The sequence below is a fragment of the Sphingobacterium sp. 40-24 genome (assembly GCF_001899705.1).
Classification (GTDB): Bacteria; Bacteroidota; Bacteroidia; order Sphingobacteriales; family Sphingobacteriaceae; genus Sphingobacterium; species Sphingobacterium multivorum.
This window is the reverse complement of record NZ_MKWH01000037.1, coordinates 57,672-115,342: the sequence shown is the minus strand read 5'-3', so window position 1 is coordinate 115,342 and position 57,671 is coordinate 57,672. Positions and strand designations below refer to the sequence as shown.

Sequence of the window (57,671 nt, the reverse complement as noted above, 5' to 3'; positions counted from 1 at the left end):
CTTGCCATAATATTTTTAAGCAGCGGACCTTAATGGTCTTATGTGTTTAAATGTAATGTTAAATAAGTACACCGACCTTGATAAAAGATTGTTTTTATCGGAGGTCGGTGTAATCATATTTTTTTGAATGTCTTCAAAATTAGAATCTGAAGTGTGAGAACGCTTTGTTAGCTTCCGCCATTTTGTGCGTATCTTCTTTCTTCTTAACAGCAGCACCTTCACCTTTAGAAGCTGAAATGATTTCTCCTGCTAATTTTTCGAACATTGTTTTTTCACCACGTTTACGAGCGTATGAAATTAACCATTTCATACCCAAAGCGATTTTACGATCTGGACGAACTTCCATAGGAACTTGGAAGTTAGCACCACCAACACGGCGTGATTTAACTTCAACAGCAGGCATAACGTTGTTCAAAGCTTTTTTCCAAGCTTCTAAACCGCTTTCTTGTGTTTTTTGTTCTACTAATTCTACTGCATCGTAAAAAATAGAATAAGCGATAGATTTTTTACCATCCACCATCATATTGTTTACGAAACGTGTTACCTGAACGTCATTAAACTTTGGATCAGGTAAAATGATTCTCTTTTTCGGTTTTGACTTTCTCATTTTTCTTTCCTCCGTTTAATTATTTCTTTTTACCTTTTGCTGGAGCTGCAGCTGCTTGTCCTGGTTTAGGACGCTTAGTTCCGTATTTAGAACGACGTTGGTTACGACCTGCTACACCTGAAGTATCTAATGCACCACGGATGATGTGGTAACGTACACCTGGTAAATCCTTAACACGACCACCACGAATCAATACGATCGAGTGCTCTTGTAAGTTGTGACCTTCTCCAGGGATGTAAGCGTTGACCTCTTTTCCGTTTGTTAAACGTACACGAGCTACTTTACGCATTGCTGAGTTTGGTTTTTTAGGGGTAGTAGTATATACACGTGTACATACACCTCTTCGCTGTGGACATGAGTCCAACGCTGGTGACTTACTCTTATCAACCAGAGCTACTCTACCTTTTCTAACTAATTGTTGAATAGTAGGCATTTACCTGTTTTTGTTTATAAATTTTGTACCTTAAATATTTTAAGTTCGCAAAGATACTGATTCCCTTTTGAATATGAAATAGTTAGTGTATAAAATTTAGATTATTTTTTGAGTTGGCGCTGCTCTTTTCTGGAATATACCCATGCCCTTCTTTATTACCTCACCGTCTTAATGACCTGGTCGCCCTCTCTGGGATGTTTGGCTGGATTGCCCAGCATCTTCATCATTTTTACGCTTCCACTATGTAACTAATTTGCATGAATGTAGGATATAATCATTTAATCAACTCACGAACGCTGTCATATGTTGCCAAAATGGAAGAGATAACTCCTTATGCTTGGTTGTACAAAAATATAGACGATTTTAGGTGATCGAATAGCCGCTCAATGGGGTGAATAGGTTTTTTCTTACATCTGTCGTAAGCTGTTCTTTCTCTGTGTAATATTCTTTAAAAACAGCCTTTTTTCAAAATTTCTCTTCTACTGGTTTCTGAGTATATTGCCTGCTTTGCCTGTTTTTGCGTTCTGTTTGGCAAAGCGTTTGATAAAAACGTATAAATATTTAGTAGAAACAAATTAATGTATTCAAGTTATGAAAATCAAAATGAAATTAATGTATGCAGTGGTATTGGCCTTGGTCACTTTCGCTTTTGTTGGATGTTCAAAGGACAAAGATGAACCTATCCAAACAGGTGGTAGCATCGATGCAGCTGTAGGTACGTATAAGGGTAAATTGGATCTATCAAACACAACTGGTCCTATGTTTGATAAAATCGTGACGGTTACAAAAGTATCTGACAACACACTCAAAGTTGAGATCGGGGACAAAGCATTAAAAATACCAACGAAAGAATTTAAGGTTATTAATAATATGAATGTATCGATTCAAACAGCAGGTGTTTCTCCCGAAGGAACATTCTTGTTTGATGTAAAAAATAAGACCCTTCTTTGCCAGGGAGAGAAAACAAGTACAACAGAAGTCTTTTATACTTTCGAAGGAACGAAACAATAACTTTTTGTTTCTTATTCAAATGAAAAAGCGGTATTGACTAAATTCAATACCGCTTTTTCATGTCTTAAATCCGATTGGGTACGTTTAATAAGCTCGTTGGACCAGTTATGGTGGTTTTATATTAACTCAATAACGTAAAATCAATCTGCCGTTTATCCAGATCTACTTTCTTTACGCGGATTTGAACCTCATCACCCAACTGAAATTTCTTTTTCTTCCGTTGACCAATAATGGCATAGTTCTTTTCATCAAGTACGTAAAAGTCATCGGTGATATCCCGCAGCCTGACCATACCCTCACATTTATTCTCTTCAATCTCCACATACATACCCCATTCTGTAACACCTGAGACAATACCTGTATATTCAGTGCCAATCTGATCTTGCAAGTATTCGGCCTGTTTGTATTTGATCGATGCACGTTCGGCTTCAGCTGCTTTTTTCTCCATTTGGGAAGAATGCTCGGCCATCTTCTCATAATGTTCCGCATTGATTTTGGTACCTCCCTCCAGATAGAATTGCAAAAGACGGTGTACCATCACATCGGGATAACGACGGATAGGGGAGGTGAAATGGGTATAATAATCAAATGCCAATCCATAGTGGCTTGTCTTCTTTGTCGTATAGATCGCCTTGGCCATCGAACGTACAGCAAGCGAAGTCAGCATATTTTGCTCTTTGCTGCCTTCTATTTTGGTCATCAAAGCATTTAAAGATTTTGCTGTTTCTTTATCTGTTTTGATGGTCAATTTATGACCAAAACGCGCTGCAAATTGAGAGAACGTCGTCAGCGTCTCCGGATTAGGTACATCGTGAAACCGGTATACAAACGTTAGCTTGTTTTTTCCGCGCCCTTGTTTGCCGATAAACTCGGCAACTTTACGATTCGCTAATAGCATAAAATCTTCAATCAGCTTGTGTGCATCCTTACGGACCTTGGTATATACCCCGGTAGGTTTGCCATTTTCATCCAAGGTGAACTTGACTTCTTCACTTTCAAAGGCTATTGCACCATTTTTAAACTTACGTTCCCGAAGAATATAGGCCAGTTCATTTAATTTCAGGATCTCTTCACTGAAATCGCCCGATTTCGTTTCAATCACCTCCTGTGCTTCTTCATAACTGAAACGGCGGTCCGAATGAATGATGGTGCGGCCGAACCATTGATGGTGTACATTGGCTTTTTCGTCTAATTCGAAAACAGCCGAAAAGCATAACTTATCTTCATGTGGGCGTAAGGAACAAACGCCATTAGAAAGACGCTCCGGAAGCATCGGGATAACACGGTCCACCAAATAGACCGATGTACCACGGTTAAATGCTTCTTTGTCCAATTCTGTATCGGGTATCACAAAATGCGAAACATCCGCAATGTGAACACCGATTTCATAGTTGCCATTCTCTAATTTTTGAAAAGAGATGGCATCATCGAAATCTTTTGCATCCGCGGGGTCAATGGTAAAGGTTGTAATGTTTCTAAAATCACGCCGCTTGGCAATTTCCTCCTTGCTTATTTCTTCTGGAATTTTATTCGCTTCATCCTCTACTTTTTTAGGGAACTCCAATGGGAAACCATAGTCGGCCAAAATAGCGTTCATCTCGGTGTTATTTTCCCCTTTGGTGCCCAAGACATGTTTGACCGTTCCAACAGGATTTTTGCTCCCGCTAGGCCAGTCAATAATCGACACGACCACTTTTTCTTTGTCCTTGGCTCCATTCAAATTGTCCAAAGGAATAAAAATGTCGTGTAGCATCTTGCGGTCATCCGCAATAAAAAAAGCAAAATTGTTGGAGATACTGATCGTCCCCGTGAAATCAGTCTTGGCCCTTTGCAGGATTTCAACGACTTCACCTTCTTTTTTGCGGCCGCCTTTTCTTTTTTCGAAGGTATGGACCTTGACAATATCGCCATGGAGTGCCTGTCTAAGTTTCCGTGGAGCGATATAAATATCATTTTCAAATTCGTCATCGGGAATTACATAGGCAGAACCATCGGCGGTCATATCTACTTTCCCTGTGACATACACTTTGAGTTGCTTCAAATTAAATTTGCCTCTGTCCACCTCAATAAAAAGCCCATTCTTTACATTATCATGTAATATATCGGCGATAGCGACTTTTGAGTCGTTATCCGTGAGGTTCAATTTAGAAGAAACTTGTTTATAGTTGAGCGGCTTATTACCCGATTTTTCGAAGATATCGATAATCAGCTGTGTTAAGACCTCTTTATATGGATTTTCTTTTCTTGTTTTCATTCACTTATTATTTATTATTATTCATTTACATCGGTCTTTGACAGCCCAATGGATCCTTTGACTGGCTACGATAATGGATTTCAAAAAACCAGTCTTTACCACAGATTACGAGCGCTGTACATCAAGATCGATGCCAATACAATATACGAAAAAAACTGCATTTGACAGGACAATAAGGAGCTAAACGGAGCACCTTCCGATAGCCAATGTATAGACAGTTTAGCCGAAAAATAGTTTTGGATTGGTACAGCCTGATTTACTTTTTGCAATGATTACACACTCCAAGTGCATTTACTGCGATCGCTTCAAGACTAAAACCTGCTGGGATCGACACCTTTGGTAAGGTCATATCTTCCAGACAGTATACAGAATTGCATACCCGGCAAATAAAATGCACGTGTTGATCATGATGATCATGTTCTGAACAGTTTGTCGAACACATGGCATAAGTCGCTGTACCATGTAGATCAAAGATTTTATGGATAATCCCTTTCTCTTCAAAACTGGCCAATACCCGGTATAATGTGACACGGTCAATATCCTTGCCCAGTAATTTCTCTAGCTCTGGCTGCGAAATTGCCGAGTCTTTCCTCGAAATAATTTCAAGTACCTTCAACCGGGGTTGGGTAACTTTTAAACTATTTCGTTTGAGAATTTCTGGATATACAGTGTTGGAATCTTCCATGGATTTCTTCGTTAAGCCTTAGATCAAATACAAACTAAGAGAAATTTAAACTTATTTGCAAGTTTAAAAACTATCCGACGGATTTATTCATCGTATTTTTTCCCTTTAAATAGACCAGTAAGGAACAGAAACTGAATGTTTCATTTCTCAAATGATCATTTTTACAGTACAAAAATACGGAATCTCTTAAAAATAAGAAAACCGATAAGTTTAAGATTAGTGTCATCTTACCTATCGGTTTTCGTTATTATATGAAATATAGGAATCTTATTTGCCTGCAGCTTTCGCGTGATCAGCTAAGAATGTCGCTAGACCGCTATCTGTCAATGGGTGTTTTAATAAAGCTACAATCGCTGATAATGGACCTGTCATGACATCAGCACCGATTTTAGCACAGCCTAAAATGTGTGCGCTGTGACGTACAGAAGCTGCTAAAATTTGTGTAGGGTAGTTGTAGTTATCATAGATTAAACGAATATCTTCGATCAACGCTAATCCATCTGTAGAGATATCATCCAAACGACCGATAAAAGGAGATACATAAGTTGCCCCAGCTTTAGCAGCCAATAGTGCTTGACCAGCTGTAAATACCAATGTACAATTTGTTTTAATACCTTTTTTGCTGAAATATTTAATTGCTTTTACGCCATCTTTAATCATAGGGACTTTTACAACAATCTTGCTGTCAAGAGCCGCTAAAGCTTCTCCTTCTTTGATCATTTCTTCATAAGTTGTAGAAATAACTTCAGCACTGACATCGCCATCAACGATTGCACAGATCGCTTTATAATGGTTGATTACGTGTTCATCACCGCTAATACCTTCTTTAGCCATTAAACTTGGATTGGTTGTTACCCCGTCTAATACGCCTAAGTCTTGGGCTTCTTTGATTTGCTCTAGGTTCGCTGTGTCAATAAAAAATTTCATTGTATATGTTATTGAATGATAATTGTTTGATTATTCTAATGTTCAAAATAATGACGCAAAGTTATTGATTATATTCCAGTATTGAAGCATTGATTTTCACCTATTGTATCTTTATTTTAGCAAAAAGGAATCTCTTCTCCTAATTTTTTGTTATACTTTTAATATACTATTATCTTTACGTATGCAGGTTTTTCGTTCTCTCCATTATAGAAATTTCCGTTTACATGTTATAGGACAAGCAATTTCCCTTATGGGGACCTGGATGCAGCGAATAGCCATCAGTTGGTTGGTCTATGAATTGACAGGATCAGTGTTTTGGCTTGGTTTTGTTCAGTTTATCTCCCTATTGCCCTCTTTGGTCCTGTCTCCATTTATCGGCAGTTTTGTCGATAAGCACAAAAAGTATAAATTGGTTCTGATGACCCAAATTGGTTTGATGATACAGGCTGGAATCTTGACCTTGGTCGTTTATCTGAAATGGGAGAGTGTCTTATGGCTTTCCATCTTGGGTCTTATACAAGGGGTTATTAATTCCTTCGATGTTTTGGGACGTCAATCGCTGATGATGTATCTGGTTGGTGACCGTAAAGATCTGCCGAATGCCATTGCCCTGAATTCAACAATTTTCAATGGTGCCCGAATGTTGGGACCTGCAATAGGAGGTATTTTACTGAGTACATACGGTGAACTCGTCTGTTTTGCCCTAAATTTTATCAGTTTTGTTCCGGTCATTATTACATTGTTGATGATGCAGGTCGATGAAACGCATGTTCAACTGAGCAAGGGAAGCAATTGGGAAGGCTTGGTCGAAGGCTTTCGTTACCTCAAACGCTCACCGCATATTGCTTCACTGATTATTATCATGACATTCTCCAGCTTGATCGTTATTCCGTATACCTCGTTGCTACCTGCCATAGCAAAAGAAATGTTTCATGGCGATGAGCGTACGTTTTCCTGGTTTGAAAGTGCCGCCGGCTTGGGTGCAATGATTGGTGCATTTAATATGGCCCGTTTAAAATCGGGCACCAATTTGCGCTATCAGGTGATGGGTGCTGCTGCACTTATGGGAATTGCGTTATTGTTTTTGGCGCATTCAAGTATGCTGCAGATGGCACTCGTCTATGTGATGTTGGTGTCCTTTGCCATGATGATGCAAAACTCAAGTATCAATACCTATATTCAGACGCATGCCATACCAATCTATCGCGCCCGGGCAATCTCGTATTACGTTATGGCTTTTCAAGGAATATTTCCCATCGGTACATTGATGATCGGTTCCTTAGCCAGTTACTGTGGGCTTCGAATGACATTATACGTCATGGGTGGATTGGGGATATTGATCGCAATCGTATACTATGGCTATCTCCGGCTCCATATCCACAAACGCCTATTTAAGTTTTAATTTCCGGTTTCTTAATTTTAAGCTGCGTTTGGCATAATCAATGACAGCGCCATAGTCTGCAAAAATATCTCCACCCAATACGCCGATCACGGGTTCCAGATCCATCTGCTGATAGGCATAGTTGATCGAGCTTAAATCCAATACCGCCGTATTTAAGTTTTTTATCCGCCATTCACCTATGGTCAGACTCGGAATTTTCATGTTGAAACTCTCCATCGAATTGGTGCCAAGTCCTGTTGATAATGTTTCTGAAGGCTCAAGCTGTAATTGGTCTTCCAAAAGATGTACTAACTGTGTTTTGTCAAATACAGTTTTAGAGGCACCTGTATCAATCACCATCTTGAATGAACGGCTATATAATTCTACATCTACTAAAATATGTGTGCCCTGGCCTTGGAGATCCAGTAATTGAAATGGTACTGTTGTCATATAACCAAACATACCCAAAAAATCCCTTAAAAAAGAAATTTAAGGCCTCTAGCGTATGTTTAAAATGCCCTGAAAATGTTTATGCGTTAAGCCGATCATAAAAAAAGCTGTTATTTGAAGAATAACAGCTTTTCATCTTTTTATAGTTTATGCGCTACAGCGCTTTTATTTCTTTTAATACATTATTCATTGTACGCACTGCTTCTGCACTTTTACTGAATTTTTCTTTGTCCTCTTCATCCAGCTGAAGGGGGACAATACGATCCCATCCTTTTTTATTGATGATAACCGGTACGCCAAGATTAATATCTTCTTGGCCAAATTCACCTTCGAGGTAAACGGATGCAGTAAATAACTTGTTTTGATCACGCACGATACTTTCGACGACTGCGGCTGTTGCGGCGCCCGGAGCATACCAGGCGGAAGTTCCGATCAAGCTGGTCAATGTGGCTCCACCAACCATCGTTTTGTGTAAAATTTCGTCTTGCTCTTCTGAGGTAAGGAAATCAGTGACCGGAATACTGTTCCACGTGGAGTGCTTAATGAGTGGAATCATCGTTGTATCTCCATGACCACCAATGACAATGGCATTGAGATCGGCCGCAGAAGCATTCAGTTTTTCACTCAGTTGATATTTGAACCGGGCTGAATCCAATGTACCTCCCATTCCAATAATTCTATTCTTAGGTAATCCACTCGATTTAAGTGCCAGATAAGTCATGGTATCCATCGGGTTAGAAACAATGACAATGATAATATCCGGAGAGTGTTTGACTAAGTTCTCTACAACTGACTTGACAATATTGGCATTTGTCCCAATCAATTCTTCGCGTGTCATTCCGGGTTTACGCGGAATTCCCGATGTAATGACGGCAACAGTAGAACCTGCAGTGGAAAGATAGTCATTGGTTACCCCTTTGATTTTTGATTCAAAACCCAATAAGGCAGCGGTTTGCGCCATATCTTGCGCTTTGCCTTCCGCAAAGCCTTCTTTAATATCCAATAATACAATCTCCTCGGCGACATTTCGACGGATTAAATTGTCCGCTGTAGTTGCTCCTACAGCTCCAGCACCAACAATAGTTACTTTCATATGTAAATAATTTGTTTATTCATGAGCTAATTTTCCGCTTAAGTATATACATCTGCCTTTTAATTATATAGCTGCCTTCGGCGGTTTTTATGCCACATTGGATATCCGGTCCATCTTCACGAATGCTTGTACTTTTTTTATATGGATATTTCATGAGCATTTATGTGGATTACTAAATAATTCTTGAATTTAATCAATTATTGTCAGTAAATCAATGTATTTAGCGGGAATAACTTGTTTTTTGACATAAGAAATAGAACCCTCCAAAATCGATGACTTTTATAAAATAGTAAAAAAAATAACAGGCCTGAAATTCGTTCAAACCTGTTATTTCTATGTGTAAATCAAATTTGAAATCCTAGAACGGATAGCCGATGGCTAGGTTGAACATCAAATTATCCTTTCTCCATTTTGAACTTCCAAAGTCGATATCCTTAAATACCCAACGTTCTCCTTTTGGAAGATAGGGAATGCGAAAAGGTATTGACATATCTGTACGAATGATCAAAAACGTAAAGTCGAAGCGTAATCCAGCTCCACCGCCGACGGCCAATTCATTTAAAAAGTTCTTGCTGAACTTGCCGCCCGGCTTGTTGACATCATCCCGTTGCAACCACACATTCCCAGCATCAATGAATGCTGCCCAATGAACAAAGCCTGCTAATTTAGCTCTGTATTCTGTGTTAAGTTCCAATTTAATATCACCGGTCTGGTCGGCATAGAAGAGGCCGTTGCTTAATTTTTCAGGGGCAACTGTTCCCGGTCCAATCGCACGAGCTCCAAATGCACGGATACTGTTAGGGCCACCTACATAATATTGTTTTAAATAAGGAAGTGACCGCGAGTTACCATAGGAATAGCTTAACCCTAAACTGACCCGTGAGGCAAGCTGCGAATTCTCCGACAATTTAAGATAGTGTCTGCCATCGCCACTGATCTTGATGTATTGGGAGAAATAAGCATCGAACAATTTGAACGTTTTCCCTTTATTGAAATCAGCTCCTTTTATCAAACCGAGTATGTTCCCCGAGAGGTCCAGGTTGCCTTTGAAATAAAATGTATTTTTCAAATGCTGCTTCATCGTGTTTTGAAACGTGAAGTTATAATTTGGGCCGATCGTAAATTGTGGATCTATTGCATGCCTTAACGCCGGAATAGTATCCATTTGTTTTTGGTAGTTTTCAGAAATACCTTTAGGCTGAACATAGGTAATCTCCATTAACGCAAGATCGTGCTGCTTCTCCTCAGACTCCTGCCAGATATAACCGTAATCCAATGCGATGGAATTTAAGGTATATGCTTTGCGGCGATTTAAAAATTCATAGCGGCCTTTGACGTAAGTCTTCGGAATAAAACGGCGCGTAGGAGAAATCCTTCCGAAAGGGGACAATATCCGCGGAAAGGTCAGTGTAGCCTCCATCCCGTAACGGTAATAACTCGAATTGAGGTCAGCCGATCCACCGGTCTGGGTTTCATAACCACCGAATACATTAAAACTTAACTGCTCTGCGCCTTTAAATGCATTGCGTAAAGTCCAGTTGACATTAACTTCTGTACCATTATATACCGAAGCCATTTTTCCCAATAGTTCCACGCGGAGTGATTTTTTTGGCAACGGGGTTAAGTAGTAGTAGACGTCAAGTGCGTTGGGAACTTCTTTGCTGTCAACAAAGTTGTTTTTGACAAATTTCCAGCTATTGAGATTCACCAGATGGCTGATGGTTTGGTTGTGGGCATTACGGTTGTAGACATCGCCGGGATGAAAGAAGATATGATTCGCGATAACAGGCTTTCTATAAAGATGCTGGCGGTCTATAAAATAGTAGCTGCTATCATATAGTTCCGCATTACGGGTGGATCGCTGATAGCCAGAGCTTGTTTCCGTGTAGTTCGGGTAAATGTAGATTTTATTGATCTTTGAAGGTACCCTCGCCTGTGCCGGTGTTTCCTTCTTTACAGTAACATACATGTCGACCTTGTTGTTCCGGTGTGAACTGTCTACCTGAACCAGGATGTAATCAGGGCTGAAATAATAATACCCTTTATTTTTGAGGTCATTGTCGATGCGGTCACGCTCATTTAGGATAACATCAAGGCTATAATTTTTGCCCACCTGTAAGAGACTTTTATCGGAGCTCGAACGAATATCTTTACCCAGCTGCGTTGTGCTGTCAATATCAAATTGAACAGATCTTATTCGGTAGATAAAATTTGGCTTGGCTGTATAATTAACCGTTGCTTTTTTGTTTTCAACCAAAGTGTCGGATTTTACTTCAGCATTAAAGAAACCAAAATTCTCCAGACGATTGCGCAGTAGATTCTCATTATACTCGCGATTGACATCGCTCAACAATACCGGTTTTTCACCAATTTTCTTGAAAAATTTTTTAATGATATTATTCCCTACAGAATCGCCGGCCATATTGTTGAAGTACAACTTAAATGGTACGCCAGCTAAACGTTTATTGGGCTTTGGCATCAATGCAGCTTCTAAATGAGTCGCAATCTTCTCCTTATTTTCTTTGGAAATCGTGTCCGAATCGACTATCACATTGCCTTTGACATATAAGCTTTCCCCTTCTTTCAGATTCTTGGTTGACGAACAGGATGCTATAAATGCAGCGCATGAAACTATTCCAACAATATATTTTAGTTTAGTTTGCATGATAACTCCTTTCCTCATCTTCATTTTTTATAGCTGTCGTTCTGATGGTATCTATGTTTGATTTTGGACTATCGCTTTTCGGCGTACGTTTCGTTGAGTCCAACTGTTGTTTACGTTTTTCTTTTTCTCTTTCCTCCATACGTTTTCTGTACTCAGGGCTATGGGTCATTAAACTATCTCTGATGACTGTGCGTACGCTATCACGATAGACTGAATCGGTTTCCATACGTTCCACATCAAAACGTTTTCTGAAACCTTTGCTATTTGTGTCATAGTACTCTTTGAGTTTTTTCGAACTCATCCAGATTTCCTTAAATCGGTTGTAATCCATATTGATGATAAATCCGATACCCGTTTCTACATATTGGCCTTGGAGCGTGACCTGATATTGATTTTTACGATATACCCGTGCAAAATAGCGACCATCTTGCGAAAGTTGATAATCCAATTGGATATCCCCAGCAATATTGTTGGCGGTTTCTCCGGGACGTGTATTTCCTTCAACTTCAAAATTAGAACCGACGGTAATTTTTAGACGATCATTTAAAAGCATTTTAGATACACCGATATTCAGATCTGTTCGGGTTTGGCCCGCTCCAGTCGCATAATCTTCCTCCGAAGTTAAGTTGAAATCCAGTTCTACTCCGGTGATAAGCTCGGAGGCAAGGCGGTTCAATTGACCGCTCAGAAATGAACTGATGCTATTTCTGACAATGGCTTCAGTACCACCACCACCGGATAAACTTTCAAATGGATTGGTCGACATAAAGCGTCCTAAAACGATGAGTGAAAAGACCTGTTTGTTAAGTTCAGATGGATTTTCACGCAAGGTGGTCAATGCGTTATTTACTTTGCTGATCACATCTTGGGAAACAACCGAGTTGTTTTCGTCCAAGTCGATATCAAAATTCAGTTGCGGTTGGAACAATTTGTCTGTAATCTTCAACAAGACATTGAAAGGAATACGTTGCTTGTATAAATTAGCGTTTTCTGATCCCAGTTGCGTCGCTACAAGTTCCAGCGTTGGAGCTTTGGTTGTGTATGCCGCTGTGATATTAAGCTGCGCATCCAGGGGATCTCCGTTCCAGGTGATCGTACTTCCTTTTCGGAATGTAAAATCTTTTTTTACGGGACCAAAACTGAATGAGTAACTTCCTTTGTCTACGGTAAATGTACCTGACAAGGTAATTTTGCTGCTCGCATCAATGCCTGCATTCAGTTCCGCTTCTCCTTGGATATTCAGTGCATCCTGTGAACCGGCATCCAAGAGGATCTTAAATTTGGCATCTTTATCCGTTTGAAGATTCAGATCTACGTCGATTCCCGTCAGACGGGTTACGGTCATCGAATCTAATTTTGCAAATACGTTGGCTCTTGTGGTATCACTCTTATCAACAAATTCGACAACACCTTTACGATCGGCCATCCCCGGATCCTCGTTTGGCATGACAAAGGTGAAATCGGTATCATCTAATACCTTGATTGTACCATCAACGATAGGCTTATCAAGATTTCCCCGAATGCGAAGGTTCGAGGTAAGATACATTTTACCATAGAACATGTCGTTGTCGCTTTGTGTTGAATTGAGCACCTCAAAATTGTCTGTATTGACATTAAGGTTAAAATCAAAATCAGTATACGTTTTGGTTTCTATAGATCCCGTTACCTTGGCAATATTCCCTTTTTTGTCTTCCAATGCAAATTTAGGGAAAGTAATACCCCTTTCATCCAGATGAATGGTTTCATCTTTGGCTTTGAAAAGTGCATTCAACATCGCAATATTGAATTGTGCATCTTTAAACTTCACATCGCCGTTAATGAGTGGTTTGGATGGTGATCCCGTTATTTTCAACTGGCCTTCAAGATTTCCCTTCGAGTCTTTTAGATAACCCAAACTGAATGCCTGAACCGTCTGCATGGAGAGTGGCGCAATATCTAAGGTGAAATCCAGGCTTGCCTCTCCCTGTGGAGGATTGATAAAATCACCACTTAATACCACATTGTTGCCATTTTCACTGATACTGATATTCGCATTATACGTGTTTTCTTTTTCATTGTTCACTTTTATATTGACATTTCCTACAGTATCTTTTCCAATATAGAATTTGTCGATCACAAGATCGGATACAAAGACAGGGCTACTTTCCAAACGTGATATGGTTGCCTGACCATTAATCCCGCCGCCGAGATCGACAGTTTCACTTTCAAGCATTTTGCTTAATGTCTCAATGCGGAAATTTTTAAAGGCAATGTTGAGTGGCGAATTGAGCACACTGTCCTGCGATGATATACTCAGCTCTTGTCCTTTATTACTTAAGATAAAGTCATTGGCCTGAATACCCGTGCTGCCAAATTTGAGCACGTTGTTTGGATTTATCGTCCACTTGTCGTAGTTCAGCATAAGGCCATCCTGAAGTAGGCTAAAAACAAATGCTCCATTATCAACGCGCATATTGGCGCCCAAATGATACTGCTCTTTCTCTTTCTTGTCCTTAATCCAAAGGCCAAAATCCAAATTGTTTTGAATGACTTTACCACTGAAGACTGTATTCACCAGTTCGATATTGCTCACCTTGATTTTATTGATCAAGGCCGAATAGTAGAGCGTGCTATCGAGCGTATTTATATCTAAGGTAACGTTATTGATCTCGGTACCATTATAAATAATCTTAGGTGCGTCCAATTTGGCAAGAATAGTTTTTGACTGACTATTAAACATACCATCCAACGTAATATCAGACATTTCGGTCAGTTCTGGCAAGAAATCCTTTATAAATTTAGTTCTGGTCAATTGAGCCGAAAACTCGATGTTCTGAGGCTCGTACTTGGGAACTTTAACAGCTTTGCCTGGTTGGTAATATACCTGTAAGATGTCTTGAACGGCATTCTGCAATTCTAAAATTTTGTATTTTCCGACTAAGTGGGCATTTAGAAAGTCCGATTTTAAAAGCAGTAAGTTGCGGCTCGTATCCGCTTTTGCAATCAGTGAAATGCTGTCTAGCGAGTAATAAGCATCATTGTAAACAATAGATGAATTGGTAATATGCGCTTCTCCATTTAAGAAATTAGGATCAGCTGAACTAAAGTTTCCGACAAGTTTACCATGATATTTGAATTCGTCGTCCATTAATTTTAAATTTTTAAGATTAATGGTATCCACCATAAGTTCGAAATCGACCTGTGGATATTTGGACTTCATGTTGGCCGTTGCATTTAACTTCAATTGAATATTGGGGTCGGGGCTGACAATAGAAGCTTTAATATCTCCATTGTCTGCGGTAAGATTCATATCGATATTCTGATAACGATAACCCATCGCATCCATTCGATTTACTTTACCATCGAAGTTGGCTACAAGCTTCTTGGGATCGGTACCATGGCCTTTAATTTTTCCTTCGAAGGAAAGTATTCCTAATGTGCTGTCCATTTTCATAATCTTACCAATGTCAAAATCACGAATACTCACATAGGCATCGTAGGTTGTATCGCGGCCTATCATGCCTACTTTACCATTGAACTTGGCGGTTCCTTTTTCTGTTACTAAGGAAAGATTGGTATTAAAGGCATTCATTCCCCCTCTAAAAGTTCCGGTAAGGCCAATCGTATTGGGTAGCTCTATTCCGCTAGGCAGCATTTTTTTTGAAACCAGCTTTTCGATATCCGAACGACCTGTAGTCAGCTTTTTTAAATTAAGATCCATTGACATTTTATCGACATTGGGTAGCCCTTTTAAATGCAGACTTGCAATGACACGTGTATTGGACAGCGTTTGGAAATCAATTGCCGGAATATTTAAATCATTTACCTTACCCACAACGCGGCCATCAATATTAAACTTTTTGTCCATTAATGGTTTCATCACCTGCATGGTATCCAAAAAAGGAGCAAAATAGTAGATGTCGCGCATATCTACGTGGCTCTTTTTGATCGTTGCATTGACATAGATTAACTCTGGCTTTTTGGCAATAATATCCAAAGATGGATAGGTTACTTTTAAGTAATCACGCAGTAGGGTACGCGGTGTTTCTGCGTACAGGTTTTTGATCTCCGCACCTGTATTTGTATACTTAAAATCCCCTTTCAATTGCTTGATCACAAACCCGGAATGATCAGAGGCTACAAGCTCTTTTAATGATCCGCTGATCGAATCGGCGCTATAGTAAAGATCATTTAAACTGGTTTTCATTCCAGGGATCTTAATATTGAAGTAATCAAAGCCTTTCATACGGGCCTGATTGTCGTCTCTATACGCTAAGCTTGTATTGTTGATTTGGATTTCTTTGGCTGAGACAATCCAGTTTATTTTGGTGGTATCCGCGGTGTTTTTCGCTTCTGTGTTTACTTTTTTCTGGATCTTTCCAAAGAGCACATTATTGTCCGAACCGTCAAGATTGATCGTTTGAATATCGACAAGTTCTTTATTAAGGTCGATCTTGTTAATGTCTGCATGAAGATTTTTGATATAAAATTTTGTATTCAGCAGACTGGATTGATCCTCATAGCGCACTAAGATATTGGTCAGGTCAGCAATCTGTATGCCGACATCGGGAAGCAAGGTGGTTACCTGTGCCGTTTTATCTGTAATGCCAAAATCTTTGACCGTGGGTGCCGTGCCATCAACAACTGGTCGCCATTGTTTCACTGTGGCACTCAGACCATCTATCTTCACTTTGGGCAGATTGAAAGCCATGTTTTTTGTGAGGTCGAACTTCTTGATGTTGGTATTTAGGCTGTTCAGATAAACATCAGCACTCGTTCCAATAACATCGTCGGCATAGACAATATGAAATTTATCAAATTTGACTTTATCGAGATTAAATAGAAGGGCTGAACTGCTGTCTGCAGTTGGTTTGCTTTCCTTTTGAGAAGCGAAAGCTTTAACAATATAATCAAAGTTGAATGAACTGTCCGGCAATGTACGGCGGATTTTTGCGGTGATTCCTTCTGCTTCAATGCTTTGAATTTCAACGGTATTTTTCAGAAGTTTTAGCATATTGATATCGACAGCTATGCTTTTTCCTGCCACTAACGTATCCTTGCTTTGGTCAGCTAAATAGATGTCCTCTAAAACCAGCTTTTTAGGGAAATCAATATTAATGTAGCCAATTTTGACGGGGGTACCAATCTTACCTTCGACATAGTGTGTTACTTTTCCAGCAATATAATTCTGAACGGCGGGTATTCTGATTAAAAATACGATTAAAATAGCCAGCGCAATTATTACTCCAATAATCCACAATATTGTTTTGAAAGCAATTCGGGTAAATCTGTTCAACGTATAATTTGATTTAAATATCTATTAATAAAAATTAAAACGGAAAAAAGTTTGCTAAGTTTCAGATATATAACGTATATCGACACGATTTCAGCAAACTAAGATAAATTTGCGTGTAAATGCAAGTTTAATTTATATGCTATACTTGCTAGCAAATATTAGACAGTTCTTCATTTCCCTTGTATAAAATTATTTTATCGTGGGAATGTTCTAAAAACACATCAAATAATTGACCAAACCATTCTAGTCGTAAAAAGTTTTTTGTTTTTTAATTTTATGTTAATAAAAACATTAAATACCTATCAATTTGTCAAAGTAATAGGTATTTAATAGATGCATTATCCTGCTTGATATTCGTTGGGAGGAGAATATAAGCAATTATTCCATCAGTTTTTTATACTTGCCCCAGTTTTCGAATACCACCCATAGCCAAATAATGAAAAGTACGGCCCAAATAATTAGTCCCATTTGGCTGTAAAAAATCATGTTATGGGTAAAAATACCAATGAGTATGGGGAAGATGACCAGTGCACCCAGTGTTCTGGTTTTTGGGAAAATAAACAATAAACCGCCCAAGAGTTCGATGATTCCAACCAGTGGCATTAGCCATTTGATCGTGGCAAAAGCCTCAAATACCTTTTTCATATCCATATCCATTGGTGGCGTAGGCATATAATGAAAAAGTTTATCCAGCCCCGCATTGATGAATAGCAAGGCGAATAGGATACATAGTATATTTTTAAAGATCTTCATAACGGTCAATTTTAAATTGATTATTTTACGGTAATCGTTGTAGGTGGATCTGTGCTGTTATCTTCTTTGTCTTCTTCGTCTTTGTTTGTATTTCGTTCTACGGTAATTGTACATTCTGTAAGCAATGCGGCTACAGCACCAATTGCTGCAAAGACAGGTGCTAAGATCAAGCCTATTGCACCAATTGTGACAGGAAAGCTCATGATTTCTTTGCCATGTTTGTCCGAGATGCTGATTTTGCTCACATTGCCCTCAGCAATGATTTCTTTGATCTTTTGTAAAAGGTTTTCACCGTTAATCTGAAATGTTTCTTTGAATCCCATAATGCTATAATTTAAGTTCGCTCTTATAAAGTTATTCATTTTTTTACAGGAATCCGTATAAAGTTAATTGCATTGTTTGTTGCTGAGCAATTATAAAGTGCACTGTTTAAACGGGAGAACTTCATGTTGCATTTTTACTTTACAAGTTTATATCGTGCATCCTTAACATATATATTACCTGTGAATGGCCAACTGAAATTCTCTTGAACCGCCTGTTTAGCATTTTGCAGAAACCGGATTTTCGGTGTGTAAAAGCTAGGAACCGACTTCATCATTTACACAATTATTTAACGTAAATGATACGGATATAGGACGGAGCTTATTCGGTTGCGACCGAATAAGCTCCGAAGAAGTACCGAACAAGCACCGAAGAAGAACCGAAGGATCTCCGAATTTGATCATCTTGAAACATAAAAAAAGTCCCGCGCAGCGCACGGGACTTTTTACAAAATTTATTAGCTCTATTGCATAGGTCTTAGCCCAATGCTATTAAGCTTTCTTCAAGAATTTTAATCTTTGCTTCGGCATCTGCCTTTTTACTTTTTTCGTTTTCAACAATTTCAGGTTTAGCATTTTGCACAAACCGCTCATTGGAAAGCTTTTTGTCTACAGATACAAGGAAACCTTTTAGGTATTCCAATTCTTTGGCAATACGTTCACGTTCAGCATCCGCATCAATATTGTTCTCCAAAGTAACATAACATTCGTCTTTGCCAGCAAGGAAACTTGCGGCTCCGGCAACTTTCTCAGAAACAAAAGTTACGCCTTCCAAGTTTGCAATTTTGGTAATGATGTCAATATATTGTGCTAAATTGATATCTGATTGTTGATTGATAGCCAATGGCAATGCTACTTTAGGGGAGATACCTTTAGAATTGCGGATATTGCGAACTTCCGAAATAATTTGCTGAGCGACAGCGAAATCTTTGATAAGCTGCTCATCAAAATCAGTTGCTGTCGGATAAGCGGCGACGATAATGCAATCTTTCTCGTCTTTCACACCGAACAGTTCGTCGTGCCACAATTCTTCTGTCAAGAAAGGCATGAAAGGGTGTACTAAAGTGAGTATACGTTGGAAAAAAGATTTTACTGTCTCTAGGGTTTCACTAGAAATAGGGGAGCCATAAGCCGGTTTCACTAATTCAAGGTACCAAGCACAGAAGTCATCCCATACCAATTTGTAGGTTGTCATCAATGCATCTGATAAACGATAGTGTTTGAAGTTTTCTTCGATATCGACCAAGGCTTGATTTAACCTTGCCTCAAACCAAGATGCTGAAATCTTATCTGAATCTGAAGCCGGAGTAGCAGTAATTTCCCAACCTTTAACCAAGCGGAAGGCATTCCAGATTTTATTGGCAAAATTACGGCCCTGTACACAAAGTTCTACATCAAAAGGAAGGTCGTTACCTGCTGGAGCAGTCAATAACATGCCCATCCGCGTTGCATCTGCACCATATTCGTTCATCAAATCTATCGGATCGGGAGAGTTGCCCAGTGATTTAGACATTTTGCGGCCCAGTTTGTCCCGTACAATACCTGTGAAATAAACATTTTCAAAAGGCAATTGTCCACGGAATTCATAGCCCGAAACGATCATACGTGCTACCCAAAAGAAGATAATATCCGGAGCAGTGACTAAATCTTGCGTAGGGTAATAGTAATTAATTTCTGCATTTTCTGGTTCGTTGATGCCATTGAAAACTGAAATTGGCCATAGCCAAGCTGAAAACCAAGTATCAAGCACATCCTCATCTTGACGTAGATCGGTCAATTGAAGCGCTGTATTACCTGATTTTTCTTGCGCTAGAACAAGGGCCTCTTCAACCGTTTGTGCAACCACAAAGTCTTCGTTTCCGTCGCCATAGAAATACGCCGGTATCTGATGTCCCCACCACAATTGTCTTGAAATGTTCCAATCGGTAACATTCTCCATCCAGTTGCGGTAGATATTTTTGAATTTTGTCGGATGAAATTTAATGGTATCATTCATCACATTATCCAATGCCGGTTTTGCAAGATCTTCCATCTTTAGGAACCATTGATTGGAGATTTTTGGCTCTATAACAGCACCTGTTCGCTCTGAAGTTCCAACATTATTGGTATAGTTTTCAACTTGCTCCAATAACCCTTTTTCCTCAAGCTCTTTCTCGATTTCTTTACGTACTTTAAAACGATCCATACCTGCGTAATGCAGGCCATTGTCGTTTAGTTTTGCTTCGTCGGTAAAGATGTCGACAAATTCCAGGTTGTGCTTTTTACCTAGTGCATAGTCGTTCACATCGTGTGCTGGAGTAACTTTAAGGCATCCAGTACCAAACTCCAAATCGACATATTCATCTTCGATGATGTTCACCTTTCTGCCAACGATCGGCACAATGACTTGCTTTCCTTTTAACCAGGTATAGCGTTCATCATTGGGATTGATACACACGGCTGTGTCACCAAAGATGGTTTCAGGACGGGTAGTCGCCACAACAATGTATTGATCTGTTCCCTCAACCTGATATTTCAAGTGGTATAATTTGCCGTTTTTCTCTTTATAAATAACCTCTTCGTCTGAGATATTTGTTTTTGCTTCAGGATCCCAGTTGACCATGCGGTAACCACGATAGATTAATCCTTTATGATATAGATCGACGAATACACGGATAACAGATTGGTATAATTCTGGATCCATGGTAAAACGTGTACGATCCCAGTCACAGGAAGCGCCAAGTTTTTCGAGCTGTTTTAGAATAATACCACCGTATTTTTCCTTCCATTCCCAAGCATGTTTTAAGAAATCTTCACGAGATAAAGATCGTTTATCAATTCCTTGTTCTTTCAACATAGCGACGACCTTAGCTTCAGTGGCAATGGAGGCGTGATCGGTCCCCGGTACCCAACAAGCGTTTTTCCCCTGCATACGTGCCCGGCGAATCAAAACGTCTTGAATGGTATTATTCAGCATATGCCCCATGTGCAATACTCCCGTGACATTCGGAGGGGGCATCACAATCGTGTAAGGTTCACGTTCGTCCGGGGTGGAACGGAAAAATCCATTCGCTTTCCAATAGCTGTACCATTTTTCTTCAGCTTCTTTTGGATTGTAAGTTTTCGCTATGCTCATTTTAAATTTTTGTATTCAAACTTTTAAGGAACACAAAAGTAAGGAATTCTATGTTATTTTCCTTAGTAATCCATTGATCTTGTTCTCAAACAAAAAGAAGTTATGAATAATGGCTAAGCAATACGTTTAATGAGGATCCTCCTAAGCAGAAGAGGCGGTTATTGCAGTTAGGTAAAGCATAACGTAAGATTTATACTTTTTTAATCTTTTCTTCATATTACTAAGTAATTAGCCCGTATTTCATGTAAATTAATGTAAATTTGCCTGTTTTATTTTTACACGAAGGGATGCAACGATTTGCTAATGAGCTTAGAGCTTTAACACAGTATTTTCTGTTCTGGTTAATTATCTGTTTTATAGATAGATTGATTTTTGTTATTGCTTTTTTTGAGAAGATAGGTTTTTCTAATTTCACAGAAATTTTCAGGATTTATTACCATGGTCTGAATCTGGATTTTTCTGCAGTCTCCTATATCTGTGCATTACCATTTCTTGTGTATTGCCTATTAAGTTTCTTTCCAAAACTGAAACCCAAAAGACTGATCCTTGATATCTATACCATTATCGTCCTGGTATTGTTCTTTGTGACAAGTTTTATCAATGTCAATATTTATCGGGAGTGGGGCGACAAGATTTCTAAACGTGCCATAGATGCATTTTTTGCTTCGCCTTCGGGTGCCGTCGCTTCGGCTGAATCCACGCCGGTGTTTCTCCCCATCGTTGGGATGTTGATCGGTATATTCTGCGGTTATTTTCTGTACCGTTGGATGTTTAAAAAAGTCTCTTTTTTCAATCTCAAGTCTCCTGTCAGTAATTTTCTCAAACTGGCGATCGGAGTTTTTGTACTTTTCACGTTTATCCGTGGTGGTTACGGAAGAGCGACGTTAAACCCCAGTAAGGCCTATTATTCCGAGGAAACATTTTACAACCACGCAGCAGTCAATACACAATGGTCGCTTTTGCGGGATTTTTTTGCTAAAAGTACCAAGCTTAAAAATCCCTATACTTATTATGGTGATCAGAAGGACATTCAGGACAAGCTACGGCCCGCCTTTCAAAGTCAGCCTGATTCTGCTGTTGAGGTCCTGTCAACCACTCGTCCAAATGTCGTTATTATCATGCTGGAAAGCTTTGTTGGCGATCTCATTCAGTCTCTCGGAGGGGAAAAGGGAATTACGCCACACATGGAAGAATTAATTAAGGATGGTATTTTGTTTGACCATATTTATTCTGCAGCTGATCGATCCGACAAAGGCATGGTAGCGGTGTTGAGCGGTTTTCCGGCGCAAGGGCCCGAGAGTATTATCAAATATATCGACAAGCATGAAAATATGCCTGCCATTGGACAGGAGTTCGATCATGCCGGCTACGAAACATCATTTTATCACGGTGGTCAGAGCGAGTTTTACAATTTTAAATCGTATATGCTGACACACGGGATATCTAGGGTGGTGGATAATGCCAATTTTGGCTTAGATGCGGAACGTGCCTCATGGGGTGTCTATGACCATGTCGTGTTTAATCAGATGATCAAGGATTTTAAAAAAGAAAAACAACCTTTCTTTTCGACGATCTTTACTTTAATTAATCACGAACCATTTGAATTAAAACACGGCTATAAATTTGGGAATGCCACCAATGCAGATAAATTCCGAAGTACGGCAAATTATACAGATTCAGCTGTTTTTGATTTTATTAATAAAGCCAAAAAGGAAGCTTGGTATAAAAATACCCTTTTCGTTATTGTCGCTGACCATGGACATCGCCTTCCTTCAGAAAAATGGGAGCTGTTTCACCCCAATCGCTTTCATATTCCGCTGATCTTTTTCGGCGATGTGATCAAACCTGAATATCGCGGCAAAATATTCAATAGAATTGGTAACCAAACGGATCTGGCGGCAACTTTATTGACACAATTGAAGCTTCCGACAGATCATTATCACTGGAGCCGTGATCTGTTTAATCCCACAACACCACAAATAGCATTCTATAATTCTAAAGACGCCTTCGGTGTAATTACACCAAAACAAGCCGTTTCATTTGATAACGTTGGAAGGATCATTAACTATAGAGCCAATAAGGAATATCCGGTTGGCAAAACAGATAGCTTATTGAATATTGCCAAAGCGTACTATCAAGACGTATACCGTGAATTTTTAAAATATTAGGGCTATGAAATTAAAAGGAGTATTTGCACCTTATTTTGCTGTCGCAATTCGTTTTGTCTTTCTTCTGCTCATCTACGCACTATTGCGATTGGGTTTTTATGGCATAAATGCTTCCTTATTCCCCCATGTCGATGCCGGTAAGCTTCTGGTTATGTTTGCCGGTGGCGTACGCTTTGACATTGTGGCACTCCTCTATTTAAATATCCTGTATATTGTTATGCAGACTATTCCAGGACCGTTTAAATTAAATAAACACTATCAAAATGTTGCGAAATGGATCTTCATCGTGACCAATTCAATTGGCATAGCGTTAAATTTGATTGATTTTGCCTACTACCCATTTACCCTCAAAAGGACCACTGGAACGGTAATTGACCAGTTCTCCAATGAATCTAACTTGATCAAGCTGACCTTTGATTTCTGTTTGGATTATTGGTATCTCATTATACTATTGGTGCTGATTGTCTATGGGTTGATTAAATCCTATAAACTTATTCAGATTGAAAGGACGACGAGATATAGCTGGAAGTCATTTTTGATCCAATTGCCTTTGTTTTTACTGACAGCCTTCCTTTTTATTGGTGGAGTGCGTGGCGGTTGGGCGCATAGCACACGTCCCATAACATTGAGCAATGCGGGTGATTATGTGGAGACACCGGAAGAAATGAATATTGTGCTCAATACGCCATTCAGTATATTGAAAACATTAAAGGCCGTGAGCCTCAAACCCGTTCATTATTTTTCCGAAACAGAGCTTGAACAGTTATACAATCCCATTCATGTACCGCAATCAGACCTGCCCTTTACAAAGAAAAATGTCGTTGTTCTGATTTTGGAGAGTTTTGCAAAAGAACATTTTGGAGAATTGAATAAAGATATCCAAGGTGGAAAATACAAAGGTTATACGCCTTTTTTGGATTCCTTGATACGCAATGCTTACACCTTTACAGATACTTATGCCAATGGCCGTAAATCAATTGATGCGCTACCGTCAGTCATTACGGGCATTCCTTCGATAGGTGAGCCTTTTGTGCTTTCCATCTATTCTGGAAATGAAACCACCAGCTTAGCGAAGCTCTTAGGGAAAAAGGGATATGAGACTGCTTTTTTTCATGGCGCACCAAATGGGAGCATGGGCTTCTCTGCCTATATGAAATTGGCAGGTATCCAACATTATTTTGGCAAAAACGAGTATAACAATGATGCTGATTTCGACGGGATATGGGGAATCTGGGATGAACCATTTTTGCAATTTGTAGCAAACAAGATCAATACCTTTCATCAGCCATTTTTTGCTAGTTTCTTCTCTTTATCATCACATCATCCATTTAAGGTGCCTGAAAAGTATCAGGGGAAATTCCCTAAGGGACCTCTGCCCGTACAGGAGCCTATTGGGTATACCGATAATGCCTTACGCGAATTTTTTGCCACAGCCTCTAAAATGTCCTGGTACAAGAATACCGTATTTGTTATCTGTGCCGACCATGCTACTGTAAGCTATCTGCCGGAATATCAAACCACTGCAGGAGCATTTGAAATCCCTATTATATTTTATGCACCTGGTGATAATCTGGTGGGCAAAGCGGATAAATTGGTGCAGCAAATAGATATCATGCCGACAGTGTTGAATTATCTGCACTATGACGAGCCTTATTTTGCCTTTGGTTCAGATGCCTTGAAACCGGGCAAGGATAATTTTGTGCTCAATAATAATTCAGGGAGCTACAACCTCTATTATAAAGATTATATGATGTCTTATGATGGACTGAAAGTGACCTCATTTTATGATCTTAAGAAGGACCGCTTGATGAAACAGGACCTGTTAAAACAGCATCCAGCGGTATTGGATACGATGGAAACCAAGATGAAAGCTTTTATCCAGCAATATAACAATCGTATGATTGAAAACAAGCTGACCTATAAAAAATAACAGCCGGTTTTCTACCTGCTTAATCTAGCGCGAATGCTTCTATCGATAATAAGTAAAACCAAATCATAGACGAGATAGATCAAGGGTAAGGTGAAGATGACCAACAGGATAAAACCACGGGATTTTTCGTCAAAGACTCCATTGACAAAATAGTTGGCCAGACTGGACCAAAACCAAATGAACAAGTAGAAAGAGCTTGGAATGACTAGATTCCCGATCAGGAGTGCATATCGGTATTTGCCAGTTTTGTATTTTAGATAAATATACCGGATATGTAGGTATAGCAAAAATAACGATCCGATCAGCGCAAGTACATCTGGACTTATCCAAAGAATTACTTTCGCCAACAAGGAGGTTTTTAAGACAACTTCAATATGAAAACGCTCTTTCTTTTCTACCTGATCAATTCTCCAGTGAACAATGGAATCTGTCTGTAATTTGGCGGTTCCCAGATCTTGTGTAAGTACCTCCATCTTCCCATCGAGGTGCAGATACAGTTCAATCGGGCCAAAGGACGACCAGTATCTGGAGGGGAATAAGAGATAATCAATTTTGTATCTGGTCCGAATATCCCGTCGGTCATAGCCCATATAAGCACGGTATTGAACCTGAATGCTGTTATCACCTTTGTGAAGCTTCGCGGTAAAATAAAAGGCATCATTCAGCGAAATACGCTTCCATTCATCGCTGTCGTAACTGAGCTCATAATAGCCATCCTTTAAACGTAAAAAGGGGAATTTTGAACCGGGTTGATCCATCTTTTTTCCTTCAATTTCGTTCTGATTGACAAGGACGCGATCCAATCCGTTCATATTTAAAGCGAGAAATACCAGCGGCAATTCAATAGCCTCTTCTGCATGGATGTTATAAACAATGTTGAAGTGGCTTTGATAGTCCGCATGATCATCCGAAGTGTCCGTTAAAAGACGAATGTCAATACGTTCGCTGGTAACGCTCACTTTCCCTGCGGGAACGAGCTGTCCTGTTATGCTATGGGGGCTCATTGGATTTGCCATGTTGGCAAACAAGGTCATTACAGCAAGTAATAGATATACAATTGTTATTAGAATTTTATACTTCATTTGCTTGTTATGTCTGCTTAATATCAAGTTCCATATTCGGATACCGACCTTTACATGATAGCGGTGTTTGCATATTAGGATATCCTTGATCTTTAACAAGCTGAAAGTAAAAATTAAAAGGGAGAAATTAAAAAGGTGATTTATATTCGTCTATCTCCGATTCATATTCGTTAAGTATATTGCTTCATTCCGATGTAAATAAAACCTTCATAATTTCGCTGGTACCAACAGCAATGGAAACGAACTGAAGGTGCCTCCAGACCAAGGATAGGAGACACTTTGAGAAAGAAAAAGACCTATGCCGCAAAGCATAGGTCTTTTTATATTTCCAATTTTATTGCGGTTTAAACACCCAACAATAAACGAGCTGGATCTTCTAATAATTGTTTTACACGAACCAAGAAGCTTACTGATTCACGACCATCGATGATACGGTGATCATAAGAAAGCGCAATGTACATCATTGGACGGATCACCACTTGGCCATTTTCAGCAATAGGACGTTGGATGATGTTGTGCATACCCAAGATTGCAGATTGTGGAGCATTGATGATCGGCGTAGACATCATTGATCCGAATACACCACCGTTGGTAATGGTAAATGTACCACCAGTCATCTCGTCAATCGTTAATTTGTTGTCACGGGCTTTACCTGCCAATGTAGCAATTGCTTTTTCAATTTGCTCCAATGACATGGCATCAGCATTACGGATAACCGGAACAACCAAACCTTTAGGTGCAGAAACTGCGATTGAAACGTCTGCAAAATCAGAATATACAATCTCGTTATCTTCGATACGGGCATTTACGGCAGGCCATTCAGCCAATGCAGTTGTTACTGCTTTTGTAAAGAATGACATGAAGCCAAGACCGATACCAAATTTCTCTTTAAAGGTGTCTTTATATTTAGCACGAAGATCCATGATCGGCTGCATATTGACTTCATTGAATGTTGTCAACATAGCCGTTTCATTTTTAACGGCAACTAGGCGTTTCGCGATTGTTTTACGTAATGAAGATAATTTCTCACGACGTTCGTTTCTTGCACCCGCTACCGGAGCAACTGTCGCAGCAGGAGCAGCGGCAGGTTTTGCTGCTGGTGCAGCAGCTTTAGCGACAGGTTGAGCTTTTTCGGCATCTTCTTTTGTGATGCGACCTTCTTTACCTGTTCCTTTTATTGTAGAAGGATCAATTCCTTTTTCTCTTAAGATTTTTGCAGCAGCAGGAGAAGCTGTACCAGCAGCATAGCTGTCTGGATCTTCATCTTTTGCAGCGGCAGCCGCAACTGGAGCTGCATTTGACGCTTCTGCAGCAGGGGCAGCAGCTGGAGCTGAACCACCGGCAGGAGCAGCGCCTTCTTCAATTGTACAAACAACGGCACCGATTTCTAAAGTATCACCTTCTTGTGCAATGATTCTTAAGATACCCGCTTTCTCAGCTGGTAATTCAAACGTTGCTTTGTCTGATTCCAGTTCGGCGATGTTTTCATCCATCTCCACATAATCGCCATCTTGTTTCAACCATTGTGATAAGGTTACCTCCGTGATTGATTCACCTACGGTTGGTACTTTAATTTCTAAGCTCATATATAATGTTCTTTATTGACAATTGCGTCCTATAGCTAAGACGCAATTGATTTTAAATTGTTTTTATTCGAATGATTTATTTAAGATTTCTGCTTGCTGTGCAACGTGTTGTTTCATGTAACCCGTAGCCGTACTTCCACTTTCTTTACGGGCAACAAAACCTGTAAATGCAATCTCAGTACCCATTAGTTTACGGCAGTAATAAGACCATGCGCCCATGTTCTCATTTTCTTCCTGAACCCAAACAAATTCTTTTGCCTTGTTGTATTTTTTACGGATTGCTTTCAATTGCTCTGTAGGAATTGGGAATAACTGCTCCAATCTCACGATAGCGATATCTTTGCGTTTTTCCGCCTCTTGTTTCTCTAATAGGTCGTAGTAAACTTTACCCGAACAGAATAACACGCGTTTAACGTCTTTCGCCGCAACATTTGCATCATCAATTACCTCTTGGAAAGCAGCTTCTGTAAAATCTTTTAACGGTGATACCACTTTAGGGTGGCGCAACAATGATTTTGGCGTAAATACAACCAATGGTTTACGGAACTCACGTACCAGTTGACGACGTAACAGGTGGAAATAGTTAGCTGGAGTAGTACAGTTTGCTAAGATCATATTCTCATCTGCACATAACTCTAAGAATCTTTCGATACGCGCTGAAGAGTGTTCAGGACCTTGACCTTCCATACCATGAGGAAGCATCATCACTAAACCGTTAGAACGTTTCCATTTTGTCTCTGCACTCGATAGATATTGATCGACGATGATTTGAGCACCGTTGTAGAAATCTCCAAATTGAGCTTCCCAGATTGTCAACGAATTTGGATTAGAAGATGCATAACCATATTCAAATCCCAAAACAGCATATTCGGAAAGTAATGAATTGTAGATAGAGAATTTATCACCACCTTTAATATTCGCTAAAGGAACGTATTTCTCTTCCGAATCTTCAAGTGTCAATACCGCATGACGGTGCGAGAATGTACCACGTTGTACATCTTGACCCGAGATACGTACACGGTTACCCTGATCCAATAAAGTCGCGTAAGCCATCAATTCGCCCATTGCCCAATCGTATGAATCAGCAGTGATCATTTTGGCACGATCTTCAAATAAACGTGTGATCTTACGGAGGAATTTTTTATCCGAAGGTAAGGTCGTGATTTCTTTCGCTAATTTTAAGAATAAATCCTTTGCAACTTTCGTTTTATCCGAGGTTGTTAATACTTCACCTTTTTTAGCGGGACGTAATCCTTCCCATGCTCCTTTAAACATCGGAATTTCTTCAGTCAATACCTCAACTGTTTTAGCTTCCTCAAATTTAGTTTGCAATTCAGCCTTAAATTCCTTTTCGATATTTTTTGAATACGCCTCGTCAATACTTCCTTCAGTAATTAATTTTTTAGCGTAAACTTCTTTTGGGTTTGGATGTTTTTCGATGATTTTATACAACAATGGTTGCGTGAATTTCGGTTCATCTGCCTCGTTGTGTCCAAATCTTCTATAACATAATAGATCGATAAATACGTCTGTTTTATATTTTTGACGGTATTCAACAGCTAAATTAATCGCATAAACTACCGCTTCAGCGTCATCACCGTTCACATGGAACACGGGTGAAGAAGTGATTTTTGCGACGTCTGTACAATATGTTCCAGAACGCGCATCCTTATAGTTCGTTGTAAAACCGATCTGGTTGTTGATCACAATATGTACCGTACCACCAGTTTTGTAACCATCTAATTTCGACATTTGGGTTACTTCGTATACCACACCTTGTCCAGCAATTGCTGCGTCACCATGAATAATGATCGGTGCAATTTTAGACGAGTCACCTTCGTATTTGAAGTCAATCTTAGAACGAACCATGCCTTCAACGATTGGATCTACAGTTTCTAAATGCGAAGGGTTCGGTGCCAAACTTAAATGGACAGATTTGCCATCGTTTGTTTTAACCTCAGAAGAAAAGCCCAAGTGGTATTTTACGTCACCACCAAAGTTTACTTCAGGATCATCAGCGTAGGTCTTACCTTCAAATTCAGAGAATACTGATTTGTAAGATTTACCCATGATATTAGTCAAGACATTCAGACGGCCACGGTGAGCCATACCGATAACGAATTCCTGGATACCGATTTCTGCACCTTTTTCAATGACCGAATCTAATGCTGGTATTAAACTTTCTGCACCTTCCAACGAGAAACGTTTTTGACCTAAAAACTTAGTGCCTAAAAAGTTTTCGAATACAACGGCGTGGTTTAATTTGTTTAAAATTCTCTTTTTGGTATCCAACGAAAATTTTGGCATGTTGCGATCCGCTTCCATGCGGTCCTGTAACCATTTAATTTTTTCTGGATTACGGATATATTTGAATTCTGCACCAATAGAACGGCAGTAAGTATCCTCCACCAATTGACGGATGTCTTTCAATGTTGCTGGACCTAAACCGACTTCAACTCCAGCATTAAAAACGGTGTTCATGTCTGCTTCTGCAAGACCAAACGTTTCCAATTCCTTTCCAGGATAGTATTTACGTCTTTCACGAACAGGGTTAGTGTGTGTGAATAGGTGGCCACGGTCGCGGTAGCCATTGATCATGTTCAGCACATTGATTTCTTTCAATACGTGCTCGGGAGTAGCCTCGCCTACTGAACTTGTTGTTCCGCCAGCATTTTGACCGAAATCAAAACCTTCAAAGAATTTTTGCCATCCGAAATCTACCGATTGGGGATCTTGCTTGTACGATTGATATAAGCCATCGACATAAGCCGAATCAGCATTACTCAAATATGTCAGATTGTCCATTTACAATTAAAACTATGAAATTTGTCAAAGTTATGAATAAAAAAAGAGTTTCTAATACTGAAATTGAATAATTTAATCAATAAACCTATCCAATTCTTAACATTTTTAGCATGATTTAAAAAGGGCTTCCAGCGTCCTACAAATTTATTTTCTATTGGAATTATTTATTTCTGCCGAAGATTTATTTAACAAGTATTTCGTCCAATTTTGGAAGTCCATTTGGGAAATGAGTTTTGATCAATTTTTGCCAGTCCAGCGCTTTATTGTCTTTTTCGCTTGTCCCAACTCCGGCAATATGAGACCACTGTCCGTAAACAGTTGCCGGAGAATAGTCTAATAGGTGCTCCTCGTACCAGGAAGCGCCACGAAGCCAGTTGACCTGGTACTCATGAACTAAATAGCTGGCTGCGATTAAGCGTGCTTGATAAGGGATATAGCCGGTCTTCTGTAACTGGATCATCACACTGTTTATAAAATCATGTTCCGTGTGGCCCGATTTCCATTTTTCAAATAATTCTTCATTCCCGTCTAAGGCCGGATGATCCTGAGGGGAGCTGTTTTTAGTGCCTTGTGGCTTAAAGAATATATTCGGATATTTTTTAAGCATAAACCTAAAATAATCGCGCCAGAGCAGAATGTCGACAATCTTTTCAAATCGTTTGTCTTTCTTACCTTCACCAAGTTTTTTGATATTGTTATAGAGTAAAATAGGCGACAAGGCCCCTGACGCTATAAAAGGCCCTAGAATCAAAGGGTCCTGTTCTGTCTCCGGAAAGGTTGACAATAGCGCATGCATAATACTAAGCGCAGTGTCTTCGCCACCGAGAATATAGATGTCATCAACAGATTTGATCTCCTCTTCTGAATAGCCCAAATCTTTTAATGAAGGAATTTTGGTGTCCTCAAGATGGGGCGGCGTAAGGAAATTGGTCGGAAATGGGATGGGTTGCCTCACCAGACTTTCCCGCTCTACTTTTTTCTTGAAAATGGAAAAACCATTGGGTATGTCTTTAATAGGGAAAGGAAGATCTTCCTTATGGTAGAGGGTGTGACCGATGAAATGGCGCAAATTTATTTTGCTGCTCCAAAGCTCACTTTCTACTTTTTCCGAAATAGAAGTTTCCCGAAGTGCCACCTCGCGGTGATGATAAACTTCGTTGACTTGGTATTTTTGTGCTATTCTTGGGATAATATCTTCAGGTTTGCCAATATAAGTCAACAAGTCGCTACCATGACTCTTTAATTTTTCTTTTAAAGCGGTCACGGCTTCAATGACAAAGGCCGCTCGCAGAACACCTGTGTTTAAAGTGCCAAATTGATTGCGGTCGAAATATCGGGGGTCAAAACAGTATACCGGGATGATGAATGAACTTTTTTCAGAAGCTTGATAAAATACTTCATTGTCATGAAGTCTTAAATCATTTCGAAACCAGATCATTGTAGCCCTTTTGTCCATAGAGGTGAAGATAAATACTTTTTAGTGCAGCCTATTTTCAGAAGATTTACAAATATATAAGGATATTGTGTTCTTGAAAGTATTTATGCGCGAATTGACAAAAAAAGGACAATGGCGGTACTTGTTTGGATGATTTACGCTATTTTGGTTAGGAAAAAATAAAAATAGTGTTAAACTTATTTGATGTTTCTCTGTTCTAAAATCAGGGAATTATGATATTTGTAAGTTATTTCCGTTACTCTTGAAACAATCCGAGTAACATACTAAAAGCGTAAGAAAAACATGGAAAAGATTGCTGCATCACCAATGGAACCGTCCTAGGGATTTTATTCGTTTTAGCGAATAAAAGGGTAATATATAAATTCAGCGTACTAGGAAGGAACGATCCTATTTAATGGCTCACGATCGTAAGAACGAATCATTAAATCGTGGTAGTTTCAAAGCCAAAAATATAGAGAATTCGAATGAAAAAGGTTTTAATCAGCGGGCTAAATACCTATTTGGGACGACGGGCATCCTGTTATTTGCAATCCAAAGATTTTGATGTGACTGGATTAGTGCGCAACTTATCCCTTTTTAATAAAATAGTAAAGGAAAAGGTGACGGCAAAGCTTTTTGAATTGGACCTGTTGCGAAAAGGGGAAGCTTTTGAGAATTTTCAGATTGCTGAACTCAATTTTGGAATTTATTTTACGCAGGTTCCCTCACTTGACAATGATATACAGCTTCAGCTTGAATTGCTTGGTCTGCGCAATTTCGTGGAAATTTGTAGACGTGCCGGAAATAACCGCGTCATTTATGTCGCGAGGCTAATGGATGAACATTTTTTGGAGCCTGTGCGCGATCTGCTGGAAAATTTACGCGTCCAATATACCATTGTGATTAAAAGTAGCGTCATCGGGAAGGAGAGTGTCTTGAACCGCATATTTGCGAAACTTGCCAAACGGCAGACCATATTTTATTGGAACTGGGTGGCTTCCCTGAAGTTTCGCCCCCTGCCTTTGCTCGATGTTTACCGCTGGCTACGAGAAATGCCTTGGGAAAATAATTTTATATCAGAAGTTATTTACCTCGGTGGCAATGAGGAAATGACATTTAGAGGCTTATTTTACCATTTCCTGAAGTGCACTTCCGAAGGCCAAAAGAGAGAAATAGGCGTCAATAAATTCTTTGCTAAGCTCTTGTTGACAAGGTTGAATGATATCAATAAAGAAGATATTGATGAATTTAGGCGAGTACTTTATTATGAGAAAAATGTAGATAATTCAACTTGGCAGCGCGTACAGGCATTTGAATTTACGCCCTTGAAATCCTATGTCTGCATGGATACCTAGGTAATGGTTGAGGTTGTTATACTGATGATAAGGGAGCGGGATCCAAGATCGCTAAAGGTTTTTTCTTTATATCCTGTTTAATAAATTATTCTGTTAAATTTGTGGATTAACATGTTGAAGCAGATTTAATATATGGGATACAATAGTTTAGAAGCATGTGTTGCAGATCTTGAAAAACATGGTCATTTAATCCGGATCAAAGAAGAGGTCGATCCCTATTTGGAAATGGCCGCCATCCATATGCGGGTGTTTGATGTTGAAGGGCCCGCCTTATTTTTTGAAAATATCAAAGGTTCGGAATTTCCGGCTGTATCTAATTTGTTTGGAACGCTGGAACGCTCGAAGTTTATGTTCCGGGATTCGTTAGACCACCTGAAGAAATTGGTGGATGTTAAGATGAATCCTGCTGCAGTACTTAAAAATCCTTTTCAATATATTGGTTCCTCGATGACAGCCCTTGGGGCTTTACCCTGGAAAAAAAAATCGGGGGCTCCCATACTTCATGGTAAAACATCAATTAGTAAACTTCCGCAGATCGTCAACTGGCCAATGGACGGCGGTGCTTTTGTGACGATGCCGCAGGTATATACAGAAGATGTTGCCAAACCCGGTATTATGCAGGCCAATCTGGGGATGTATCGGATTCAGCTTTCTGGGAATGATTATCTGCCTGATCAGGAGATTGGTTTGCATTATCAGTTGCATCGTGGTATCGGAATCCATCAAACTAAGGCAAATGCGCTCGGTAAACCTTTAAAGGTGAGTATTTTTGTCGGCGGACCGCCAGCACATCCCTTGTCTGCTGTAATGCCGCTACCGGAAGGACTCTCTGAGATGATCTTTGCCGGGGCATTGGGAAATAGAAGGTTCCGTTATTTTTATGATGATGAAGGTTTTTGTATCTCGGCAGATGCAGACTTTGTGATTACCGGTACTGTTTATCCCAACGAAAATAAACCGGAAGGTCCTTTTGGTGACCATATCGGATACTATAGTTTAACTCACCCGTTTCCCTTGATGAAGGTGCATAATGTGTACCATAAGAAAAATCCAATTTGGTCTTTTACCGTTGTGGGGCGGCCGCCGCAGGAAGACACCAGTTTTGGTGCCTTAATCCACGAAATTACGGGGGCGGCCATTCCAAAGGAGATTTCAGGTCTCCATGCAGTTAATGCTGTTGATGCCGCTGGTGTACATCCCTTACTTTTTGCAATAGGGTCTGAACGGTATACGCCTTATCAGCGTGTGGATCGACCGCAAGAAATTTTAACGATAGCCAATCAGATACTGGGTAAAAATCAGCTCAGCCTTGCTAAATATTTGTTTATTTCAGCAAATGAAGATAATCCGCAATTGGATATTTATGATATTCCGGCTTTTTTGGGTCATATCCTTGAACGCATAGACCTTACTCGAGATGTTCATTTTCAGACTAATACGACTATCGATACCTTGGATTATTCTGGCGATGGATTAAATACCGGTTCCAAGGTGGTTTTTGCTGCCGCTGGTACAAAGAAAAGAGAATTGGGCCGTGAATTGCCGGCTGGTTTTGAACTACCCCGACCTTTCAATCAGGCAAAATTTGTTATGCCCGGTATTATTGCCATTGATGGTCAGGCATTCTCTACTTACGAGCATGAGCCGAAAATAATGGCCGAATGGTGCCGCGCTGCCGCAGGACTCGCCTGGGAAGGTTTCCCGTTGATCGTCTTATGTGATGATGCTCACTTCACCGCTGCTACCGTCAATAATTTTGTTTGGACAACGTTTACCAGAAGTAACCCTGCGTTTGATATTTATGGAATACATAGTTTTACAACATTTAAACATTGGGGTTGTAAAGGACCGCTAATTATTGATGCGCGGACAAAACCCCATCATGCGCCGGCGTTGATTAAAGACGAAGCGGTGGAAAGGCGTGTGGATCAACTTGCTGCAAAGGGAGGGTCACTACACGGAATTATTTAAGAGCGCTAATTCCTGTTCATTCAGGTTTATGGTTGAAAAATTAATTTAGAATAGATTTTAAAAGGTTTAATATCAAGATGACTACAACAGAATTATTGAATAAATCAAAAGGAAGCGAATTACAGTTTCAGGAAGTATTGGCGCATATTGCCGATCAGTACAGCTATAGTCCCAGTGCATTTCAAAATGGGACGCTGAAAAATTCGAAAGAAGAAAATCAAGGTAGTGCAAAAGTTTTCTATTTTGCACAGTTAAATAATCTTTCGCAGGAGGATACATTGCGCCTTTTTGCCGAACATTATCAAAATGTACTCGATAATCCAGACGGAGATGGCCATCAGAACATTCGTCAATTTAGGACAAATGGTTGGGATGGGATCCTGTTTGAGGAAGAAGTACTGGTGAAAAAATAATAAATTTAACCCGGTAGCGGTAAAAACCTGAGATGCACAGGAAAACATCTTGTTGTGGCAGTTTTGAAAAGACAAAATTGAAATGGCCATTCCACAGGGTAGCATAGGTGCTACACGATAACGAAACCACGGGAATAGAGAGGGCAGTAACAATAGATTACTGCCCTCTCTTTTTCAACTATTTTGTCGGCTAAGCGGTTGGCTTAAGCATTACTTTCGCAATCCTGGTCTTTGTTCCCACCAAAATAAACCATCCAGCAGATACCGAATTGATCCTGAAAAGCGCTGTATAGTTCGGCAAAAAATGTTTCGCCAAGTGGCATTTCAACGACCTTTGCATTGGTGCTCAGTGCATCGTACAAAGCTTTCGCTTCGGTGGTGCTTTCGCACATCAGCATGACATAGCTGTTGTTTCCTTGGATATATTGTTGTCCAAAAGCAGGAACAACATCAGCTCCCATCAGCATACTATCGCCGTTGATCGAAATTGCTGTATGACAGATTTTGTTTTTTGCTTCGTCTGGAACAGGTGGCATCTGTGGGTCGGCAGGGATATCTCCATAACGCATGAAGCCAGGATTTTTTGTATTGAAGACTTTTTCATAAAAGTTGAATGCTTCTTCACAGTTTCCGTCGAAATTTAGATAAGCGTGTAATTTTGCCATGATTTCTAATTTTTGAATATAATGATTACTTCTTTTAACTCTTTTCTCAATTTTTCCTTCCTTTAAGACTATAAATAAATAGCTTGGAAGCACATTGGTAAAATTAAGCTGAAGTTTTCTTAAAAATCTTGCCTTAAGGCAAGATTTAAAAAAGTAGTCCTTTGGGCGTTACCACGGTTTAATTTCCGTGGACAATTTCTTTCCGGATGCGGCTTAGAGAAGTGTCGGTGATGCCCAGGTAGGAAGCAATATGCTTGAGTGGTGCCTGCTGTATCAATATTGGTTTTTCTTTTATCAAGCGCAAATAGCGGGTAGTAGCAGGTTCGGTAATCATGGCAATAGCCCTATTTTTACTGTGAACAAGTTCCTTGGCCATCCAAGAACGCCCCCATTCCCTAAATTCAGGAATCTGATGAAAAAGTTCCTGAAAATCTTCAAACTTTATTTTCCAGAGACGGGTTTCCATGAGTGCCTGGATATTTTCCACCGTTGGGTGGCGTTGAAAAAAAGAGGCGACTTCAATGACAACATCATTGTCCGTACAGAAGCTTATGGTAACTTCATTGCCTTCATAATCGTGTAAAAAGGAGCGTGTAAGTCCATACTCAATCAAGTAATAAGCATTTGAAACCTGTCCTTTGGTCAATATAAAATCGCCCTTTTTGACGGTTATGGCTTCATGTTTTTCTGTAATTGCAGTTAATTCCTGAGGAGTCAGTGCAAGCTCACTATAGAAGGTTCTAATTAGATCCATGTCCTGGTTATTTGATTACGAAGTTAATTTAACGATTAATCTGCAGATCAATTGTTAATAGATTGTGTGATTATTGTAAACAAATAAGTGTTTCATTGATAATTTTGTTTGTTTTGAAAAGTATTTTTGATAAAAATATAATAAATATTAAAAATTATTATGAATTTAGTTTTTAATTGTTTTACTTTGTGTCAATAACATAATGTAAAAACGAAATATTTAAAATTTTCATAATATGTGTGGAATTATTGGCGCTTTTGAATTAAAGCAACCTGCAAGCTCATTGAGATCTCAAGTATTAGAAATGTCAAAACGTATTCGCCACCGTGGTCCGGATTGGTCGGGTATATTCACCGGTGAGAAAGCTTTATTGGCACACGAGCGGTTAGCTATTGTTGACCCTAAATCTGGAAGTCAACCATTGTACAGTCCGGACGGTAAAGTTGTACTAGCAGTTAATGGCGAGATCTATAACCACCATGAATTAAGAAATAGCCTTCCTGATTATGAGTTCTCGACACAAAGTGACTCCGAAGTTGTGTTGGCTTTATATTTAGCGAAAGGTCCCTCATTTGTGGATGAATTAAATGGTATTTTTGGTTTTGCACTCTATGATTCACGTGATGATTCCTTTTTTGTCGCACGTGACCATATGGGAATTATCCCTCTATATTATGGTGAAGATGAGCAGGGGCAATTGTTCGTTGCATCCGAATTAAAATCACTGGAAGGTTTCTGTACGACGATTGAACAATTTCCTCCGGGGCATTACTTGTATAGCAAAATGGGGAAAGCTCCGCAGCGCTGGTATCAACGTGATTGGGAAAGTTACGATGTTGTAAAAGACAACGAGACCGATATCGCTGTTTTGCGCAAAGGTTTGGAAGATGCGGTGCATCGTCAATTGATGTCAGATGTACCTTACGGTGTACTGCTGTCTGGTGGATTGGATTCATCGGTTATTGCTGCGGTAACGAAGAAGTTTGCATCCAAACGTATCGAAAGTGACGACAAAGAAGATGCCTGGTATCCTCAACTGCATTCATTTGCGGTGGGATTGAAGGGAGCACCGGATTTAATTGCGGCACAGAAAGCAGCAGATCATATCGGAACAATACACCACGAGATCAACTTTACCATCCAAGAAGGATTGGATGCGATCCGTGACGTGATCTACCACTTGGAGACTTATGACGTCACGACGGTACGCGCTTCTACACCGATGTATTTATTAGCTCGTGTAATCAAATCAATGGGCATTAAAATGGTATTGTCGGGTGAAGGGTCAGACGAACTCTTTGGTGGGTATCTTTATTTTCATAAAGCGCCAAATGCACAGGAATTTCACGAGGAAACTGTACGTAAGCTGAAAAAGCTTTACCTGTACGACTGTCTGCGGGCAAATAAATCACTTGCAGCATGGGGTGTTGAAGGGCGTGTACCTTTCCTAGATAAAGAATTTATGGACATTGCGATGCGTATCAATCCTTCCGATAAAATGATTCGCGAAGGAAGGATGGAGAAATGGGTTGTACGTAAGGCATTTGAAGACTATCTGCCAGAAAGCATCGCATGGCGCCAGAAAGAGCAATTTTCTGACGGTGTAGGCTATAGCTGGATCGATACCTTGAAAGAGCAGGCTGAAAGTAAAGTTTCTGATCAGGAGTTTGCCGAGGCTTCAACGCGCTTCCCGATAAACACACCGAAAAACAAAGAAGAGTTTTTATATCGGACAATTTTCGAATCACATTTTCCTTCAACAGCGGCAGCACAAACTGTTCCATCGGTAAAATCTGTCGCATGCAGTACGCCGGAAGCCTTAGCTTGGGATGCTTCTTTCCAGAATCTGAATGATCCATCGGGTCGGGCTGTGGCCTCGGTTCACCAAGAGAGCTACGAAAAATCCAAAGTGGAAGCCGTGTAACTAATCAACCCTCATATCTATATTTGGTAAAGCCTGGAAAGTTTCTTTTCAGGCTTTTTATGTTTTTTTTTCAACTAAATAAGGGTATATCATTTAATTGATTAAAAATGAATGTGTGTTTTTAAATATTGTTTAGTAATTTTCGGAAAAACCAATCACAGGAAACTTTGGGTTTCTAAATTAACTAAGGTTGACCGGAGCACTGTCTTTTTCTGGAGCTTCTTTGAGAGCTAGTGGAATATAGTAACATGTAGTTTGCGCTCGTAGCGTTAGCGTATTAACGGAGAATTATACAATAAATAAAGATATATACATGAAGGTAGATTTAATGAAACAGCGTGGAATGAAATCTTTAGGGCTGGCACTTCTATTGCTGAGCACTCCAGCTATTTTTGCTCAAAATAAAGAAGCGATGGTTTCGTCAATTGTGCAGGAGGCAAATGCAAATTCACAATTGGAGAAGTATGCGTTTGAGCTTGTCGATATGATTGGCCCCCGTCTTGTCGGGAGTCCACAAATGCAACAGGCGCATGATTGGGTTGTCAAAAATTATAATGCGCTTGGCGCACAAGCCCGCAATGAGCCCTATGGTGAATGGCGTTCGTGGGAACGAGGAACTTCTCAGGTGACGATGACCTATCCCCGCATAAAATCTTTGGAAGGTACACAGTTGGCGTTCAGTCCCGTGACCAAGGAGAAAGGGGTTGAAGCCGAGGTTGTGGTAATGCCTTTATTTAGTTCCCCGTCTGATTTTCAGTCTTGGCTTAAGACAGTCAAAGGCAAGATCGTATTGATTGGAATGAATCCCCTTTCAGGACGGTCAGATGCCAACTGGAAGGAGTCAGCTTCCCCGAAAGGTTATGAAAAATATCAAGCCTTAAAAAATGATCAGTTGAAAAAATGGGAGAGTAGTATGTCCTATACGGGAAGCACGCGTCGGACATTGCCCTTGGCTTTGGAGAATGCTGGCGCCGTTGGTGCCATTGATTCCTATTGGACAGAGTTGCCTGGTATTACACGGATTTTTGATGCGAAGTCCAAACAGATTCCGGTATTTAACGTAGGGCTGGAAGATTACGGTCTGTTATACCGCATGGCAGAACATGGGGTCAAACCTCGGGTTTCGCTGCAGGGAAATTCAAAAGAGCTTGGAATATCAAAGACCTATAATAGTATCGCAGAGATCAAGGGAAAGGAAAAACCGGGCGAGTATGTTGTGCTTTCGGCACATCTAGATTCGTGGGACGGCGCTTCGGGAGCGACAGACAATGCGACAGGAGTAATTACCATGATGGAGGCTGTCCGCATTTTAAGGAAGGTTTACCCGGATAATAAAAGAACGATTTTGGTCGGTAACTGGGGAAGTGAGGAGCAGGGGCTGAATGGCTCTTCAGCTTTTGTCGAAGATCATCCCGAGATCGCTAAAAATATACAGGTGGTATGGAATCAGGATAACGGCACAGGGCGAATTGTCCGGATAGGGGGCAGTGGTTTTGAAAAATCTTACGAATATATAAGCCGCTGGGTGCAATATTTGCCTGAAGAGTTCCGTAATGAAATCCAAACCAGTTTTCCAGGTATGCCGGGGACGGGGGGAAGTGATCATTCTTCTTTCGTTCAAAAAGGAATTCCGGCCTTTGGGCTCTCTTCCACATCCTGGGACTATGGTAAGGTGACCTGGCACACCAATCGGGATACCTATGATAAGATTGTGTTTGATGAAGTAAAACAAAACGCCATTATCGTTGCGATTTTGACTTACCTTGCCTGTGAAGAGCCTGCTTTGGTCTCCCGCGATAAGATCACATTGCCAATTGATAAAGATGGCAAGCCGACGGTATGGCCAACTAATCTACAGTCTAAAAGAACGAGTGGCAACTGATGATGAAACAGCTCATTTTTGTTGGTCTATTTTTGGTGTGCGCCCTACTCTCTAATGGACAGGTTTCATTTGCCAATTTAGAAAACTACAGAACCGAGTGGTTGATCCTCCGTGAAAATAATAATTCTCTGGTGGGGATCCGTAGTTTCACGACAAATACTGTAAAATATTATTTGACGGTAGATCCTACTACACTGCAAACGCGTATAGTAGGAGATCGATCGGTCAGCGTTCTGTACAACGATGCGGCTCAGGTTACAAAAAGTCTAAGTGGTTCGGTATACGAAAGCTGCTTCTCTTTAGTCAGAAAAACTGAAAACAACTTACAGGATGCGGGGCTGAATTTTAGGCTTCCCAAAGAGGCTGGTATTAATTTGACGATTGATCTATGTCCTTCACATAAACCTTTGGACAGGGCTATTTTTGAAGATCTTCTCGCTGCATTTAAGGGGATAGATCGCAGCCTGCCACTGGCCGTTTCTGTTTCGGGTAAATGGATGCTAAATCACGCCGCAGATCTAGCATGGCTAAAGTCATTGGATGCAAAGGGAGTAAAGATTACCTGGGTCAATCATACGTATGACCATGTTTTTACTAGTAATCCTTTAACATCCAATTTTTTGCTTTCCAAAAATACGAATCTAGGTTATGAAGTGTTGGAGAATGAAAAATTGATGCTGAAAAACGGTCTTCTGCCTTCGGTATTTTTTCGTTGTCCGGGCTTAGTTTCCGATCGGCGTATCATTGAGCAACTATTGTCCTATGGTCTTATTGCGGTAGGCTCGGATGCCTGGTTGGCAAAAGGGCAGCAGGCCAAAAACGGAAGTATTGTCCTGATTCATGGTAATGGGAATGAGGAGGTTGGGGTGCAGGATTTTATCCGATTGCTTCGGACAAAATCTCAGGCCATAAAAACAAAACACTGGACATTGTATAGTTTATCCGAAGGCCTGGATCAGGAGTCACATTAACCTGTACTAAATTGCATAAAAAAGGGCAGTCCAAATCTTTTTGGATAGCCCTTTTTGTGTTGTCTTGTTTTCCTGAGTTTATGACGGATTTTTGAGGTGCTGATTGAAGTAGTCCGCAATTTTTTCGTACATATGAATACGGTCTTTTCCCATTACATTGTGCTCATGAGTCGGGTATAGAAAATAATCTACTTGCTTTCCGGCTTTAATACAGGCTTCTAAAAACTCCATGCTGTTTTGTTGTACAACGACAGGGTCTTGTGCGCCGTGAATAATCAATAATCTTCCTTTCAGTTGATCGGCTTTATTGAGGAGTGATGTCAATTTATAACCTTCCGGATTTTCTTGCGGCGTGTCCATGTAGCGTTCGCCGTACATCACCTCATAAAATTTCCAGTCGATTACAGGACCTCCAGCTACTGCAGCCTTGAAGATATCGTTATGATGCAGCATGAAGGAAGTTGTCATAAAACCACCGAAACTCCACCCGAAAATACCCATGCGCTGTTGGTCAACAAAAGATTTTGATTTAAGGAACTCTATTCCTTTCATCTGGTCGGCCATTTCGTTTTGACCGAGGTTGCGATGCGTAGCTGTATAGAAATCACGGCCTCTGTAATTCGTGCCGCGATTATCCATCGTGAAGACGATATAGCCCTGTTGCGCCATATACATATCAAAATATCCAGCGCCTCCTAGCCATTTGTTGGAAACAAGCTGCGAATGTGATCCGCCGTATAAATAATACATGACCGGATATTTCTTAGCTGGATCAAAGTCGTTGGGATAAATGATACGTCCTGTCAATGGGTATTTCCCATCTGCGGATGTCAACTGTACAAATTCGATTTTAGGATCATTTATTTTTCCGGAAAAAGGGTTTTCTGCATTGACTAAGGTAGTTTCTTTAGCAGATTTAACTTCTTTGACCTGAACTTTATTTGGTGTTTTTAAATTACTATATTGATCGTAGATATACTTGCCATCGCTACTTAGTGCAGCATGATGCGTGCCCGATTCATTTGTTAATTGAACCGTTTTCCCAGATTTTAGGTCGACCTCAAATAATTGGCGATCTAAACCGTTGTTGGTGACTCCAGTATAACTTACTTTGTTTCCATCAGCCGAAAAGTCAAGTAATGCTTCCATGACGATGTCTTTATAGCCTAATTTTTTGATCAAATTCCCCTCCGTGTTATAAAGGTAAAGTTGATTATAGCCGTCTTTATCGGATTGATAAAGGAATTGATCCGTTTTGTTCGGTAAGAAAGTCAATGGGTTTTCAGGTTCAACCCAGGTTGTTGCCGTTTCTTCGAATAGGGTTTTGATTAAGGAGCCGTTTTCTGCGTCGTATTTGTTGACTTTAAGATCATTTTGCCCACGGTTAAGCAGTCCGACGTAGATGTGTTTACCGGAAGGATCCCAGGTAACCATGGTTAAATATTGCTCTGAATGCTCGCCGGTTTGAAGGGTTGTCTTTTGTCCTGTGGTGGTATTGTAAACAATCAAAGAAACTTCTTCCGATTTTTGGCCTGTCATTGGGTATTTTATCCATTTGATATCCGCAATTTTGGGACTCCATTGCGGTAATGGATAATTGGCAACCATTGTCTCGTCTTTGTGATAGTACAATAGTTTGTCATTCTGGCTGTTCCACCACATTCCTTTTTTGATGCCAAATTCTTGACGGTGTGTATAATCGCTTCCGTTGACAATTCCTTTGTCTGTATCGTTGGTTACAGCAGTAATTTTACCGTTTTTGTCAACAATTGCGATGTTGTTGTCTACTAAGTAGGCGATTTTTGAAAAATCCGAACTTACCTCGCGATTAGCTCCCTTGTTGTCATTGCCGATAAAGCTTTCAATATTTTTTGATTTGATATTGTAAGCCACCGTGTAAGTTTTATCTTTTCCATCGACTTGGAGTAATAGCGCGTTTCCATCACGCCATTTATAGTCGTAAGGAAACATCCGCAGATTGAATGTTTCGCCCGGAATAGCCGTTTTCAATGCTGCTTCGAGGTCTGCTTTAGAGGCTAGATTAGTTTCGCTCCAGTTGTTGTAAGCGCTTTTTGATAATAGATTCTGGTACGATTTATCGAGATAGGAGAGGTTGTTTGATTTTGGGATCCACGATGCTCCGGCTATTGATGTTGGGGCGTAAGTTCGGGGTCCAAATACTGTTTCTTCTAAATTGAGGTTGCGTTGTGCATAGCTGCTGATGGAGCTTGCCAACAAGAAGAATAGCGCAATTCTTTTCATTAAATTGTAATATTGTGTGAATGTTTATACACAACGTCATACGTGAGCCCATTCCAGTGGTTATTTTGCGCTTCATTAGTCCAATAATCACATGAGGCTTCTAAACCTGTTGCGATAGGAAATTAAAGGCACAAGTAGCTCATTACATTCCGTTTGTTTTTAAATTTTATAGGGCTAAATTAGGGAAATAGCCCTATAAAACCTAGTACAGAATTGTTGCTTTTCTAACTTAAATTGTTTGCTATAAACCGCTGCGCCTTGCTGTTAAGTTATAGTTTACGTAGCCAGATGTTTCTGAACTGGACCAGATCACCATGATCCTGCAGTACAATTGGACCTGGGCCGTGGCTTATTTGTTTTGGTAGTCCGATATATTCGGTTGTGCCATCGATTTGAGTATTGTTTTGTACAACGACGCCATTATGTAGGACCGTTACTGTTCCTTTAGCGGTCAAGATTCCATCCTTATTGAACTGAGGGGCTTTATAAATAATATCGTACACATGCCATTTTTCCGGAGCAATTACCTGCGCCAGGGGTGGGCGTTGTTTGTAAATACTGCCCGCTCCGCCATTGACATAGGTTGGGTTGTTATTGTTGTCCAATACCTGAATTTCATAAAGCCCTTGTAGGAAAATTCCGCTATTACCTCTTCCTTGGCCCTCGCCTTTGATTACTTCGGGGCTTTTCCATTCAATATGCAATTGAAAATCGCTAAAGTGTTCGTTGGTCTCAATGGCTCCAGCCCCCGGTTTTACTTCAAGTACGTTGTTGGCTACCGTCCAATTGGCTTTGCCTTTTTCACTTTTCCATTGACTAAGATCCTTGCCGTCAAAAAGGACAATGGCATCGCTTGGTATACCCTGATTGATTGTAACTGTCGGTGGTACCGGACTATAATATTCGGTGTCGCTGGGTTTCATATTTGTTTGGGCCTGTAATGCAGTGGCGCCAAATAAGAGTGTTATTGCTATCGCTGAGGATAAAGAAAAGTTCATCTGTTGGGTTTTTGGTATGGTTAAATATACAAATAATCCCACTTGTTTGGAACAATTTCAGTAGGTTTGTGCATGGCAACCATTTTACAGACAGTATCGCTGAAAGAAGCCCGGTTCTATGCACCAATAGGTTACTATGAAGAAGAACAGGTGCTAGGCAATGAATTTTTTGTTTCTATTGACGTATGTTTTCCCTTTTTGAATGCCGAGACAGAGGACTTAAACAATACGCTCAACTACGAAGAACTTTACCAGATTACAGCCGGTGTCATGCTACCTAAACGCAAACTACTGGAATCTGCGGCTTCAGAAATACTTGAACAGATTCGGGAAAGAGTATCCCATGCTCTGACGATCGAAGTGGTGATACGCAAATCGAACCCTCCCTTTGGAGGAGACCTTTCTTGCTCCCAAGTTAGTCTTAAATACTTTAAGGATTAAAACGAAACTGGATCAGCGCAATATCAACTGAAAGAATTAGTTTTGCCAATCGTTATCTGATAGTCTTAAATTAATAGTATGAATATTTACGATCTTGTCATAGCCGATAAGGAAAGGATTGCTTTGGAGGATGTTTTCTTGGAAGAGGACAGCCGTCAAAAGCTGCATCAGCTGATTAAAGAGCATCGTTATATTAAAGAGCTTTCGCAATATGGTCTGCCGGTGAGCAATAAGATTTTACTGCACGGTTATTCGGGTTGCGGAAAAACAACAACGGCGAAAGCGCTGGCTACAGCGCTTGAAAAACCAATTTATGTGTTGAATTTGAGCAACCTCATTTCTTCTCGTATTGGCGAAACCTCGCAGCACATCAAACAGGTCTTTGATAAAGCAGGGCGTGAAAAAGCAGTTCTGTTTTTAGATGAATTCGATCAGATCGGAAAGGCGCGGATTAGTGAAGAAAAGGATGTGGGTGAAATGCGCCGTCTCGTGAACACCATTATACAGCTGATCGATTATTTTCCTGCTGAAGCGGTATTGATTGCAGCAACGAATCATCCTGAAATATTGGATACAGCCATTATCCGGCGGTTTCAGCTTCGTTTGGCTTTTGAGTTGCCGACCATAGTACAACTGGATGCCTATTATGATAAACTATTTGCGCCATTTCCACATTATGCTGATGTCGTACAGCGACGCTATGGGATCTCCTATGCAGAGGCTAAGGACTATATTTACGATGTTGTCAAATTCTTATTGATTGCTTCGCTGGAACAAAATCAACCTTAATGGTTTTTTGAACGTTACGTTTCGGATGCCTAATAAAATACCAACTTCTGATAAAAGCTTTTTCTCTTATATGATACACTACTATTCGAACGCTCTGTTTGAGGTGCTCAGTAAAAATAACAACGTTTCATAAAAGATTTTTCTCTTATACGGTACGCTGCTAATTGAGTGCTCTGTTTCAGACTCTTAATAAAAAATGATAATTTCTGATAAACTGTTTTATCTCCTATACGTTAGTCTGTGTATAGGGACAATTTGGGGTAGGGGCAGGGAGCCCGCGAATGACAAATTGATCGCTAGGTAGTTGAAAATAGCTGTTTTTAAGACAAAATGACATTATTTTTTATTTTTAAATGACATTTTGTCTTTTAAAACCTGCTGGTACGCAAATTGAATAGCTCTCTTCAAATAGGTAGAACAAAAAAAGCTTAACAATAAAATAAAAAATTAGGAGGACAAAAAAATGGCATTAATTAAATTCCCTACAAAAAGTTTAAACACGGATGCAGTAAATCCATTTGTGAACACTGTATTCGACAACTTATTCAATGATAACTTCATCTCCGATCGTTTGGTGTCCCGTGTACCTGCGGTCAATATATCAGAAACTGAAAAATCCTTTAAAATTGAAATGGCAGCGCCTGGATTGGATAAATCTGATTTTAAGATCAATGTCGATAAAAATCTAATTACCATTTCAGCTGAGAAAAAAGAGGAAAGTGTGAGTGAAGAAAAATTATACAGCAAAAAAGAATTCAATTATTCTTCGTTCTCAAGATCATTTACCTTGCCAGAGACCGTAGATTACAGCAATATCGAGGCTGCCTATGAAGGTGGTATATTAATTTTGACTGTTGGCAAAAAAGAAGATGCAATCATTGCAAAACGTTTGATTGAAGTTAAATAATCCAGCAGCATACAAGAAATAGTTCATTTTGGGAATGACCAAAGGTGAGCAAAAGACAATAGTTTTTAGGTTTAGTTTATGTTTTAATCCCTCGGAATTCCGTTTGCGTTCCGAGGGATTTTTTTTATCAGGATGGTCCTGACATGATGAAAAGACTATTCAGTTTCCGCATAGTTTTCAGATCGGGGAATTTTGGCGAGATAAGGCTCCATCTCTTCCGGTAACTTCGTTAATTTCCGCTTATGAAGGTCGAGCCAGGCTCCATCGACGTTGACGGTACAGCACAAAACTCCGTCATTACGAAAAACTTGGTGTATAAATGAGAAACGACTATTTGTTTTGTTGTATTTCGTCAGTTCTACTTTTACCTGTACATATTCATCTAAATGCACTTCTTTAAAGTAGATGAGTTCTTCCCGAAATAAAATTGGACCGATATGAAATTCGGCAAATTTATCCAGTGAAAAGCCCATTTTGTTCAACATGTTACTGCGGGCCTGTGCGCAGATATCAGCGTAAGCAGAATGCCGCATATGTCTATTTGCATCGATCTGCGCCCATATAATCTGACCTTGATAAAATATATTCTCCATAATCTTCAACGATTAGCCTCTTTTTTCATAACAATTTACATATTTTTAAATAAAGCTGTAACACTTTGTTTGTTTGCTATACTTATTACCTAAATATATTTAAAGAAAAATCGCTAGGTGAACCCATCAGAAATAGAATTTCTTCGACTGATTGACGAGAATAAAGGTATTCTCGTTAAGGTGAGCCGTATGTATATGGATGATCATGAAGGGCGACAAGATCTGTATCAGGAGATCGTCTATCAGCTGTGGAAATCCTATGCAACATTTAAGCAACAGAGTAAATTTTCAACGTGGATGTACCGTGTTGCCCTCAATACCGCAATGGTATTCTTAAAAAAAGAAAAGAAACATCAGATTTATGATACGTTAGAGGAACGACATGATTTTGCAGAAGAAGCTTACGATACGGATAAAGATGAGCAACTGAACGTTTTTTATCAGGCCGTTCAAGAGCTCAACGCCATTGAAAAAGCCCTGATATTTTTGTTTTTGGAAGGTCAGAGTCATCGCGAGATTGCAGAAAATCTGGGTATATCGGAAGTCAATGCCCGCGTAAAATTAAACCGCACGAAGGAGCGAATTCAACAAATCATTAAAAAATACAAGTATGAATTTTGATGAGTTAAAAAAATCTTGGCAGCAACAGCCTACAGACGAGGATTTACAGAATCCAAATCTCAAATACTATAAGGAAGTCGGCAATATCATGGGTAAGCTGCGCAAGAATATCAAACGTGAGTTTATCTCTTGGGCCGTGTGTATGGGCTTTCTGTTTTTGGTGCCCATCTTACCGATATATAAGATTGAAGGTTATGCTGCATTTGCCTATTACTTTTTTATCGTACAGATATCCTTATCTAGTCTTTTATATTATCGGAGGTTCTTTTATTTGGTAAAGAGTACGAAAAAGATCGAGTTGTTGGCTTCTAAAGAACACTTGCTCAAATTGTATTACGATTTGAAGTATGCCGTAGAGACCTATCGGATCGCGGCCTACGTGATGATACCGCAAGCTCTATTTCTTTATCTTATTATGATCGCACAGAATCGGACTACCGTCTGGTTTGATCGATTATACCATTTCAAGGAAACTTTCCAACAGGATCCAAACTTTATTGTGTGGATGATCCTTTCCGCAATTGCTTCCATTATTCTTGTTGTTGGTCTGACAGAATTTATGATTCGTGCTTATTATAGCAATTATATTACACAGATAAAGGAAAAGCTAGATCAAATGGAAGCCGAATAGTTTACAGCGTCCTTGTATGTATTTTATGCTGTTGAAGATTTGATTTTCCGTTCAAAATGGCTCGAACTAAAATAGGTAAGGTTTTTGTTTCATCTCCTTCTGATTAGTTTTTTTAGTCCATATGGAATATCCGCTTCATTTTATGCTTGTTTGCTTTTTGGGGCTTGGATATTTCGTATATTGTCATTGAAAACCATTGTCCGTTATGTTTAATCCGACAAAGAAGTTACAGCGCAGTTCCCAGATCTTAAGTATATTGGCCAAATATGGTTTTAAAGATGCGATCGCTCGATTGCCGTGGAAGGGACCCCGATCTGCTGTAGAACATGCTATTGACGTCGATAATATCAGTGTTTATGCCCGTATTCGCATGGCGCTTGAGGAGCTCGGTCCGGCTTTTATCAAGCTTGGACAATCGGCTTCGACGCGAGAGGGGTTGTTTCCCAAAGATCTCGTAGATGAACTTAAGCGCCTTGAGGATAATGTTCCCCCTTTTGAAGTGGATATTAAATCTTATCTCAAAGAAGAACTTGAGCTGGATATTGATGAGCATTTCCAGGAGATTACTGCCGAACCTTTTGCTGCGGCCTCTATCGCACAGGTATATCGCGCAATCTTAAAAGATGGAACCCAAGTCGTTTTAAAAGTCCGCCGTCCTGGCATCGATGAGGTTATGCGCTGTGATCTGGCACTTATGCGTGATATTGCCAAAATCCTAACCATGTACAATGATGTACTGGAAAACCTTAACCTTCTGCTGATTGTTGAATCTTTCGCTACGACCATGCAGGAAGAGATGTCCCTGGTGATTGAGCGGCATAACATCGAACGCTTCACAAAGAACTTTAAAGGAAATAAACTGATCAAGGCACCCCGTGTTTATCCTGAACTCTCGTCGGACCATGTTCTTTGCATGGAATATCTCGATGGTTTCAAGGTAACTGATGCCGATGAAATTAAGCGTCGGGGAATGGATGTCCAAACGCTGGTAAAAAATGGGATCAATTTATACCTTGAGCAAGTGATTATCCATGGTTTCTTTCATGGCGATCCGCATCCCGGCAATATGATGGTGATGCCGGATGGGCGGATTGCTTTTTTGGATTTCGGAAATATGGGTAAATTATTGGGGATAGACCGTAGGCAGCTTGAAGAGTTTATTCAATCGGCTATTTCCGAAGATGCTGTCCGGCTTGCTGACGTGATTGAAGACGTTGCCGTGGTGAGCCATATTCCGGATCGTAACCGGTTTGAAAGATCCCTATATGAGATTTTCGATATGATTGATAATGTATCTCTCGGGGATCTTAGCTTAGATTTATTGTTCAATAAATTGTGGAACATCATTGGTGACAACCGCTTGTATTTTCCGGAATATATTTATCTATTGATGCGGGGCATTTCGTTGATGGAAGGTATTGGACGCCAGTTATATCCCGATCTTAATATTATGGAGAGTATCAAGCCCTTTGCACGTAGGATTATGATGGAGCGGCTCTCTCCAGAGGCAATCTTCAAAAAAGGAAAACATAAAGTTGAATCTTTTGCGCGCGATGTCGAAAAACTTCCTGAAGATATGCGCGCCCTTGTGCGCTTATTTCGAACAGGAAATTTTACACTCAACCATCGATTGATCAGTGCGCGATCTTTTAATGCTATTTTACGCAAGGGGGTCAATCGTATTGTCATCGGAATTATGTTTATGTCACTCAATTTACTAGGTGGGATGATTATTGTCGCACGCGTAGAACCACAGTGGTGGGGAATTCCCATTTTTGCTTGGATATGCCTTGGCTCGGCATGGGTCTTTGCCATATATTTATTTGTTGCTATGATCCGAGCAAAGGACAACGATTAACCGGGGTTAGAACGCATTTTCAGCCATGATGATTGGCTATGCATACATACACGCTATAAAATAAAAAATAAAAAGATATGGAAATCAATCTAAATGGGAAAAAAGCCCTGATCGGAGCGAGCTCTGCTGGTATAGGTGCAGGTATTGCCCAAGTGCTTGCCTCATGTGGCGTATCTGTAACATTGGCTTCCCGACAGGAGGAAAAGCTACAACGTACCTGTGAAGGTCTTGATACCTCCAAAGGACAGGTGCACCAATATATCGTAGTGGACTACAATGATCACGAAGCATACAAAAAGCAGATAACACATTATTTTGAGTCGAATAAGGTGGATATTTTAATCAACAATTCGAATGGGCCTCAAGCAGGAACCATAGACCAAAAAAATCTGGCGGATTACCAGCATGCTTTTGAACTCTTATTTCAAAATCACTGTTACACGACCTCATGTGCGCTGCCTTATATGTTGGCAAATCGATACGGACGTATTATTAATGTGTCTTCTTCAACTGTGAAAGAACCGGTATCTAATTTAGTGTTGTCTAATACGATCCGTACAGCATTGCTTAGCTGGAGTAAATCGCTGGCAACGGATGTCGCTAAAGAAGGGGTGACGGTCAATAGCATCTTGACAGGCCTTTTTGATACGGACCGTATCCAGTCGCTAACCAACCTTGACGCTCAACGTATGGGTATATCCTACGAGGAAGCGCTACAATTGCGGTTGAAACAGGTTCCTGCGCAGCGTCTGGGTAAACCTGAAGAATACGGTTATCTCGTCGCTTTCCTTTGCTCCGAATATGCAAGTTATCTGACTGGAGCCAATATTCCTCTGGACGGCGGGATGTTAAAAGGCTTATAAAAAATGAGCTGCTCAATTACGTCAGGTCAAAGCCCTTGATTTGAGCATTCCATAGCTGATTGCTGTAGCCAGAACTCGGTGTAAAATTGCATAAAAAGGGGTGTCCAATCCGTTTGGACACCCCTTAATGTTAGTGTGATTTATTATTTTCAATTAGTTCAACACCAATTCGGTGTTGACAATGATGTCGACATCAGAAGCAACCGCTTCTACACCTGAAGGTAATTTATCATTGTATTTCATGCCGAAATCCTGACGGTTAATTTTTGTTTTAGCTGTAAATCCAGCACGTGTTTTTCCCCAAGGATCCGTAATGATTCCACCGTTTTGTGTTACCTCGAAAGTTACTTTTTTCGTTACATCACGGATCGTCAGATCCGCTATCATCACATATTTTCCTTTTACTTTCGCATTTTTAAAACTGATAGACTTTAATGTCATTTTAGGGAATTTTTCCGCAGCAAAAAAATCATCGGTCTTCAAGTGGTTGTCACGTGCAGCAATGCGCGTATCGATACTGTTGACGTCGATAGAGAAATTAACTTTGGCATTATTGAAACTTGTTCCTGTTGGGGTTTCAACTGTTCCTTCTACCTTAGTAAATTCACCATCAACAAAGCTGATACCAAGGTGTTTTACATCAAATCTTGCGTTGGTATGTGCAGGGTCTGCAGACCATTTTACTTGTGCCACAGCAACATTAACCATTAATACTGCTACTGCCAGAATTTGGAAAAATTTATTCATCTTATTTTCTTTTTTTATTTATCTAACCTTCAAAAGTTTAAATTGTTTGTTTGAACAAGCTTCTGCAAAGGTGGGATAAACAGACAAAGAAAAAATTGATGTAGGTCAAGAATTTCGATTCGGCTTTAAGATCTGCCTTTTTAGGCGGCTAAGAAACTCCTGCGTAACACCAAGATAGGAGGCTAATTGCATATTGGAGATCCTCGGATAGATTTTAGGGTACCTTTTGATGAAATCCAGATAGCGTTCCTGTGCAGTGAAACCTATGCTCGAGATAATACGGTGCTGCGATGCGATTTGCGCACGTTGTGCCATAATCCTGGAGAGTTTCTCGAAGATGGGATGATCTTCGTAAAGTTTGTCCTTAGCCTTTTTTGAAAGGGTCAGGACGACGGAGTTTTCCAGGGCCTGAATGTTTTGGAGGGCCGGCTCCTGATAATTGAAGCTGGCAATATCACCGATCCACCAATCTTCAATTGCAAACTGTAGGATATGTTCAATCCCATCGGCGGTGACATAGAATGATTTAAATAAACCGCTGATTACGTATGCTTCATGGTGGCATACCTCGCCTGCCCGGAGAAAGTATTCTTTTTTCTTTATTTTCCGTACCTGATAACGTGAGACGATGTCATTTAGTTCTTCCTCAGTGACATCAATACGCTGTTTTACAAATTCCCTGAATTGTTCCATTTGGCTGTAAAATACGAATTTTTTGCCATGCTAATTGAATAAGTTGTCCAATTCCTATCAATTCTAAGGTAAAATAATTCAGTTGCAGGGGATTTCTTGCATTCAATTTTGTCAACACGGTGATAAAATCTACATCTTGGTGTAATATTTGACCGGATATTCGCAAAATTCAGATAGTTTGATCAATAATTGGTATCTTTTGTCAGATTTAAAATATTTGAATTGCTATAACTATAACAGTGTCTCATGAAGTTTGTCGCCCCCAACACCCTTGAAAATGATAAGGTCGTATTACGCATCATCGAACCAACGGATTTTGATACGCTGTATCAGGTTGCCAAAGATCCCCTGATCTGGGAACAGCATCCCAATAAGGATCGCTGGAAGGAAGAGGTTTTTCAGGGATTTTTTGAAGGGGCCTTGGAAAGTAAGGCTGCTTATTTGATCCTGGATAAGGAAAGTGGAGCCTGCATTGGGAGCACCCGGTACTATGGACTTGATGAGGCGGAAAAATCTATTTTTGTTGGATATACGTTTTATGCCCGTGCGTATTGGGGGGCAGGAATTAATCCCTTGGTCAAAGAGATGATGTTTGACTTTGCCTTCAACTTTGTGGATCGAATCTATCTGCATGTGGGGGCAGAAAACTATCGTTCTCAGAAGGCCGTGGAACGTTTGGGCGCTATTAAAGTGGCCGAAAAGATGGTCAGCTATGTAAATGAGCCAGAACGTAAAAATTTTGAATACGCATTGGAAAAATCCGCTTGGCGGCGGATCAAGAGATAAAGCCTTATTATCCCTTGATGCCGCTAAGTATACTGCCGATAATGACGGTTAATACAATCAATGTAATGATGATATAAAGTCTGTCCTTTTCGATTACAAAACCAAACAGTGAACCAATCACCCGTACGATAGGTGTACAAATCAATAAAAGAACACCCAGCTGTATAACTTGGGGAATATTTCGGCTAAATGCCCCCGAAATAATTCCAGTAATTGTTGTATTGGAATTCCCTTCACCGACAAAATCTCGATAATTCGGTACGGTGTCCTGTCCATGAACAATCAGGTAGAAGATACCGCCGAGAATAAGAATAGAGGAAGCCAATATAACGCCTATTCTTAAAATTTGTCCTACCAACAGTGAGATGTCTTTGTCTCCCCAATAGTGTTTCGAAAATACTTGTTTCATTTTGAGTAATTAGGTCCTTCATTGTCTAGCGGAAGGACGTTACAAACTTAAAATCCTAAATCGGGTAAGCTACCGTTTTTAGAATTTATGCTGGAATCCGTTGAAGATCATTTCCAAGGCCACCAAAGTAATAGCGACGGCAAAAATGATACGTAAAGTCTTTGGGTTCATGCGCTTTAAGAGTTTGGATCCTGTAATGGCACCGCATAATACACCCAGGATAACCGGAAAAGCAATACCTGGATCCATATATCCTCTTTGTAAATAGACCACTGCAGAAGCAGCTGCGGTGACACCGATCATAAAGTTGCTCGTTGTCGTACTGACTTTAAATGGAATTTTCATCATGCTGTCCATCGCGAGTACTTTAAGGGAGCCCGAACCAATGCCTAATAATCCGGAAAGTATTCCTGCAACCCCCATCAAAGAGAAGCCGCCGACGACGTTGGTCAGCTTATACGGGATCAATTTTCCATCAGCAGGGTAGGTGCTATTCAGTTTCAATTTTTCAGCCAAAGCAGAACCGCCGGATAGCGCATGTTCGTTTTTCTTCCGTATAGTCATAGCTGCGGAGAAGATCAGTACAATACCAAAAATGATTGCAATGGTATTCGTCGGCATGTAAATGGCGATGACAGCCCCGATAACAGCACCAATCGTGGTCGCTATTTCTAAAAACATGCCAAGCCGGATGTTGGTGATGCCTTCTTTGACATAGGCTGTGGCTGCACCGGATGATGTCGCTATGGAAGCCAACAAGGCCGCTCCAATGGCATAACGGATATCGACATGAAACAGAAGAGTCAATAAAGGGATGACAACGACCCCTCCGCCTAAGCCTGTCAGGGATCCTAAGAGCCCTGCTACAAAAGCACCCAGGAGAAGGATGATTGTAAAGGTGAGAATAGTCATAAATATGTGTTTGTTTGTGTGATCCAAAAAACAGCAGCTGTTTAATGGAAGGTAATTTGTTGTAAACTTAAGGGCTTTTTATTGCTTTTGAAACTTTAAACCTGGAATAGATACAAATGTTACATCAAAAGTATTATCAAAAAAATGGTACTGCCTGTCGCTTCACAGCCTGAGGCAGTACCGATGACCTTTATTGGTCTAAGTATATAGTATATAAAATATGGACAATATTATTCAGCTATTGTTTGTTGTACCTTTTCTTTTCTGTTGAAGATATCGTAGATGATTGGGAATACCAACAATGTCAATATCGTCGCTGAGATTAATCCGCCAATGATGACGATCGCCAAAGGTTTCTGTGATTCCGAACCTATACCGGTCGATAATGCAGCCGGCAACAGCCCGATGGAAGCCATGAGTGCCGTCATGACCACAGGTCGTGTTCGCGATTTTACACCTTTATAAATTGATTGGTCATTGGGTAGGCCTTCCTTCTTATTCTGATGGAATTCTGAGATCAGGATAACACCATTCTGGATACAGATCCCGAATAATGCGATCATACCTACCCCTGCCGAGATTCCAAAATTCATACCCGTCACGTGCAAGGCGATAATTCCACCGATCAGTGCAAAAGGAACGTTGGCCAACACGAGCAGCGAATCCTTGATATTTCCGAATAGAATAAACAATAGAAAGAAGATGACGATCAAACTGATCGGTACAACCTGTGCTAGGCGGTGTGTCGCACGCTGCTGATTTTCAAATTGTCCAGTCCAGCCAATAGAATATCCTTCCGGAAGCTTAATTTTACTTACTTTTTGTTGTGCTTCAGCTATGGTGCTTCCTAAGTCACGGTCACGGATGGAAAATTTGATGCCGATATAACGTTTGATGTTGTCGCGATAGATAAAAGCAGCACCATTATCTTTTTCAATGGTCGCGATACTTTTCAACGGAATTAATGTGCCATCACCACATGGAACCATCAGCTGTGCAATATCCTTTTCTGTTTTCCGATATTCGGGCGCATAACGCAGTCGAATGTTGAATTTGCGCTCACCATCGTATAAAATGGAAGCGGTCTTTCCGCCAAAGGCCATTTCCAGTACCGCCTGTGCATCTGCTGGCAGGACATTGAATGCCGCCATACGGGTCCGATCCAATACCACACTAACTTCAGGTTGGCCGATATTTAAGATGATACCAGGTTCTTTAATACCTTGAATACCTTTGACCTGTGCATAAACTTCTTTCGCCAGGCGGTCTAAGGTCGCGAGGTTATCGCCAAAGATCTTGATGCCGTTTTCGGCCTTGAAACCAGCAACGGCTTCAGCAACATTATCCGAGATAGGCTGCGAATAGTTATAGGTGATCCCCTGGAATTGTTTGAGTTTATGGTCCATCTCTTCAATCAGCTGATCCATCGTGATTTTACGCGTCCATTCCTCTTTAGGTTTTAGGGCCACAGCAAACTGAACAAAGCCAAACCCATTGGGGTCGGTACCGTCGTTGCTTCGTCCAGTTTGGGAAAGTACGCCGGTGACCTCAGGAAAAGTTTCTAAAGTACCCTTTAACAGTTTGGTTGTTTTAACCGATTCACGTAATGAAGTGCTCATGGGCATCTCGGCAGTAACCCAAAGGGAACCTTCATTTAATGTCGGTAAAAACTCTGTCCCTAAAAATTTTGCAGAAAATAAGATTGCAGCTAGTAAAGTAATTGCAACGATCATACTCAGACGCTTGTTTCGGAATGTAAATCCAAAACCTTTGGCGACAATTCTATTCCAGAATTCAACAAATGGATTGTGGCGTTCTTTCACATTTTTATTGAGCAGAATATGCGATAAAGCCGGAACGAGTGTCAAGGTAAACAGTAATGCACCCAGCAAAGCAAAACCCAGGGTAAAGGCTAGTGGCGAAAACATCTTTCCTTCTACTTTTTGGAAGGAGAATATGGGCATCAAGGAGGTGATGATAATCAGCTTGGAGAAAAAGATTGCTTTTCCCAAACCTGTTCCTGTCTGTTTGATCCAGCCGGCTTTGGCCATTTTGTTGAATTTCTCCATACCCAGCTTATGAGCCTGGTGATCCAACATGACAAATATCCCTTCCACCATGACCACGGCACCGTCGATGATAATACCAAAGTCTACTGCACCCAAAGAAAGCAGGTTGGCGCTCATGCCAGCTAGTTTAAGACATAGAAAAGCAAAAAGTAAGGCGAGGGGTATAATGATAGAAACGATGA

At 40.2% G+C, this 57,671-nt stretch carries 45 protein-coding genes (2 of these 45 cut by a window edge); 18 read left to right on the top strand and 27 right to left on the bottom strand.

The features are described from left to right. The 3 genes from fusA to rpsL all read right to left on the bottom strand — a co-directional run. Window positions 1-8: the 5' portion of an elongation factor G gene (fusA, locus tag BGP15_RS15240; protein WP_046671862.1), read on the bottom strand. 2,116 nt of this gene lie to the left of the window's left edge; the window shows 8 of its 2,124 coding nt (coding positions 1-8); its start codon is at window positions 6-8; its stop codon lies beyond the left edge, outside the window. Between the two features lie 131 nt (window positions 9-139). Then, the gene (gene rpsG, locus BGP15_RS15235) at window positions 140-607 is read right to left on the bottom strand and encodes a 30S ribosomal protein S7 (RefSeq protein ID WP_046671863.1); all 468 of its coding nucleotides are present in this window, start codon (window positions 605-607) and stop codon (window positions 140-142) included. Window positions 608-626: 19 nt separating this feature from the next. Further along, the gene (gene rpsL, locus BGP15_RS15230; protein WP_002993550.1) at window positions 627-1,040 is read right to left on the bottom strand and encodes a 30S ribosomal protein S12; all 414 of its coding nucleotides are present in this window, start codon (window positions 1,038-1,040) and stop codon (window positions 627-629) included. A gap of 591 nt (window positions 1,041-1,631) precedes the next feature. Between rpsL and BGP15_RS15225 the strand changes: the two genes are divergently transcribed. After that, complete coding sequence (locus BGP15_RS15225; RefSeq protein ID WP_286770006.1) at window positions 1,632-2,051, top strand: hypothetical protein; 420 nt, start codon at window positions 1,632-1,634, stop codon at window positions 2,049-2,051. A gap of 121 nt (window positions 2,052-2,172) precedes the next feature. On the opposite strand, the gene rnr is transcribed toward BGP15_RS15225, so the two are convergent. The 3 genes from rnr to fsa all read right to left on the bottom strand — a co-directional run bounded on the left by rnr (window position 2,173) and on the right by fsa (window position 5,917). Next, a complete protein-coding gene (rnr, locus tag BGP15_RS15220; RefSeq protein ID WP_286770005.1) occupies window positions 2,173-4,305 on the bottom strand; it encodes a ribonuclease R in 2,133 nt (710 codons plus the stop codon). 256 nt (window positions 4,306-4,561) lie between these two features. Next, the gene (locus BGP15_RS15215; protein ID WP_046671865.1) at window positions 4,562-4,990 is read right to left on the bottom strand and encodes a Fur family transcriptional regulator; all 429 of its coding nucleotides are present in this window, start codon (window positions 4,988-4,990) and stop codon (window positions 4,562-4,564) included. A gap of 267 nt (window positions 4,991-5,257) precedes the next feature. After that, window positions 5,258-5,917, bottom strand: a complete 660-nt coding sequence (fsa, locus tag BGP15_RS15210) for a fructose-6-phosphate aldolase (protein WP_286770004.1) — start codon at window positions 5,915-5,917, stop codon at window positions 5,258-5,260. A gap of 181 nt (window positions 5,918-6,098) precedes the next feature. Between fsa and BGP15_RS15205 the strand changes: the two genes are divergently transcribed. Further along, the gene (locus tag BGP15_RS15205) at window positions 6,099-7,319 is read left to right on the top strand and encodes an MFS transporter (RefSeq protein ID WP_286770003.1); all 1,221 of its coding nucleotides are present in this window, start codon (window positions 6,099-6,101) and stop codon (window positions 7,317-7,319) included. Here the strand turns inward: BGP15_RS15205 and BGP15_RS15200 are convergent. The 7 genes from BGP15_RS15200 to BGP15_RS15170 all read right to left on the bottom strand — a co-directional run bounded on the left by BGP15_RS15200 (window position 7,305) and on the right by BGP15_RS15170 (window position 20,969). Then, window positions 7,305-7,748 carry a retropepsin-like aspartic protease gene (locus tag BGP15_RS15200; RefSeq protein WP_112376512.1) on the bottom strand — a complete coding sequence of 148 codons (444 nt, stop codon included), beginning with the start codon at window positions 7,746-7,748 and terminating at the stop codon, window positions 7,305-7,307. The genes BGP15_RS15205 and BGP15_RS15200 overlap by 15 nt on opposite strands. A gap of 154 nt (window positions 7,749-7,902) precedes the next feature. Further along, a complete protein-coding gene (locus BGP15_RS15195; protein ID WP_286770001.1) occupies window positions 7,903-8,841 on the bottom strand; it encodes a malate dehydrogenase in 939 nt (312 codons plus the stop codon). A gap of 358 nt (window positions 8,842-9,199) precedes the next feature. Then, window positions 9,200-11,530 (bottom strand): translocation and assembly module lipoprotein TamL, encoded by a 2,331-nt coding sequence (gene tamL, locus BGP15_RS15190; RefSeq protein ID WP_286770000.1) that lies wholly within the window; start codon window positions 11,528-11,530, stop codon window positions 9,200-9,202. Continuing rightward, entirely contained in the window at window positions 11,496-16,781 is a 5,286-nt protein-coding gene (locus tag BGP15_RS15185; RefSeq protein ID WP_286769999.1) for a translocation/assembly module TamB domain-containing protein, read from the bottom strand. Before BGP15_RS15185 ends, tamL begins: the two co-directional genes overlap by 35 nt. A gap of 378 nt (window positions 16,782-17,159) precedes the next feature. Beyond that, a complete protein-coding gene (locus BGP15_RS15180; protein WP_075994106.1) occupies window positions 17,160-17,534 on the bottom strand; it encodes a DoxX family protein in 375 nt (124 codons plus the stop codon). 20 nt (window positions 17,535-17,554) lie between these two features. Next, window positions 17,555-17,857: a DUF4342 domain-containing protein gene (locus BGP15_RS15175; protein ID WP_286753136.1), complete on the bottom strand. Its 303-nt coding sequence runs from the start codon at window positions 17,855-17,857 to the stop codon at window positions 17,555-17,557. A 475-nt stretch (window positions 17,858-18,332) separates the two neighbouring features. Next, window positions 18,333-20,969: a valine--tRNA ligase gene (locus tag BGP15_RS15170; protein WP_112375522.1), complete on the bottom strand. Its 2,637-nt coding sequence runs from the start codon at window positions 20,967-20,969 to the stop codon at window positions 18,333-18,335. A gap of 287 nt (window positions 20,970-21,256) precedes the next feature. On the opposite strand from BGP15_RS15170, the gene BGP15_RS15165 reads away from it, so the two are divergent. Both BGP15_RS15165 and BGP15_RS15160 read left to right on the top strand, forming a co-directional pair. After that, window positions 21,257-23,137 (top strand): LTA synthase family protein, encoded by a 1,881-nt coding sequence (locus BGP15_RS15165; RefSeq protein WP_286769998.1) that lies wholly within the window; start codon window positions 21,257-21,259, stop codon window positions 23,135-23,137. 4 nt (window positions 23,138-23,141) lie between these two features. Next, window positions 23,142-25,067 carry an LTA synthase family protein gene (locus BGP15_RS15160; RefSeq protein WP_286753139.1) on the top strand — a complete coding sequence of 642 codons (1,926 nt, stop codon included), beginning with the start codon at window positions 23,142-23,144 and terminating at the stop codon, window positions 25,065-25,067. A gap of 11 nt (window positions 25,068-25,078) precedes the next feature. Here BGP15_RS15160 and BGP15_RS15155 read toward each other — a convergent pair whose 3' ends face one another. The 4 genes from BGP15_RS15155 to BGP15_RS15140 form a co-directional block, all read right to left on the bottom strand. Then, window positions 25,079-26,149 carry a hypothetical protein gene (locus BGP15_RS15155; RefSeq protein ID WP_286753140.1) on the bottom strand — a complete coding sequence of 357 codons (1,071 nt, stop codon included), beginning with the start codon at window positions 26,147-26,149 and terminating at the stop codon, window positions 25,079-25,081. 344 nt (window positions 26,150-26,493) lie between these two features. Beyond that, window positions 26,494-27,735, bottom strand: coding sequence for a 2-oxoglutarate dehydrogenase complex dihydrolipoyllysine-residue succinyltransferase (odhB, locus tag BGP15_RS15150; RefSeq protein WP_286769997.1), 1,242 nt, complete (start codon window positions 27,733-27,735; stop codon window positions 26,494-26,496). A 63-nt stretch (window positions 27,736-27,798) separates the two neighbouring features. Further along, entirely contained in the window at window positions 27,799-30,540 is a 2,742-nt protein-coding gene (locus BGP15_RS15145; RefSeq protein WP_286769996.1) for a 2-oxoglutarate dehydrogenase E1 component, read from the bottom strand. A 181-nt stretch (window positions 30,541-30,721) separates the two neighbouring features. Beyond that, window positions 30,722-31,978 (bottom strand): deoxyribodipyrimidine photo-lyase, encoded by a 1,257-nt coding sequence (locus BGP15_RS15140; protein ID WP_236560275.1) that lies wholly within the window; start codon window positions 31,976-31,978, stop codon window positions 30,722-30,724. A gap of 482 nt (window positions 31,979-32,460) precedes the next feature. Between BGP15_RS15140 and BGP15_RS15135 the strand changes: the two genes are divergently transcribed. The 3 genes from BGP15_RS15135 (at window position 32,461) to BGP15_RS15125 (ending at window position 35,714) form a co-directional block, all read left to right on the top strand. Continuing rightward, window positions 32,461-33,330, top strand: a complete 870-nt coding sequence (locus BGP15_RS15135) for an NAD-dependent epimerase/dehydratase family protein (RefSeq protein WP_046672437.1) — start codon at window positions 32,461-32,463, stop codon at window positions 33,328-33,330. 132 nt (window positions 33,331-33,462) lie between these two features. Further along, window positions 33,463-35,301 carry a UbiD family decarboxylase gene (locus BGP15_RS15130; protein WP_286769995.1) on the top strand — a complete coding sequence of 613 codons (1,839 nt, stop codon included), beginning with the start codon at window positions 33,463-33,465 and terminating at the stop codon, window positions 35,299-35,301. Window positions 35,302-35,378: 77 nt separating this feature from the next. Then, on the top strand, window positions 35,379-35,714 hold the full coding sequence (locus tag BGP15_RS15125; RefSeq protein WP_112375530.1) for a HopJ type III effector protein: 336 nt from the start codon (window positions 35,379-35,381) through the stop codon (window positions 35,712-35,714). Window positions 35,715-35,917: 203 nt separating this feature from the next. On the opposite strand, the gene BGP15_RS15120 is transcribed toward BGP15_RS15125, so the two are convergent. Together BGP15_RS15120 and BGP15_RS15115 are read right to left on the bottom strand one after the other, a co-directional pair. After that, the gene (locus tag BGP15_RS15120; RefSeq protein WP_070562920.1) at window positions 35,918-36,379 is read right to left on the bottom strand and encodes a VOC family protein; all 462 of its coding nucleotides are present in this window, start codon (window positions 36,377-36,379) and stop codon (window positions 35,918-35,920) included. A 178-nt stretch (window positions 36,380-36,557) separates the two neighbouring features. Next, a complete protein-coding gene (locus BGP15_RS15115; RefSeq protein WP_070562917.1) occupies window positions 36,558-37,133 on the bottom strand; it encodes a Crp/Fnr family transcriptional regulator in 576 nt (191 codons plus the stop codon). Between the two features lie 235 nt (window positions 37,134-37,368). Here BGP15_RS15115 and asnB point away from each other — a divergent pair, with 235 nt between their 5' ends. The 3 genes from asnB to BGP15_RS15100 all read left to right on the top strand — a co-directional run bounded on the left by asnB (window position 37,369) and on the right by BGP15_RS15100 (window position 41,910). Next, entirely contained in the window at window positions 37,369-39,057 is a 1,689-nt protein-coding gene (gene asnB, locus BGP15_RS15110) for an asparagine synthase B (protein WP_286709733.1), read from the top strand. A gap of 313 nt (window positions 39,058-39,370) precedes the next feature. Next, window positions 39,371-40,939 (top strand): M20/M25/M40 family metallo-hydrolase, encoded by a 1,569-nt coding sequence (locus tag BGP15_RS15105; protein ID WP_112375533.1) that lies wholly within the window; start codon window positions 39,371-39,373, stop codon window positions 40,937-40,939. Next, window positions 40,939-41,910 (top strand): polysaccharide deacetylase family protein, encoded by a 972-nt coding sequence (locus tag BGP15_RS15100; protein ID WP_070562908.1) that lies wholly within the window; start codon window positions 40,939-40,941, stop codon window positions 41,908-41,910. The genes BGP15_RS15105 and BGP15_RS15100 overlap by 1 nt, the downstream gene beginning before the upstream one ends. A 78-nt stretch (window positions 41,911-41,988) precedes the next feature. Here BGP15_RS15100 and BGP15_RS15095 read toward each other — a convergent pair whose 3' ends face one another. Both BGP15_RS15095 and BGP15_RS15090 read right to left on the bottom strand, forming a co-directional pair. Then, window positions 41,989-44,172 carry a S9 family peptidase gene (locus BGP15_RS15095; RefSeq protein ID WP_286769993.1) on the bottom strand — a complete coding sequence of 728 codons (2,184 nt, stop codon included), beginning with the start codon at window positions 44,170-44,172 and terminating at the stop codon, window positions 41,989-41,991. A gap of 269 nt (window positions 44,173-44,441) precedes the next feature. Beyond that, window positions 44,442-45,170, bottom strand: coding sequence for a 3-keto-disaccharide hydrolase (locus BGP15_RS15090; RefSeq protein ID WP_286769991.1), 729 nt, complete (start codon window positions 45,168-45,170; stop codon window positions 44,442-44,444). Window positions 45,171-45,242: 72 nt separating this feature from the next. Between BGP15_RS15090 and BGP15_RS15085 the strand changes: the two genes are divergently transcribed. From BGP15_RS15085 to BGP15_RS15075, 3 genes are all read left to right on the top strand, one after another. Further along, entirely contained in the window at window positions 45,243-45,611 is a 369-nt protein-coding gene (locus BGP15_RS15085; protein WP_046672427.1) for a dihydroneopterin aldolase, read from the top strand. Between the two features lie 78 nt (window positions 45,612-45,689). Further along, complete coding sequence (locus BGP15_RS15080; RefSeq protein ID WP_286769990.1) at window positions 45,690-46,400, top strand: AAA family ATPase; 711 nt, start codon at window positions 45,690-45,692, stop codon at window positions 46,398-46,400. A gap of 463 nt (window positions 46,401-46,863) precedes the next feature. Further along, window positions 46,864-47,307: an Hsp20/alpha crystallin family protein gene (locus tag BGP15_RS15075; protein WP_112375535.1), complete on the top strand. Its 444-nt coding sequence runs from the start codon at window positions 46,864-46,866 to the stop codon at window positions 47,305-47,307. A 155-nt stretch (window positions 47,308-47,462) separates the two neighbouring features. Here BGP15_RS15075 and BGP15_RS15070 read toward each other — a convergent pair whose 3' ends face one another. Further along, window positions 47,463-47,900 carry an acyl-CoA thioesterase gene (locus BGP15_RS15070; RefSeq protein ID WP_070562894.1) on the bottom strand — a complete coding sequence of 146 codons (438 nt, stop codon included), beginning with the start codon at window positions 47,898-47,900 and terminating at the stop codon, window positions 47,463-47,465. 117 nt (window positions 47,901-48,017) lie between these two features. Here BGP15_RS15070 and BGP15_RS15065 point away from each other — a divergent pair, with 117 nt between their 5' ends. The 4 genes from BGP15_RS15065 (at window position 48,018) to BGP15_RS15050 (ending at window position 51,873) form a co-directional block, all read left to right on the top strand. Then, window positions 48,018-48,521, top strand: coding sequence for an RNA polymerase sigma factor (locus tag BGP15_RS15065; RefSeq protein WP_112375536.1), 504 nt, complete (start codon window positions 48,018-48,020; stop codon window positions 48,519-48,521). After that, on the top strand, window positions 48,511-49,152 hold the full coding sequence (locus BGP15_RS15060) for a hypothetical protein (RefSeq protein WP_070562889.1): 642 nt from the start codon (window positions 48,511-48,513) through the stop codon (window positions 49,150-49,152). Before BGP15_RS15065 ends, BGP15_RS15060 begins: the two co-directional genes overlap by 11 nt. Window positions 49,153-49,357: 205 nt before the next feature. Then, window positions 49,358-51,010, top strand: coding sequence for an ABC1 kinase family protein (locus BGP15_RS15055; RefSeq protein ID WP_286769989.1), 1,653 nt, complete (start codon window positions 49,358-49,360; stop codon window positions 51,008-51,010). 77 nt (window positions 51,011-51,087) lie between these two features. Next, the gene (locus tag BGP15_RS15050) at window positions 51,088-51,873 is read left to right on the top strand and encodes an SDR family oxidoreductase (protein ID WP_088162867.1); all 786 of its coding nucleotides are present in this window, start codon (window positions 51,088-51,090) and stop codon (window positions 51,871-51,873) included. A 153-nt stretch (window positions 51,874-52,026) separates the two neighbouring features. Here BGP15_RS15050 and BGP15_RS15045 read toward each other — a convergent pair whose 3' ends face one another. Beyond that, the gene (locus tag BGP15_RS15045) at window positions 52,027-52,620 is read right to left on the bottom strand and encodes a YceI family protein (protein WP_286769987.1); all 594 of its coding nucleotides are present in this window, start codon (window positions 52,618-52,620) and stop codon (window positions 52,027-52,029) included. Between the two features lie 105 nt (window positions 52,621-52,725). Beyond that, on the bottom strand, window positions 52,726-53,313 hold the full coding sequence (locus tag BGP15_RS15040; protein WP_070562877.1) for a Crp/Fnr family transcriptional regulator: 588 nt from the start codon (window positions 53,311-53,313) through the stop codon (window positions 52,726-52,728). A 246-nt stretch (window positions 53,314-53,559) separates the two neighbouring features. On the opposite strand from BGP15_RS15040, the gene BGP15_RS15035 reads away from it, so the two are divergent. Beyond that, the gene (locus BGP15_RS15035) at window positions 53,560-54,099 is read left to right on the top strand and encodes a GNAT family N-acetyltransferase (RefSeq protein WP_046672418.1); all 540 of its coding nucleotides are present in this window, start codon (window positions 53,560-53,562) and stop codon (window positions 54,097-54,099) included. A 7-nt stretch (window positions 54,100-54,106) separates the two neighbouring features. On the opposite strand, the gene BGP15_RS15030 is transcribed toward BGP15_RS15035, so the two are convergent. The 3 genes from BGP15_RS15030 to BGP15_RS15020 form a co-directional block, all read right to left on the bottom strand. Then, on the bottom strand, window positions 54,107-54,508 hold the full coding sequence (locus BGP15_RS15030) for a DUF1634 domain-containing protein (RefSeq protein WP_070562870.1): 402 nt from the start codon (window positions 54,506-54,508) through the stop codon (window positions 54,107-54,109). A 78-nt stretch (window positions 54,509-54,586) separates the two neighbouring features. Next, complete coding sequence (locus BGP15_RS15025) at window positions 54,587-55,420, bottom strand: sulfite exporter TauE/SafE family protein (protein ID WP_070562867.1); 834 nt, start codon at window positions 55,418-55,420, stop codon at window positions 54,587-54,589. 230 nt (window positions 55,421-55,650) lie between these two features. Then, window positions 55,651-57,671 carry the 3' portion of an efflux RND transporter permease subunit gene (locus tag BGP15_RS15020; protein WP_201638576.1) on the bottom strand. The gene runs 1,087 nt beyond the window's last position, so 2,021 of the gene's 3,108 nt are visible here — the last part of the coding sequence; its start codon lies beyond the right edge, outside the window; the stop codon is at window positions 55,651-55,653.

Coding starts and splice junctions, on each gene's coding strand:
- rpsG (WP_046671863.1), bottom strand. CDS start 607: ATGAGAAAGTCAAAACCGAAAAAGAGAATCATTTTACCTGATCCAAAG.
- rpsL (WP_002993550.1), bottom strand. CDS start 1,040: ATGCCTACTATTCAACAATTAGTTAGAAAAGGTAGAGTAGCTCTGGTT.
- BGP15_RS15225 (WP_286770006.1), top strand. CDS start 1,632: ATGAAAATCAAAATGAAATTAATGTATGCAGTGGTATTGGCCTTGGTC.
- rnr (WP_286770005.1), bottom strand. CDS start 4,305: ATGAAAACAAGAAAAGAAAATCCATATAAAGAGGTCTTAACACAGCTG.
- BGP15_RS15215 (WP_046671865.1), bottom strand. CDS start 4,990: ATGGAAGATTCCAACACTGTATATCCAGAAATTCTCAAACGAAATAGT.
- fsa (WP_286770004.1), bottom strand. CDS start 5,917: ATGAAATTTTTTATTGACACAGCGAACCTAGAGCAAATCAAAGAAGCC.
- BGP15_RS15205 (WP_286770003.1), top strand. CDS start 6,099: ATGCAGGTTTTTCGTTCTCTCCATTATAGAAATTTCCGTTTACATGTT.
- BGP15_RS15200 (WP_112376512.1), bottom strand. CDS start 7,748: ATGACAACAGTACCATTTCAATTACTGGATCTCCAAGGCCAGGGCACA.
- BGP15_RS15195 (WP_286770001.1), bottom strand. CDS start 8,841: ATGAAAGTAACTATTGTTGGTGCTGGAGCTGTAGGAGCAACTACAGCG.
- tamL (WP_286770000.1), bottom strand. CDS start 11,530: ATGAAGATGAGGAAAGGAGTTATCATGCAAACTAAACTAAAATATATT.
- BGP15_RS15180 (WP_075994106.1), bottom strand. CDS start 17,534: ATGAAGATCTTTAAAAATATACTATGTATCCTATTCGCCTTGCTATTC.
- BGP15_RS15175 (WP_286753136.1), bottom strand. CDS start 17,857: ATGGGATTCAAAGAAACATTTCAGATTAACGGTGAAAACCTTTTACAA.
- BGP15_RS15170 (WP_112375522.1), bottom strand. CDS start 20,969: ATGAGCATAGCGAAAACTTACAATCCAAAAGAAGCTGAAGAAAAATGG.
- BGP15_RS15165 (WP_286769998.1), top strand. CDS start 21,257: ATGCAACGATTTGCTAATGAGCTTAGAGCTTTAACACAGTATTTTCTG.
- BGP15_RS15160 (WP_286753139.1), top strand. CDS start 23,142: ATGAAATTAAAAGGAGTATTTGCACCTTATTTTGCTGTCGCAATTCGT.
- BGP15_RS15155 (WP_286753140.1), bottom strand. CDS start 26,149: ATGAAGTATAAAATTCTAATAACAATTGTATATCTATTACTTGCTGTA.
- odhB (WP_286769997.1), bottom strand. CDS start 27,735: ATGAGCTTAGAAATTAAAGTACCAACCGTAGGTGAATCAATCACGGAG.
- BGP15_RS15145 (WP_286769996.1), bottom strand. CDS start 30,540: ATGGACAATCTGACATATTTGAGTAATGCTGATTCGGCTTATGTCGAT.
- BGP15_RS15140 (WP_236560275.1), bottom strand. CDS start 31,978: ATGATCTGGTTTCGAAATGATTTAAGACTTCATGACAATGAAGTATTT.
- BGP15_RS15135 (WP_046672437.1), top strand. CDS start 32,461: ATGAAAAAGGTTTTAATCAGCGGGCTAAATACCTATTTGGGACGACGG.
- BGP15_RS15130 (WP_286769995.1), top strand. CDS start 33,463: ATGGGATACAATAGTTTAGAAGCATGTGTTGCAGATCTTGAAAAACAT.
- BGP15_RS15125 (WP_112375530.1), top strand. CDS start 35,379: ATGACTACAACAGAATTATTGAATAAATCAAAAGGAAGCGAATTACAG.
- BGP15_RS15120 (WP_070562920.1), bottom strand. CDS start 36,379: ATGGCAAAATTACACGCTTATCTAAATTTCGACGGAAACTGTGAAGAA.
- BGP15_RS15115 (WP_070562917.1), bottom strand. CDS start 37,133: ATGGATCTAATTAGAACCTTCTATAGTGAGCTTGCACTGACTCCTCAG.
- asnB (WP_286709733.1), top strand. CDS start 37,369: ATGTGTGGAATTATTGGCGCTTTTGAATTAAAGCAACCTGCAAGCTCA.
- BGP15_RS15105 (WP_112375533.1), top strand. CDS start 39,371: ATGAAGGTAGATTTAATGAAACAGCGTGGAATGAAATCTTTAGGGCTG.
- BGP15_RS15100 (WP_070562908.1), top strand. CDS start 40,939: ATGATGAAACAGCTCATTTTTGTTGGTCTATTTTTGGTGTGCGCCCTA.
- BGP15_RS15095 (WP_286769993.1), bottom strand. CDS start 44,172: ATGAAAAGAATTGCGCTATTCTTCTTGTTGGCAAGCTCCATCAGCAGC.
- BGP15_RS15090 (WP_286769991.1), bottom strand. CDS start 45,170: ATGAACTTTTCTTTATCCTCAGCGATAGCAATAACACTCTTATTTGGC.
- BGP15_RS15085 (WP_046672427.1), top strand. CDS start 45,243: ATGGCAACCATTTTACAGACAGTATCGCTGAAAGAAGCCCGGTTCTAT.
- BGP15_RS15080 (WP_286769990.1), top strand. CDS start 45,690: ATGAATATTTACGATCTTGTCATAGCCGATAAGGAAAGGATTGCTTTG.
- BGP15_RS15075 (WP_112375535.1), top strand. CDS start 46,864: ATGGCATTAATTAAATTCCCTACAAAAAGTTTAAACACGGATGCAGTA.
- BGP15_RS15070 (WP_070562894.1), bottom strand. CDS start 47,900: ATGGAGAATATATTTTATCAAGGTCAGATTATATGGGCGCAGATCGAT.
- BGP15_RS15060 (WP_070562889.1), top strand. CDS start 48,511: ATGAATTTTGATGAGTTAAAAAAATCTTGGCAGCAACAGCCTACAGAC.
- BGP15_RS15055 (WP_286769989.1), top strand. CDS start 49,358: ATGTTTAATCCGACAAAGAAGTTACAGCGCAGTTCCCAGATCTTAAGT.
- BGP15_RS15050 (WP_088162867.1), top strand. CDS start 51,088: ATGGAAATCAATCTAAATGGGAAAAAAGCCCTGATCGGAGCGAGCTCT.
- BGP15_RS15045 (WP_286769987.1), bottom strand. CDS start 52,620: ATGAATAAATTTTTCCAAATTCTGGCAGTAGCAGTATTAATGGTTAAT.
- BGP15_RS15040 (WP_070562877.1), bottom strand. CDS start 53,313: ATGGAACAATTCAGGGAATTTGTAAAACAGCGTATTGATGTCACTGAG.
- BGP15_RS15035 (WP_046672418.1), top strand. CDS start 53,560: ATGAAGTTTGTCGCCCCCAACACCCTTGAAAATGATAAGGTCGTATTA.
- BGP15_RS15030 (WP_070562870.1), bottom strand. CDS start 54,508: ATGAAACAAGTATTTTCGAAACACTATTGGGGAGACAAAGACATCTCA.
- BGP15_RS15025 (WP_070562867.1), bottom strand. CDS start 55,420: ATGACTATTCTCACCTTTACAATCATCCTTCTCCTGGGTGCTTTTGTA.